This is a genomic window from Nocardia australiensis, from assembly GCF_020733705.1.
Lineage (GTDB): Bacteria > Actinomycetota > Actinomycetes > Mycobacteriales > Mycobacteriaceae > Nocardia > Nocardia australiensis.
On record NZ_JAJFZM010000006.1, the window covers coordinates 1 to 57,671 of the forward strand.

45 protein-coding genes and 1 pseudogene (1 of these 46 running past the window's edge) are annotated in these 57,671 nt (G+C 65.7%); 16 read left to right on the plus strand and 30 right to left on the minus strand.

What is annotated here, in order from left to right; all coding sequences use genetic code 11:
- Positions 1–540: 540 nt before the first annotated feature.
- Together LKE06_RS23490 and LKE06_RS23495 are read left to right on the plus strand one after the other, a co-directional pair.
- Positions 541–2,205 carry a bifunctional 3'-5' exonuclease/DNA polymerase gene (locus LKE06_RS23490; protein WP_228001540.1) on the plus strand — a complete coding sequence of 555 codons (1,665 nt, stop codon included), beginning with the start codon at positions 541–543 and terminating at the stop codon, positions 2,203–2,205.
- Positions 2,206–2,260: 55 nt separating this feature from the next.
- A complete protein-coding gene (locus tag LKE06_RS23495; RefSeq protein WP_372477420.1) occupies positions 2,261–2,887 on the plus strand; it encodes an alpha-ketoglutarate-dependent dioxygenase AlkB in 627 nt (208 codons plus the stop codon).
- Between the two features lie 154 nt (positions 2,888–3,041).
- Here LKE06_RS23495 and LKE06_RS23500 read toward each other — a convergent pair whose 3' ends face one another.
- Positions 3,042–3,683, minus strand: coding sequence for a hypothetical protein (locus tag LKE06_RS23500; protein ID WP_228001541.1), 642 nt, complete (start codon positions 3,681–3,683; stop codon positions 3,042–3,044).
- 299 nt (positions 3,684–3,982) lie between these two features.
- Complete coding sequence (locus LKE06_RS23505; RefSeq protein WP_228001542.1) at positions 3,983–4,558, minus strand: TetR/AcrR family transcriptional regulator; 576 nt, start codon at positions 4,556–4,558, stop codon at positions 3,983–3,985.
- A gap of 83 nt (positions 4,559–4,641) precedes the next feature.
- Between LKE06_RS23505 and LKE06_RS23510 the strand changes: the two genes are divergently transcribed.
- Positions 4,642–5,625: a quinone oxidoreductase family protein gene (locus LKE06_RS23510; RefSeq protein WP_228001543.1), complete on the plus strand. Its 984-nt coding sequence runs from the start codon at positions 4,642–4,644 to the stop codon at positions 5,623–5,625.
- Between the two features lie 522 nt (positions 5,626–6,147).
- Here LKE06_RS23510 and LKE06_RS23515 read toward each other — a convergent pair.
- From LKE06_RS23515 to LKE06_RS23535, 5 genes are all read right to left on the minus strand, one after another.
- Positions 6,148–6,546 carry an integrase core domain-containing protein gene (locus LKE06_RS23515; RefSeq protein WP_228001544.1) on the minus strand — a complete coding sequence of 133 codons (399 nt, stop codon included), beginning with the start codon at positions 6,544–6,546 and terminating at the stop codon, positions 6,148–6,150.
- Positions 6,547–6,665: 119 nt separating this feature from the next.
- Complete coding sequence (locus tag LKE06_RS23520) at positions 6,666–7,793, minus strand: XRE family transcriptional regulator (RefSeq protein WP_228001699.1); 1,128 nt, start codon at positions 7,791–7,793, stop codon at positions 6,666–6,668.
- Positions 7,768–8,475: a hypothetical protein gene (locus LKE06_RS23525; protein ID WP_228001545.1), complete on the minus strand. Its 708-nt coding sequence runs from the start codon at positions 8,473–8,475 to the stop codon at positions 7,768–7,770. Before LKE06_RS23525 ends, LKE06_RS23520 begins: the two co-directional genes overlap by 26 nt.
- Positions 8,476–9,444: 969 nt before the next feature.
- Positions 9,445–10,506, minus strand: coding sequence for a dTDP-glucose 4,6-dehydratase (locus LKE06_RS23530; protein WP_228001546.1), 1,062 nt, complete (start codon positions 10,504–10,506; stop codon positions 9,445–9,447).
- Between the two features lie 342 nt (positions 10,507–10,848).
- Positions 10,849–16,611 carry a WD40 domain-containing protein gene (locus tag LKE06_RS23535; RefSeq protein ID WP_228001547.1) on the minus strand — a complete coding sequence of 1,921 codons (5,763 nt, stop codon included), beginning with the start codon at positions 16,609–16,611 and terminating at the stop codon, positions 10,849–10,851.
- Positions 16,612–16,667: 56 nt separating this feature from the next.
- Between LKE06_RS23535 and LKE06_RS23540 the strand changes: the two genes are divergently transcribed.
- Positions 16,668–17,921, plus strand: a complete 1,254-nt coding sequence (locus LKE06_RS23540) for an SLC13 family permease (RefSeq protein WP_228001700.1) — start codon at positions 16,668–16,670, stop codon at positions 17,919–17,921.
- Here LKE06_RS23540 and LKE06_RS23545 read toward each other — a convergent pair.
- The 7 genes from LKE06_RS23545 to LKE06_RS23575 form a co-directional block, all read right to left on the minus strand.
- Positions 17,911–18,837: an inositol monophosphatase family protein gene (locus LKE06_RS23545; RefSeq protein ID WP_228001548.1), complete on the minus strand. Its 927-nt coding sequence runs from the start codon at positions 18,835–18,837 to the stop codon at positions 17,911–17,913. The genes LKE06_RS23540 and LKE06_RS23545 overlap by 11 nt on opposite strands.
- Positions 18,819–19,505 carry a hypothetical protein gene (locus LKE06_RS23550; protein ID WP_228001549.1) on the minus strand — a complete coding sequence of 229 codons (687 nt, stop codon included), beginning with the start codon at positions 19,503–19,505 and terminating at the stop codon, positions 18,819–18,821. The genes LKE06_RS23545 and LKE06_RS23550 overlap by 19 nt, the downstream gene beginning before the upstream one ends.
- Entirely contained in the window at positions 19,505–20,395 is an 891-nt protein-coding gene (locus LKE06_RS23555) for a hypothetical protein (RefSeq protein WP_228001550.1), read from the minus strand. The genes LKE06_RS23550 and LKE06_RS23555 overlap by 1 nt, the downstream gene beginning before the upstream one ends.
- Positions 20,396–20,682: 287 nt before the next feature.
- Positions 20,683–20,949: a YciI family protein gene (locus LKE06_RS23560; RefSeq protein WP_228001551.1), complete on the minus strand. Its 267-nt coding sequence runs from the start codon at positions 20,947–20,949 to the stop codon at positions 20,683–20,685.
- A complete protein-coding gene (gene nusB / locus LKE06_RS23565) occupies positions 20,946–21,455 on the minus strand; it encodes a transcription antitermination factor NusB (RefSeq protein ID WP_228001552.1) in 510 nt (169 codons plus the stop codon). Before nusB ends, LKE06_RS23560 begins: the two co-directional genes overlap by 4 nt.
- A gap of 2 nt (positions 21,456–21,457) precedes the next feature.
- Positions 21,458–22,021, minus strand: a complete 564-nt coding sequence (gene efp, locus LKE06_RS23570; RefSeq protein ID WP_228001553.1) for an elongation factor P — start codon at positions 22,019–22,021, stop codon at positions 21,458–21,460.
- A gap of 63 nt (positions 22,022–22,084) precedes the next feature.
- Positions 22,085–23,212 carry a M24 family metallopeptidase gene (locus LKE06_RS23575; protein WP_228001554.1) on the minus strand — a complete coding sequence of 376 codons (1,128 nt, stop codon included), beginning with the start codon at positions 23,210–23,212 and terminating at the stop codon, positions 22,085–22,087.
- Positions 23,213–23,434: 222 nt separating this feature from the next.
- Here LKE06_RS23575 and LKE06_RS23580 point away from each other — a divergent pair, with 222 nt between their 5' ends.
- The 5 genes and pseudogenes from LKE06_RS23580 (at position 23,435) to LKE06_RS23600 (ending at position 27,650) form a co-directional block, all read left to right on the plus strand.
- Positions 23,435–23,890, plus strand: coding sequence for a prepilin peptidase (locus LKE06_RS23580; RefSeq protein ID WP_228001555.1), 456 nt, complete (start codon positions 23,435–23,437; stop codon positions 23,888–23,890).
- A gap of 179 nt (positions 23,891–24,069) precedes the next feature.
- Complete coding sequence (gene aroC, locus LKE06_RS23585; protein ID WP_228001701.1) at positions 24,070–25,293, plus strand: chorismate synthase; 1,224 nt, start codon at positions 24,070–24,072, stop codon at positions 25,291–25,293.
- Positions 25,290–25,808, plus strand: a pseudogene (locus LKE06_RS33305) (shikimate kinase); the annotation flags it as partial. The gene aroC and the pseudogene LKE06_RS33305, both read left to right, overlap by 4 nt.
- Before the next feature lie 329 nt (positions 25,809–26,137).
- Positions 26,138–27,259 carry a 3-dehydroquinate synthase gene (gene aroB, locus LKE06_RS23595; RefSeq protein ID WP_228001557.1) on the plus strand — a complete coding sequence of 374 codons (1,122 nt, stop codon included), beginning with the start codon at positions 26,138–26,140 and terminating at the stop codon, positions 27,257–27,259.
- Positions 27,260–27,335: 76 nt separating this feature from the next.
- Positions 27,336–27,650 carry a phosphotransferase gene (locus LKE06_RS23600; RefSeq protein ID WP_228001702.1) on the plus strand — a complete coding sequence of 105 codons (315 nt, stop codon included), beginning with the start codon at positions 27,336–27,338 and terminating at the stop codon, positions 27,648–27,650.
- Positions 27,651–27,828: 178 nt separating this feature from the next.
- Here LKE06_RS23600 and LKE06_RS23605 read toward each other — a convergent pair whose 3' ends face one another.
- From LKE06_RS23605 to LKE06_RS23645, 9 genes are all read right to left on the minus strand, one after another.
- Positions 27,829–29,382: a DUF885 domain-containing protein gene (locus LKE06_RS23605; RefSeq protein ID WP_228001558.1), complete on the minus strand. Its 1,554-nt coding sequence runs from the start codon at positions 29,380–29,382 to the stop codon at positions 27,829–27,831.
- 68 nt (positions 29,383–29,450) lie between these two features.
- Positions 29,451–31,568 (minus strand): S9 family peptidase, encoded by a 2,118-nt coding sequence (locus LKE06_RS23610; RefSeq protein ID WP_228001559.1) that lies wholly within the window; start codon positions 31,566–31,568, stop codon positions 29,451–29,453.
- A gap of 198 nt (positions 31,569–31,766) precedes the next feature.
- Positions 31,767–32,234: a B-4DMT family transporter gene (locus tag LKE06_RS23615; protein WP_228001560.1), complete on the minus strand. Its 468-nt coding sequence runs from the start codon at positions 32,232–32,234 to the stop codon at positions 31,767–31,769.
- Positions 32,235–32,281: 47 nt separating this feature from the next.
- Positions 32,282–33,124 (minus strand): shikimate dehydrogenase, encoded by an 843-nt coding sequence (locus LKE06_RS23620; protein WP_228001561.1) that lies wholly within the window; start codon positions 33,122–33,124, stop codon positions 32,282–32,284.
- Entirely contained in the window at positions 33,114–34,610 is a 1,497-nt protein-coding gene (locus LKE06_RS23625; RefSeq protein WP_228001562.1) for an endolytic transglycosylase MltG, read from the minus strand. Before LKE06_RS23625 ends, LKE06_RS23620 begins: the two co-directional genes overlap by 11 nt.
- Complete coding sequence (gene ruvX / locus LKE06_RS23630) at positions 34,607–35,173, minus strand: Holliday junction resolvase RuvX (RefSeq protein ID WP_228001563.1); 567 nt, start codon at positions 35,171–35,173, stop codon at positions 34,607–34,609. Before ruvX ends, LKE06_RS23625 begins: the two co-directional genes overlap by 4 nt.
- Positions 35,173–37,836, minus strand: a complete 2,664-nt coding sequence (alaS, locus tag LKE06_RS23635; RefSeq protein ID WP_228001564.1) for an alanine--tRNA ligase — start codon at positions 37,834–37,836, stop codon at positions 35,173–35,175. Before alaS ends, ruvX begins: the two co-directional genes overlap by 1 nt.
- 65 nt (positions 37,837–37,901) lie before the next feature.
- Positions 37,902–39,227, minus strand: a complete 1,326-nt coding sequence (locus LKE06_RS23640) for a replication-associated recombination protein A (protein WP_372477423.1) — start codon at positions 39,225–39,227, stop codon at positions 37,902–37,904.
- 90 nt (positions 39,228–39,317) lie between these two features.
- On the minus strand, positions 39,318–40,487 hold the full coding sequence (locus LKE06_RS23645; protein WP_228001565.1) for a phosphotransferase family protein: 1,170 nt from the start codon (positions 40,485–40,487) through the stop codon (positions 39,318–39,320).
- Between the two features lie 192 nt (positions 40,488–40,679).
- Here LKE06_RS23645 and LKE06_RS23650 point away from each other — a divergent pair, with 192 nt between their 5' ends.
- Entirely contained in the window at positions 40,680–41,738 is a 1,059-nt protein-coding gene (locus LKE06_RS23650; protein ID WP_228001566.1) for a DUF2189 domain-containing protein, read from the plus strand.
- Positions 41,739–41,773: 35 nt separating this feature from the next.
- On the opposite strand, the gene LKE06_RS23655 is transcribed toward LKE06_RS23650, so the two are convergent.
- Both LKE06_RS23655 and aspS read right to left on the minus strand, forming a co-directional pair.
- Positions 41,774–42,742: a DUF389 domain-containing protein gene (locus LKE06_RS23655; RefSeq protein WP_228001567.1), complete on the minus strand. Its 969-nt coding sequence runs from the start codon at positions 42,740–42,742 to the stop codon at positions 41,774–41,776.
- Positions 42,743–43,136: 394 nt separating this feature from the next.
- Complete coding sequence (gene aspS / locus LKE06_RS23660) at positions 43,137–44,999, minus strand: aspartate--tRNA ligase (protein ID WP_228001568.1); 1,863 nt, start codon at positions 44,997–44,999, stop codon at positions 43,137–43,139.
- Between the two features lie 327 nt (positions 45,000–45,326).
- Here aspS and ypfJ point away from each other — a divergent pair, with 327 nt between their 5' ends.
- Together ypfJ and LKE06_RS23670 are read left to right on the plus strand one after the other, a co-directional pair.
- Positions 45,327–46,253 (plus strand): KPN_02809 family neutral zinc metallopeptidase, encoded by a 927-nt coding sequence (gene ypfJ, locus LKE06_RS23665; protein WP_228001569.1) that lies wholly within the window; start codon positions 45,327–45,329, stop codon positions 46,251–46,253.
- A gap of 106 nt (positions 46,254–46,359) precedes the next feature.
- On the plus strand, positions 46,360–46,884 hold the full coding sequence (locus LKE06_RS23670) for a hypothetical protein (RefSeq protein ID WP_228001570.1): 525 nt from the start codon (positions 46,360–46,362) through the stop codon (positions 46,882–46,884).
- A 90-nt stretch (positions 46,885–46,974) separates the two neighbouring features.
- Here LKE06_RS23670 and LKE06_RS23675 read toward each other — a convergent pair whose 3' ends face one another.
- Entirely contained in the window at positions 46,975–48,606 is a 1,632-nt protein-coding gene (locus LKE06_RS23675) for a hypothetical protein (RefSeq protein WP_228001571.1), read from the minus strand.
- A complete protein-coding gene (locus LKE06_RS23680) occupies positions 48,603–48,932 on the minus strand; it encodes a type VII secretion target (protein ID WP_228001572.1) in 330 nt (109 codons plus the stop codon). Before LKE06_RS23680 ends, LKE06_RS23675 begins: the two co-directional genes overlap by 4 nt.
- 220 nt (positions 48,933–49,152) lie before the next feature.
- Between LKE06_RS23680 and LKE06_RS23685 the strand changes: the two genes are divergently transcribed.
- The 4 genes from LKE06_RS23685 to LKE06_RS23700 all read left to right on the plus strand — a co-directional run bounded on the left by LKE06_RS23685 (position 49,153) and on the right by LKE06_RS23700 (position 54,397).
- Complete coding sequence (locus LKE06_RS23685; RefSeq protein WP_228001573.1) at positions 49,153–50,154, plus strand: NAD-dependent epimerase/dehydratase family protein; 1,002 nt, start codon at positions 49,153–49,155, stop codon at positions 50,152–50,154.
- A gap of 45 nt (positions 50,155–50,199) precedes the next feature.
- Positions 50,200–51,216: an Rv2578c family radical SAM protein gene (locus LKE06_RS23690; protein WP_228001574.1), complete on the plus strand. Its 1,017-nt coding sequence runs from the start codon at positions 50,200–50,202 to the stop codon at positions 51,214–51,216.
- Positions 51,217–51,347: 131 nt separating this feature from the next.
- Positions 51,348–53,315 (plus strand): 2-oxoacid:acceptor oxidoreductase subunit alpha, encoded by a 1,968-nt coding sequence (locus LKE06_RS23695; protein ID WP_228001575.1) that lies wholly within the window; start codon positions 51,348–51,350, stop codon positions 53,313–53,315.
- Entirely contained in the window at positions 53,315–54,397 is a 1,083-nt protein-coding gene (locus tag LKE06_RS23700) for a 2-oxoacid:ferredoxin oxidoreductase subunit beta (RefSeq protein WP_228001576.1), read from the plus strand. Before LKE06_RS23695 ends, LKE06_RS23700 begins: the two co-directional genes overlap by 1 nt.
- A gap of 236 nt (positions 54,398–54,633) precedes the next feature.
- On the opposite strand, the gene LKE06_RS23705 is transcribed toward LKE06_RS23700, so the two are convergent.
- The 3 genes from LKE06_RS23705 to hisS all read right to left on the minus strand — a co-directional run.
- Entirely contained in the window at positions 54,634–55,662 is a 1,029-nt protein-coding gene (locus LKE06_RS23705; RefSeq protein WP_228001577.1) for a malate dehydrogenase, read from the minus strand.
- A gap of 108 nt (positions 55,663–55,770) precedes the next feature.
- The gene (locus LKE06_RS23710) at positions 55,771–56,427 is read right to left on the minus strand and encodes a hypothetical protein (RefSeq protein WP_228001578.1); all 657 of its coding nucleotides are present in this window, start codon (positions 56,425–56,427) and stop codon (positions 55,771–55,773) included.
- Positions 56,428–56,469: 42 nt separating this feature from the next.
- Positions 56,470–57,671, minus strand: partial view of a histidine--tRNA ligase gene (gene hisS, locus LKE06_RS23715; protein ID WP_228001579.1) — the 3' portion only. The gene runs 76 nt beyond the window's last position; only the last 1,202 of its 1,278 coding nucleotides appear in the window; its start codon lies off the right edge, out of view — the gene reads right to left on this strand; its stop codon occupies positions 56,470–56,472.

Genomic DNA, 57,671 nt, shown 5'->3' on the forward strand with positions numbered 1-57,671 from the left:
CCATCAGTTGGAGCATCGCGATGATGGGCGATCTGACCCTCACCGACGAACAATGCCGCATCGCCTCGGCGAATATCGCGCGAGACATCGTCGCCAAGATGTGAATACGGTTCGACCTGCGGACCATCGACGGCCACGACTTTCCCGAACACGGCTGGACCGACTACCCGCTGCCGTTTCTGGGGTCGCTGTGTACCGCGATCGGGGCTGCCCGCAGCGGTGAGGAAGCCGACTTCTACTTCTGGGAAGGGAACTTCTTCGTCAAGCTAGTCCCCATACCGCTTGCGCCTGATGCGCGGTACGTCGAGATATTTGCGGTGTACGACAGCGCTGACCGCGAGGAAGGCGGCATCGTGGAAGCCAGTTGCGTTTGCACGTTGACCGAATTGGCCCGGCGCTATGGACTTGCCCGGAACGCACGTCCGAAGGCCTCGGTCGAGCCATAACCGTGCCGGAACGCGATGCCCAGGTATCACGGCGAAGTCGCCACGGTGGCGGAGGTCGATAGTGATGTCGGTGCCCGCTGTAAGACTCTGGGACATGAGATGGGCAGTGGCGGAGACGGGCGAGGGAGGTGCGCGGCTGTGTCCACTTGATCAGGACGGTCGGCCTGCGGGCGCCGTGGTGTGTGAGTCCTCGCTCGCCGAGGCGGTGCGCTCGCGCCCAGAGGTCGAGCGGTGGGTGTGGCGATCTACTGCCGAGATCTATCGACAGTTGCTGGCGGCCGGTGTGTGGGTCGAGCGCTGCTACGACGTGGAGGCCGCAGAGGCGCTGCTGATCGGCCATGAGGAGGGCCAGTCGGGGCAGGCCCGCTCGTTGGCGGCCGCCTGGGCGCGACTGCGCAACCTGCCTGTCCCGCCGGACGCGCCCGCGCGGGCCGCCGAGACCCAGCCGTCGCTGTTCGAGTCGGGCCCGGTGCCGCTACCACCCGGCACGGACGAGTTCACCGCTCTGCTGGAGGTCTATGCGGGACAGGTGGCCCGTACGGCAAAGACCGAATATCCGGAGCGAATGCGGCTGCTGCTTGCCGCCGAATCGGCGGGCATGCTGGTGGCCACCGAGATGTCGCGCGCCGGGATCCCGTGGCGTGTGGACGTCCACCGGGAATTGCTCGACAGGGTGCTGGGTGAGCGTATTTCGGGCGGGATGCAACCACGGCGGATGGTGGAGTTGGCCGACGAAGTGTCGCGGGCATTCGGGCAAGGCGTGCGAGTCCGACCCGACCTGCCCAATGACATCATCAAAGCCTTTGCACGCGCCGGGATTTCGCTGTCCTCCACGCGAAAGTGGGAACTCCAGGAGATCGATCACCCTGCGGTAGCGCCACTACTGGCCTACAAATCGCTCTATCGGCTGTACACCGCCCACGGCTGGTCCTGGCTCGAACAGTGGGTACACAATGGCCGCTTTCGTCCCGAGTACGTGCCAGGCGGCACGGTCACCGGTCGCTGGACCACCAACGGCGGCGGTGCCCTACAGATACCCAAAGTGATCCGCCAAGCGATACGCGCGGACCCGGGATGGTGTCTGGTGGTCGCCGACGCCGACCAGATGGAGCCGCGAGTGCTTGCCGCGATCTCCCGTGATCCAGGGCTGATGGAGGTGGCCGGCCGCGGCGAAGACATGTACGCGGATCTGGCGGTTCGCGCGTTCGGTGGCGATCGCGCACAGGCCAAAGTCGCGCTACTCGGCGCAATTTATGGCCAGACCTCCGGGGATGCGCTCACCCATATGGCTGAACTCCGCCGACGCTATCCGGCCGCGGTGGCGTATGTCGACGATGCGGCCAGTGCTGGTGAGCAGGGGCGCCTGGTGCGAACGTGGTTCGGCCGCACCTGTACACCCGCCGCATCAGCTGACCTGGCCGACCACGAGGAGGAGTATTCCGGCGGATACGGCACCCCCAGGGCGCGTGCACGTGGCCGCTTCACCCGAAACTTCGTCGTACAGGGAAGCGCCGCCGACTGGACGCTTCTGGTCCTGGCCGGCCTGCGTCACGCGATGAGCCGCGCGGGATTGCGCGCCGAACTGGTCTTCTTCCAGCACGACGAGGTAATCGTGCATTGCCCGGCAGCGGAGGCCGCAACGGTCGCCGCAGCGATCGCAACCGCGGCAGAAACCGCAGGCCGGGCCGCCTTCGGGCCGACGCCCGTGCGGTTCCCATTTACTACGGCGGTGGTGGAGTGCTATGGGGACGCCAAGTGAGGATTCGCCGAACAACTATGTGCACATATGTTCGAATAGCAGTATCGTCGGCTGGGTGACGGCATGGTTGCAGGGCTCATTACTCGACGGTTTCGGGGATACCCGCCTCGACTCACTCGGAGGGATGCGCCGCACCGAATTGAGCCACGGGGCCTGGGTGGACGTCCAGCCCGGCTGGCTGGTCGGCGCGGACACGCTGTTCGACAGATTGGCCGACCGGGTGCCGTGGCAGGCCGAGCGGCGGCCGATGTATGACCGGGTGGTGGATGTGCCGCGATTGTTGCACTTCTACGACGAGGGCGACGCGCTCCCCGAACCGGTGCTCGACGATGCCCGTGACGCGTTGAGCAAGCACTATCGGAATGAACTCGGCGAGCCCTTCCGAACTGCCGGACTCTGCTATTACCGCGATGGGCGTGACAGCGTCGCCTGGCACGGCGACACCTCCGGCCGTGGCGCCACCCACGACACCATGGTCGCCATCGTCTCGGTCGGCGCACCCCGCACCCTGATGTTGCGGCCACACGGCGGCGGCGAGAGCCTGCGATATCAGGTGGGACATGGCGATCTGCTCGTCATGGGCGGGACGTGCCAGCGCACCTGGGAACATGCGGTCCCGAAAACACGCAAACCCGCCGGACCGCGAATCAGCATCCAGTTCCGGCCGCGCAACGTGCGCTGACGCCGCTCTGCCCGCCCATCGACGAGATCCACGCCGCCATCCGCAGTGGTTCGCGCATCGAAGCGCGGCGACCCAGCATCACTGGGCTTCTCATCATCCCGGAGCTGAAATCCGACGCGCGTACCCGCCGGTCGAAATAGCTTGGCCGCGAATATCAGTCGGCGGCGGTCGGCGGCCCGACCGCCGGAAAACGGCGACGACGAACAGTCGCGGCGTGCGACCAGACCGCGCGGTCGAGGTCACCCGCTACGCCGCTTGCGAGCACCTCGGCGCGAGCCCGGCGGGCGATGTTCACCTCGCGGCGATACTGACGGAAGATCTGCACCTCGCCGTTACGGTCGGCTTCATCGAGGTATGTGTAGTCCATGCCATGGTAGGCGTAGTCACCCAGCGTAGCGAGATCAGTTGCCCAACTGCGCAATTGATGGTGACCACCGAAAATCGTGATCAGACCACCGATGCGGTCGACTCGCGGCGTGCCAACGGGCAATTCATCGAAACGCCAGATCCGTTCGCCGGGGGCGCGGGAGCGCCACTCCCGCAACTCGGCCACCGCCTGCGGCAGGCCGAAGGTCTGCCAGCGGACGGTTCCTTCCGAACGTTCTCGAAACGGCATCCGGCGCCGCAGATCCGCGGCGGCGGCCCTGGTGAGGACCGTCCGTTCCACGGGCACCACGACGATCGGATCGGCGGGCGCCGCATCGAACGGATTCGGGTCCAGATGCTCCGGATCGATCACGACAAGGGTGCCCGGCCGACGTTGATACGCCAGACCCCACAGCAATCGGGCAAGCACACGCGATCCCCGCCAGTCAGAACACCACGAACGCTGACACCGGGCAACCGAATTTCCCGCCCGGACCAGTAGTCCCCGGCGCGCAATAGACCGCCAGACAACGACACCGCGATGCCGCCGAACTGGCTCGAATCGGCGTGCTGACGCGGTACCGAGGTCACCCTGTCACGTGAACTCTCCGGTCCGAGTAAACATGCGATTGCGGGAAGTACCCGTCATGCCATGTCGCTCGCGAAAGCCTTTCGATGCGCGAACGACACACAGCACCACCGCATTTCGAACAGCGAGACCGCTGACGGCTACCGATCCTTGACGACCGATTCGACCAGTTCGCGGACAGCGGTCAGAAGCCGATCGGTTTCACCCGCCCGGGCCAGGTTCTGCACCAGCGGGCCCCCCAGCGCCCCGAACAGGAGCCTGCCGACCAGTTCCGCATCCAGATCCGGGCGCGCCTCACGCAGCAGGGCGGTGATGTGCGCGTCCCAGTAGTCGTGGATTTCGGCGGCCCGCGGATGTGGCGGCCCGGCCAGATACGCGGCGGTCACCTCGATGTTGTCACTCAGCAATCGCACGAACGCGTCGAAAAACGCCAGCAACCGCGCATCGGCCGGCGCACCGGGCCCCAATGGTGGCGGCCCGCTGCGGACCGCGTCCATCAGGGCGAAGGTGCTCTCGGCAATCATTTCGTGCAGCAGCCCGGCGCGGTTGCCGAAGCGATGGAAAATCGTGCCCTTGCCGACTCCCGCCGCCGCTGCGACTCGGTCCATAGTGAGCGCGTCGGCGCCGTGTTCGGCGAGCAACGCGGCGGTCGCGTCCAGTATCACCCGCCGGTTACGTGCCGCATCGGCCCGTTCCTTCGGGCGTGCGTCGGTCATTCCACCACCTTCATTGACAACTTGACCAGCGGTCAATATCGTTGCGAACACAACTGGACCGACAGTCAAGTTAAGGAGTTGCTATGCAGGCAATCGTAATGACCGGTGTCGGCGGACCCGACGTACTGGTCGCACGGGAGGCGCCGACACCACACCCCGGCGTGGGCGAACTGGTGATTCGCGCGGAGGCGATTCCGGTGCTCTTTCCGGAGACCAAGTTGCGTTCGGGCGAGTTCCCGCTGGCCGTCGAACCACCGCTGGTGTTCGGCTTCCAGGCTGCTGGGGTGGTTACCGAGGTCGGCCCCGATGTCGACGCCGGGCTCATCGGACAACGAGTCGCCGTTGCCACAACGGGTTTCGGCGCATACGCCGAATTCGTCTGCGTACCAGCGGATTCCATCACCCCGATCCCCGACGGGCTGTCGTCGGACGATGCGGCCGCAATCGTGATGAACGGTTCGGTGGCACTCGCCCTGCTGCACACCGCCGCGCTCACCGGCACCGAGACCGTGCTGATAGAAGCGGCCGCGACGGGTGTCGGCAGCGCATTGACCCAGCTCGCGAAGGAGTTCGGCGCGGCACGGGTCATCGCCACCGCCGGTGGCCCGCAGAAGGCGGCCCAGGCACGCAAGCTCGGCGCCGACGAGGTCATCGATCACACCGATCCACACTGGCCGCAGCGATTGCGCGAAACACTCGGCGACGCAACGGTCGACGTAACGTTCGACTCGATCGGCGGACCATCCGCCACCGCGGTGCTCGACGCCATGACACCTGTGCGTGGCCGAATGCTCAGCTACGGCTGGCTTTCGGGCGCACCGGCCGAGGTCACCGCGACGGATCTGATCACCCGCGGCCTCACCCTCACCGGCTGCGCCGGCCCGGACTGGCTGGCGCGCGTCGCGCACGCACGCACCGAGACCCTGCGACGCGCGGCCACCGGCAGCCTCGAGTCAGTAGTCGAAACCGTCCTTCCACTCGAGCAAGCAGGCCTGGCCCACCAACTCGTGGAAAGCCGCTCCCCCATCGGCAAAATCATCCTTCGCCCAGGGCCGATTGCCGGGTAGTGCCGCCACGGGGTTCGGTCAGGTGAGTGGGTGGCCTCGGCGACAGTATTGCGATAGCCGGGGTCGCTGTCGGTGGCAGTGGGTTGGACCAGGCCCAGATGTGGTCGGCGGTGCGGATCGGGGGTGAGGACGAACGCGACCATTAGTCGGCGGGTTCCCGGTTATCGTGAGAGCGATCGCGCATTTCGGAAGTGTTTCACGAGTTCCCCTATGCAACAACTGTTTTCGATGTAGTCAGTCAGTCCAGCGCGGGCATGGACAAGTTGGCGTGTGCGTACCAGACCCGCCAACTCACTGGATGGAACCGGTCCGGATCAAGGTCGGCGCGTATCCAAGGTCATGCAGCCAGCCCGCAGCCACCAGCACCACTGGATCATCGACCACACCTCCTGCTAGCGCCGCGCTACACCTTCGACGTGCCGTAACCGACGCGGCAGCACGCACAGGTGCTCATATGCGAGTTTGGCCGGTCCCCGATGACGAGACCACCAGGTATTGAGTCCGGGTTGTTTTCGTCCAGATTCAGTTGATGTCGCAGGCGACAGGATGATGCGTGTGGCTGCGGGCGGCAGCGTACTCGGCCGGGGTTCGATCGCTCAGCGCCGAATGGCGATGCCGCCGATTGCGATCGTCCTTGAAGTCTCCGATCACGACGCGGGCCTCAAGCAGGCTCGTCCAGTGGTTACGGTTCAAGGACTCCTCGCGCAGGCGCCGGTTGAACGACTCGATGTAGCCGTTATTCCACGGCGTACCGGGCGGAATGCAGATGATGCCAACCCGTTCTTCGCAGAATCGTTGCAACGCAACAGAAATCATCTCCGGCCCGTTGTCGCACCGCAGCACCTTCGGTGGACTGCCAGCCGCGGCGAACACCTTCTCCAGCTCAGCGACGAGCCGTTCGGCGGTGATCGAGCGTTCCACCAGCGGCAGGCCCTTTGGGGCAGGCAGGGAAGCCAGCCCCGGTACACGCAGCCCACCACCCAACCAGGTCCATTGCCCACGTCGTCAACTCCAAGCTCCACGTGTGGCAGGCATCTCGCTCAGTTAGGACTAGAACCGAATTTGTATACCGATCCGCCAGGCTGCTTGCGCCCAGAATTCTCATGCGGTGTCGGTACAAACGATCGAAGAACCGCAGGAGGAATTGCCAAGGGATCGGCCGCAGAACGGTATGGCTTCGGCCCAAAACGTCGACTGAGCAGAGTCCATAACAGCAACGGGCTTTCGTTACCAACCTGCACTGGCTCTTCTTTTCGCCAGCCTTTGGCAGACAACTGAACAAACAGCGACCTCTTACGAGTCTCATTGATAAGTTCGAGCGCACTCGCCCTCATTATTAGGGCTTGTATGGACACTCCCCATGTTGCCTTGATTCGCGCGTAGTCAGTTAAAGTCGTTGCATCGGATAGAACTTCCACCGCGCGTGACCTTGGTACGAGCAGTGCTGTCGCAAACTTATTCGCCTCGGCCTCCGGATCAGCAGCACGCGGACGGTAGGCATGAAGAACCATATGCCCGACCTCGTGCGCAATCGTGAATCGTTGCCGATCACCGTGGATGCCAGGGAAGAACCCAATCAAGCCGCTTGCACCCAGACCGCCCCAATATGATGCTCCGAAGTGCCCCCCTCCTACGGGTGCTTCGTCACCGTCAATTTGAGGGGGAACAATAGGCACCACTGCTATGCCGGCACGCTCAAGTGCACGCGTTAGATGCGGAATCGGCGCATCCGGCGCGAGTCGCAACGCTTCTCTAGTCTGATCGGCCAGTTCGTTGATCTCATCATCGGTCACCGATTCCTGCGTTAGGAATGGCAAATCGACCATCGGATACTTACCCTCTGCGATCAACCCATCTGACACTCGATAGCTTTCGCCGAACCATCGATTGATACGCCGGGTCATGGTTTTACTTGCACCAGCAAGCTTGCGAAACCGTAATGAATCCAAAGGGATAGAACCTGACTCAACGTGGAAAAAACTCAATGGAGTCCCAGTCGCCTTCGCGATGATTTCCAACTCGGCATCAGTAGCATCCCGAGATTGGGTTTCCACGTCGGACAACCAGGATTGGCCCAATCCAGTCATCCCAGAAAGTTGATTCTGCGTGAACCCGAATAGCTCACGCAACGCACGTATCCGTTCACCCGGAGAGGCCGGGAGCATCATCACCACCTTCCTCGTCCTCCGCCTCGGGCATCCACAGGTCCAGCCCCTCATCAGTGGGCTGGAACTCCAGGTCAGTTAGCTCTTCGGCGGTTTCGGGGAGCACAAACTCAAGGTCGACCTTGGCTCTTTCGCCCCATTTCCACCGGCCAATCGTACGGACGATCCGAAAGGTAGGCGCCGCCGACACCGGGTCTATTCGCCAGATTCCGAGCAGCCGATCGTTCGGCTCCCCACCCAAAGGCAGCTGAAACGGCAATGGCGGATTGTTGTAGTAGGCCTGACGTGCTGCGTTGGTGCCGGGAGGCGGAATGTGGTCGTCCACGTGAGCGTGCAGGAGTTGGACCCGATAGTTGCTATCGGTCAACCACAGCGCGCCGTTCTGCGAGTGCCTTCCGGTCAACCTCCACGGACCGAGAGTCCCCGGTTTCACCTCCCGGAGCTTGTGGTGGGCCAACGCGCGGATCGTATGAGTGGCATGCCACCCGTAGAACTCGGAGTCGATGAGCTCCGGCAACCGGGCGCGACGGGTCTGCTCGGCCCAGGCGAAGGTGTCATGGAGCGGCTCGCACAGGTCCGACAGCGCCGTCCGGATCCGCTCCACGTGCTCCTTAATCATGCCGACGATATTATCAGCAAGAAAGTTAAGGTGCACACCTGTTTGATAGCTGGCGTGTCCGGCCACGCGGTCGCCGACGCGGCACTGGCTCTTACTTTGGACATACAAACGCCGGCATTAAGAATGCGAACAGAGACGCACGGAGCACCCCCAAAAATCGGCGAATACCTGGTGTCGCAACGTCATTGGCAGACCGTTACGAACCGGAGCGGACCGTAGGATCGATCAGATTCATCAGCACCCCAGCGCGGCCGGTAAGGGCTGAGGAACGGTGCCATTGACCAGCGTAACTGTTCTGTGCGGTGCGGGATTGGGCTCGCCAGGACGACCCGGGCCGCCTCCAAGTGCACGCTCGAATCTCGCTGCGACACATTTGGGTGCTGCGGTGCGCGTCTGGTCCAGGAGGCGTCTACTTGACGGCCGCAGATTCGCGTTGAGTCCCTGGGACTTCCATCCGTCGACCGTCCGCGTCGCGACCTGCACCTTTTGCGCGAACTGCTCGATCGAAAGGTTCATCGCTCGGCGTAGCGCTTTGGACTCGACCCCGGTCCATTCGTAAACAATCGTCGGCCCAGCTCCAACCCCTGCTCGTGCCGCCGTAGTGGATCGAAAGCTACACCTGTTCAACCGATCTTGGGGCCCTAAATGTGGTGGACCACACCAAGTTGCGGAGTAACTGCGGAATCAACTCCTGGTCGCCGCAATCGCATCAGCCGACTCTGAGATCGGCACCCGATGCCGGGGCACAAGCGATCCCCTCATCTCAGGTAGGCGAAACCGGCTGGGCGGATACCGGATTCGTTCGGCCGGTCCGGTATCGGCGTGCCCTTATACGTTTGGGGAGGCACAGACATGACCGTTTCGACCAGCACCACCGATCAGTGGGATTCGGAGCAGCGTGAATGCACAACGGTGCCCGTCACACCGGTGGCCCGCGACCGTGCCCGGCTGGCTGGCTGGTCCCGGTCATGGCCACTCGCACATCTTCGTTGCCGCAACATCGCAGGCGGGCACGGATGGTCTGACGCGACGCGGCTAGCTGGTGCCGGCCGGGAGCTGGCTCCAGTCGACGCCCAACTCACCCTTGTCAGCCAAGATCGCCTCCCACCAGTCGCGGTTGTCGCGATACCAACGAACCGTCTCGGCCATCTCCGGCTCGAACCGACGCGACGGCCGCCACCCCAGCTCAGTTTCCAGCTTCTCCGGGTTGATGACATAGCGGCGATCATGGTTCGGGCGGTCGGGTACATGCTCGATCCACTCGGCCGGATCCAGACCCAGCTCAGTCACCACCAGGCGGGCAATCTCGAGGTTGGTCACCTCATGACGAGCCGAGATATCGAAGATCGGCAAAAGCCCCGGATCGGTCGCCGCGGCCGCCGGGGTCGGCCCCAACTCCGCGTGCAGCACACGATGCACCGCCTCGCAATGGTCGATCACATGCAGCCAATCCCGGCTCTGCAACCCGTCGCCGTACACCGGGATCTTACGACCCCGCAGCACATTGGTCACCGCCAACGGAATCAGCTTCTCAGGCAGCTGATAAGGCCCGAAGTTATTGGCGCAGTGCGTCATCCGAATATTCAGCTGGGGGTAGGTCTGCATGTAGGCGCGCACCATCTGATCGCCCGCGGCCTTCGCGGCACTATACGGGGTCTTGGCGTTCAACGCGCTGCGCTCGGTGAACCACCGCTCCCCCGCCGCGAGCTCCCCATACACCTCGATCGTCGACACATGAACGTGAGATTTCACCGGCACGAGGCGACTGCATTCTGCCATCACCTGGGCTCCGACAGCATTGGATCGCATGAAGGACGACGGACCCAGGATCGCCCGGTCATTGTGCGACTCAGCAGCGAAATTCACGACGAAATCGGGTCGACACCGCCGATAGATCGCCTCCATCGACTCTAGGTCGGCGATATCAGCATTCTCAAACGTGATCCGCTCGAGCACCGGATCCAGGTTGGCCATGTTCCCGGCAAACCCGATGTAATCCACCGCAACCACTTGCACCTGCGGTTCCCGCGCGAGGAGGAATTGCACATAATTCGCGCCAATGAATCCCGCGGCACCCGTGACGAGGTAGACAGCCATGGGTCCCGAGCCTACCCCGCCTTATCTCGTATTTTTCTCCATGCACCAGGCCCGACCGCACCGATATACCAAACCTGCGCTGCGAGCTATCCACCCCACCGATAGCCAACCGCCGAACACCAAACAAGGCCCCGCACCACCCCAAACCGACACACGCGACCAGATCCGGCAAAACAGACCGATAGAAATCGCGCTTTTCCAGCGGCACACCGCAGGTCAGCAAGTGTCGTCCTCGCACGCCCGAGGATCCTCCGTGATGCATTGGGACGCTGGCATTTTCGAGTCCGTCGTGCCCGCGCGGGGATCCTCCGGTCGCAGCCGGGCACAAGCCACGCCCAGACATCAGAAAGGCGTGTCCGTGGGTAGCTGGTACACCTCCGGCAGGTATGGGTCGAGTTCGCCCGACTCGAAACGCGACATGCCGATGACGTGCCAGAACTGCCCGGCGGTGTTGCCCTCGAATTTGTAGCGGCCGTCGGGGGCGAGGGCGGCCCAGCCTTCTGGAAGTCCGAGCAACGTCGCGTGGACGTGTGGGGCGGCGAGTGGATCGGCATCTTCGGGTCGAGACCACAGGATGATGTTGCCGTCATCGCCGCCGCTGGCCAGCAGGCGGCCGGCGGGGTCGAAGCTCACAGACCACACTCGACGCTTGTGGCCCTCCAGCGTGTGCAGGTGGCGCCCGGATGCCATGTCCCACAGCCGGATTACGAGGTCGTCGCCGCCGGTCGCCAGTGTCCCGGAGTGGGTGTCTATCGCGGCGGCCCACAGTCGCCCGGTGTGCCTGGTCAGCTCGTGCAGACAGGCACCGGATTCGATATTCCATATCCGGGCGTTGGTGTCCCACGACACGCTTGCCAACCGGTCGCCGTGGAAGACGACGGCATAGACGCGGTCGGTATGTCCGCGCAGATCACGCAGGAATTGACCGGTCTGCACGTCCCACAGCCGCACCACGGAATCGTCGCAGCCAGTGGCCATGAGCGCGCCGTCGGCACTGAAGGCAATCGATCGCACGCGTCCGCGATGTTCGCCGCAGACGGCGTGCACGGCGCCGGTGGTGCGCGTCCACACCACGACGGTGTCGTCGTCATTGGCGGTGGCCACGAATTCGCCGGTGGGGTCGAAGGCGCTCGCCCAGATCGGGGCGGATTCGACGGTGATGTGGCGGTCATAGAGGTCGGTGTCGAGATTGAACAGGCTCAGCCTGCCGTCGTTGCCGACGGTGCCGAGCTGATTCGGTTGTGCCGCACCGAATACCACCGATTCGAAGGTCAGCAGCCGGTCATCGCTGCCTGCCAGCCGCCGGACCAGCCGCCCGGTGCGCGGATCCCAGATCCGCACCACACCGTCATTGCCGCAACCGGCCAGCAGCGTGCCGTCGGCATTGAACGACACCGTCCGCACCTGCCGGCCATGACCGGTGAGGGTGTGGCGGCACACTCCGGTGACGGGATCCCACAGCCGGGTGGTGAATTGGTCATCGGTAACAGCGAGCTGGCCGCCGTCGGGACGGAAGGCGAAGGGCCAGATCGATCCGGTGTGCGCGGTCAGCCGATGCCGCAATTGCGCGGTCGTGGTTTCGCGCAGGCAGATGAGCCCGGCGCTGTCACCGGAGGCGAGCAGATCCCCGGCAGGATCGAAGGCCAGCCAGTAGATAGCGCTGGCATGTTCGGCGGGCGCCTGCCGCAACGCCCCGGTCTCGGTGTCCCAGAGGCGCAGTCCCCCATTTGTATCGCCGCTGGCGAGGATGGGCAGGGTGGGGTGGAAGATCACGGTGTACACGCGTCCGGTGTGCCCGGGCAGGTCTCGGAGCTTATGTCCGGTGGCCGCATCCCACAGCGACAGCGCGCCATCGACGCCACCGGTGGCAAGCACCGCACCGGAGGGACTGAACGCGATCCGGAACACCGATCCGCCCGCACCGGCGAATTGCCCGATCTCGCTAGCGGTTTCGACGTCCCACAGACGCACGGCACCGTCCCGATAGGACGCCGCTACCCGGATACCGTGAAATGCCAAGCTGTAGATCAGTTCTCGACTACCGTCGCCGGGACGACATTCGTGACGTAGCTCGCCATCGGGCAGCGACCACAGTCGCAGCACGCCTTCGGCGTCGCCGGTGGCGAGAAGATTGCCTGCGGGATTGAGCACTACCGGCCACGGCCAGTTGTCGTGTCCATGCAGGGTTCGGCGGAGCTCGCCGGTCACCGCGTCCCAAATGCCAACCGTGCCATCGCCGGACCCGGTGATGAGGGCCGTGCTGGTGAACGCCACCGCGAAGGTCCGCGCTCGATGGTTTTGCAGGGTGCGCAGTGGGCGTCCGGTCTCGGTGTCACAGATGAGCACACCACCGTCGTCACTGCCGATGGCCAGGGTGCCGCCGTCGGGGTGGTAGGCGATCGGCTGCGGGAGCCTGCCGTGCTTGGCATGGAAGCCGTGCCGGACTCCGATTGCGGCAGGCGCGAATTCGGTCCGGGCCAGCGTGCCGGGCACCCATGCCGCCCCGTGCAGATCGGTGCCCGACGGGGTACCGGTGACGTCGATGAGCGCGGCACGGGTCCATACGCTGCCCGCAGCTCGCGCACCGGTCAGTTCGGAGCGAACCAGCCGCGCTCGAGTGAAGTCGGCATCACTCAGGTCGGCGCCCACCAGACTCGCCTCATCGAGCCGGGCGGCGACCAAACGGGCGCCACGCAGGATCGCGCGGTCGAGATTGGTTCCGACCAGGCGGGCGCCCGAGAGATCGGCGCCGGTCAGATCCACGCCCTCCAGGTCGCGATAGGACAGATCCTCACCGGCCAGGCCGGCGCCCCGCAGATCCGCAGTCGGCGCAGTCCGTAACCGGGTCGTCACCCGGATCGCGTTGGTTCGGGCGGCTTCATCGGCGGCCGGGTCGGCGAGCACGTCCTCGGCCCAGCCACGCAATGCTGGAATATCGGCCAGGTCGCACAGGAAGTCGATCGACAATTGCGACAGCTGCGCCTGCGCGAGCTGCGTGGGCGCCGTATCCGCGGCACGGAAATGGTCGGCAATGTAGTTGGCCACCAACCATTCTGTGACCGACGTATGGATGAAGCCGAACAGATTGTCCTCGGTGCGCACCAGCAGGCTGCCGGAGCCGATGGCGTGCGCCGACTGCGGCACCGACATCCGGTTCGAGCCGGTCATCTCGACCAAACCCTGTGCCACCTCGGTCAATTCGGACTGCCGCAGATACGGCTCACCGGTCTCCCAGATGCGCAACGCGAAAGCGGTGACCGCAAGCCACAATTCGTGTAGACGCAGACCGGGCATCGCGCCTGCGACATCCGCGGTGCGGTCGGCCTCATAGGACAACCAGGACTCAAGGATCTCCCGGTACAACCCCGCGGGCCCGATCGCCTGCTGCGCACCGGCAGCGGCTCGCAATCGGTGCTCGTCCAGATCGGCGATGAAACCGAGCATTCGCGGATTCTGCGCCAGTCCGAGCAGGTCCTCGATACCGGTGATCAACCGCATCCGCGCGTCGGCGCGGCCGGCGTCGCCACCGTAGCGATTGGTAAGAAACGCGTGCACCTGAGCGGGGGCGAACTCTTCGATGCCGACGATCTGCCGATCCTCCAGCAACCCGACCCGCTCGCCGAGTGCGGTCAATACCTGAGCACGGGAGGCGAAATGCTGGGTGCGGCTGGCCACGATGATCTTGGCCTTGCCGACGGCGGCTTGCAGCAGCGTTTCGAGGTGCTCGGCGGCGAAGTCGTAGCTGGTCCGGGTGACGAGTTCGTCGAAACCGTCGAACAAAAGCACCACGCGCCCCTCACGAAGCATGTAGCGCAACGCTTTCAGGTCGATGCGGTCCTCGCCGTGATTGGCCAGGTGCGCGGCGACGAGTCCGTCCACCGAATGGGTTTTGTCCAGCGCGCGCAGCTCGATGAGGATCGGGATGAGCGCGGGCATGGTCTCGGAGATGCGCCGGGCCAGTTCGTGTAGGGCGAAGGTCTTGCCGCGCCCGAAATCGCCGAGCAGCAACACGAATCGGCCGTGGTCGGCGGAGACCACCCGCAACAGCTCGCCGACGAGATCGTCGCGCACCAGCTGATCGCCGTGTTCGAGGACGCGGAAGCGTTGCGGCACATAGAGGTCCGGCGGATAGCGCCGATCGGTGCGCAATCGGGCGGCCTGCTCGGCGAGATAGTCGTCCAGGTCGAGCAGGCCCTGGAATTCGGTGAAGCTGCGGACCCGCAGACCGTGACTCGCAGCCTCATCGCGCACCGAACGCGGCGGGGGCGCACCCCGATAGATGAGCTCTGAACCGTACTCCGGATCATTGCCGAGGAAGTCCTCCACGACCTGTCTGCCCATATCACCTACATGGACCCCGATTCGCCATACGGCGATCACCTCGTCGTACTCGCGACTGATCAACAGGTGCGGCGGATCGGTCTCGACGCGACGGACTTTCGCACCGGGATAACGGGTTTCACACACCTCGGCGACCCGCTCCAGCAGCCGCCCGTGTGGGTCGACCACGGCCGGGGTCGCCGGTTCGGGAAGCTCGGGTTCGTTCGGGCTGCTGAGTTCGGGTTCGGTGCCCGAGGGCAACGCCGCATTGGGTGACACCAGCGCGGCGGTGGCGCCACGCCACCCGTGGTCGAGGCGCGCGGCGGACCGACCGGGTTCGGCGTCGCGACTGCTGTAACGCGCCAGACCCTCGGTCGTGAAATGAATGATCTCGTCGTGGCCGGGCGCCGTGGCGGGCAGCACCGGCAGGGTGCCGCCCAGCCGATCCAGGTGCGGCCCGCCCGGACCAGGGCCGTGCAGCAGTGCGTTCAGCCTGCCACCGAGCAGCCTGGTGAGGATGTCGGCGTCATGCAGCAGGGCCGGATCGTGCGCGGAACCGCCGGAGCCGGGCAGCGGGTCGTGCCGGACGACTCCGAGGCGCAGCCAGCCATTGTCCTCGAACGCACGTAACCGCTCGGCGAACCAGGCGGCCTGGGGTTCGCCGATATGGCCGTAATCGTCCTCGGGTAGATGCGTCGCCGCCATGGTCGAGTTCAAACCGGCGACCACCACTCGCAATTCGGGAATCGGGTACAGCGTCCATGGCTGACCGATATCGAAGACGAGATTGTCCAGGCCCTGATACAGCTCGGTGAACATCCGCGCGTACTGCTCGAGTTTCGGAAAGTACGGCGGCTGTGGTTTGCGTTCGCGCGCCTCGCAACCCAGAAAGTATGCGTGACAAGCCGCTTTGGAGACATCGTGGTTACCGGGGACCACGATCAGCCGATCCGGCTCCAGCCCGAGCAGCACCCGCATACCACTCAGGAACGACAGTGCGTCGTCGACCTCGCGCGGGCGGCCGGAATCGGTCATATCACCGGACACCACGATCAGGTCCGGTTTCTGCACGCCCTGCCCGACCAGATGGGTGACGTTCGCCCAGATCCGGGCCTGCAGTTCGCGTGCGGTGCTCGGCTCGTCCGGCGCGAGCAATCCACGTCCGAAACGCGGGCCTGCCACGTGCAGTACGGAAATTCCGGTGCGGTGGTCGTCGCGGTGCGCGTCGCCGGGAAAGGCCGGTGCCGAGACCGGCACGCGACGGCTCAGCGCGGATTCGACGGCGCCGGAGGGTTCTTCGTCCGCAAAGCGTTCGGGCAGCGCGGGCGCCCGGCCGCCGCGCGGAAATTCGGGCTCGTTGGATGGTTTGGCACGGCCGACGAGCAGATGTCCGACCTGTTCCAACAGGATTCGGCGCGCCTCCTCTGCGCTCGGCGCCGCGAGTAGGTCCAGATAGGTAATGGTGGCCAGCAGACCCTCCAGCGCGCATTCGGCTATGCGAACCGGCATCAGTTTGCCGGGATCGGTGCGAAACGCCGCCTGCCACTCCATCGTTCCGTAATACGAGCCGAGATAGTTCTCCGAGAGCACCACGAGCACGATCGTCGATTCGCGCACGCCGCGATCCATGAAATCGATGAAGTTGGTGCCGGGCACGAAGTCCCAGGCTTGGATCAGGGTGCGATATCCGGCGGTCTCGAGCTGCCAGGCGAGCCAGGTGGCCCACCTTTCATCAGCCGGTGAATAACTGATGAAGAAGTCGCGCGGCCGCCCAGCGTGAGTCACGCCACCCAGTATGGCGCAGGCCAATGGACAAGGTACTCAGTGGAATTGCTGCGATGATGGCGTGCGTGCCCGAAAAGGTGGATCCCTCCGCGCGCGAATCGAATATCGAGCCATCGACCCGATGGCGGCTGAGCACCCTGGATATGGTGCGGCTCGGTCTATTGGCCGCCGGTCTGTTGTGCGTGCTGACCGGTCTGCTGCCGCGCGAGGAGGCCGCCGACAATATGCGGCGGATCGGACCGCTGCTACTGTTCCTCGGCAGCGTGATCGTGCTCGCCGAGCTGACGCGTCAGGCCAAGGTCTTCGATGTGATCGCACATCGGATCGCGATTCTGGGCCGCGGCTACTATCCGGCGCTGTTCGGGCTGTGTGTGCTGTTCGCATCGGCCACTACGATCCTGCTCAATCTCGACACCACAGCAGTGCTGCTCACCCCGGTCATGCTCGCGCTGGCCGTGCCTGCCCGCATTCCCCCACTGCCGCTTGCCATGACCACGCTATGGCTTGCCAATACCGCGAGTCTGCTACTGCCGGTGTCCAATCTCACCAATCTCCTCGCCGCGAACCGGGTCGCGTTGGACGCCACCGACTTTGCGGCGCGGATGTGGGCGCCACAGTTGGTCTCGATCGCGGCGACGATGCTCGGCCTCTGGTTGTGGTATTGGCGGCGCGGTCGGCGTGACACCGATCGGTATGTCCCGCCGGAGCCGGTTCGCCCGGAGAATTCCCAGCAGCGCACCCTGCTCTATACGACGGCGGGCGCGTGCCTACTCTTCATTCTCGCCATCCCGTTCGTCGGCGACCGCATCGGCATCGCGGCGGCCCTGGCCGCCGCGGTCGCGGTGACCGCGTTCGCGATCTTCGATCCCTCGTCGCTGCGACTGTCGCTGATTCCATGGCAGCTGCTGGTTTTCGTGGTCGGACTGTTTCTCGTGGTGCCGACTCTCAGCAGGCTCGGCCTGTCCGACGTGATGCACTGGCTGATCGGCGACGACGCGGGTGTCACCGGCGCCTACCAGGCCGCGGGGGCCGGAGTTGCTCTGTCGAACGTGGCCAACAATCTGCCCGCATATACTGCGGGCGAGGCCGTGGTGCCATCCGAGAACCGAAATCAGTTGCTGGCCTTGCTGATCGGAACCAACATAGGTCCAATCATCACTCCGTGGGCGTCCCTGGCCACACTGCTGTGCCTCGAGTTCTGCCGCACCCACGACGTTCGCGTCCCGATGGGGCGCTTCGTACTGACCGGCCTGGGACTGGCCGTCGTCGCGACAACTGGCGCGGTAGCGGCGCTGCTCGTCACCGGCTAGCGGGTAGGCCGGTCACCGACACCTCGGCTGCGGATTTCACCAAGAGGGTTAGTTCGGAGAGCATGTCGGGCGCGGCGGCGATGAAATCCAATTCGCCGCCGGTGGGATCGAGCCGCTCGGCCAGCGGGGTGCCGTCGAAGGCGGTGATATCGATTCCGGATTCCTGCGCGATCAGCGTACCGGCGGGCAGGTCGACGAGACCCGCGCGATAGCCGACGAAACCATCGATATCGCCGCGACTCAACATGATCCAGCACAGCAGTGGTGACCACAGTTGGATAAGGCGGCGCGATCCGGACTCCAGAGCGAGGCGTAAGGCGCGCGCGGTGGGGTCGCCACGGGTGACGGGGTAACCCTGGACCCAGGCGAAGGTGGGGGCCGATTGGGAGCCGCGGCGCGGTGGGTGAGACAGCGGGCCCGCCGGGCCGATCGCGCCACCGCCTCGGGTGGCCGACCACGTTCGGTCGGCGAGCGGCTCGTGCACAACGCCGAGCACAGGAATTCCATGGTGGCACAGGGCAATACCCACCGTGCAGACCGGCAGGCCGATGGCGATGTTGTTGGTGCCGTCCAGCGGGTCGACCACCCAGCACCACGCGTCGTCGGTGCTGTCGAGGAGTCCGGATTCCTCAGCGAGGATGCGGTGGCTGGGGAAGGCGCGGCGAATATGGGTGACGATGATGTGCTCGGCACGCAGATCCAAGTCGGTGACCAGATCACCGCTGGCATCCTTGGTTCGGACGGTGAGCGCTCCGGCCAGACCCGCGTGGATCGTCCGGCCCGCCTCGGTCGCCGCCCTGATCGCGACCCCAGCCGCCGCGGCCACGACGGTATCGGGCAAATCGATCGAGCCCTGGAGAATCGGGGCCCGATCATCCAGGGAGAGCGGCAGATTCATTACCTCGCCTGTTCGCATCGGTTCTCCCATTGCTCCGGCAGGGCATTGTCCTGCAGATGGTCCAGCACGGTCTGCGCGGCTCGACGGGTTTCAGTCACGGTGCACGGGTTTCGGCGCACCCAATGGTCATGGGTGGTGAGGGTGCCGAGTGACAGGTCGGGGGTGCTGGAGCGATCTTCACCGAGTACTACCGTCGCCGCCTCGCCGGTCACATTGGACACATGGAACGCGCCGTGCGGCAATGTATAGACCTCGCCCGCCCGGAAGCGCTGGCTGGATCGAGTGCGGTAGCCGACAACCCGCTTGGTGGCGCGCACCAGGTCACCGTGCGCCGCGCTGTGGACCTCGAAAACGCGGTGCGTCGGATATGGTGGCGCACTGTCCAATTCGATGATGTCATTGCCGACGGCGCCATACAGCACGAAACTGAGCAGGTCCCAGCTGTGTGCGTGCACGGCCGAGGTGGTCGGTGCCGGGCGCACCCCGTCGGTCCAGACATGCACGCAGATGCCGAGCCCGCCGCCACGCCATGCGGGAAAACACAAGAACCCCAGGGGATGACGGACCGCGGCGATGCCCGAACGGCCGGAACAGATGTCGGTGAGCAGGTTTCGGGTCCAGCGGCGCACCTGCGGCCCCGCCGCATCAGCGACGATGAGCGTTCGGAGGCGCGCGTACTCACTCACTAGTAAGGATTCCTCGGCTGTAGCGCGCGCCGCACGATATCAGCGACGTCACGATCGGTGTATGTGGAGGGCAGTGCCAGCCCGAGCACATCGAATAGATTGCGGGCCTGCTCGACCGACGGCTCGTCAGCCAGGACGAACTCTTCGCCGCGACTCAACGGAACCTGACGCGCCTGTTTGAAACTGGCCACCAGTTCGCGATTGAAGTCCCGGTAATAGGGCTTGTCGCGCTCGAACATCATCGCCGGAGTATTCGGATTGTCCTGGGTGACAATGACGCAACTCGACGACAGATCCCAGCGGAAGGTCGTCATCACCGCCGAAAGCCCGATGTCGATGGTGAGGAAGGTGAATCGCTGCCGGTACCAGCAGGCCGCGAGGACCGTCGCGAACGACTCCTTGCGGGTGCGCTCGGTGGTCCAGAGTTCCCCGGTGCGATCGGCCTCCGGCACCAGGGACGAACGGAACTGCGCGTAGGTCTTGCACAGCGACTCATTGGTCGGGTCGAGGACCTCCACCTGGATACGCAACGGCCGCTGTTCGCGCCGCGCGTTCTCCACACACTCGCGCAGCGTGACCGCCCGCAGATAAGTTCCGGTGCCGCCCTTGAAGATCCACTGCTCGGTGCCGCGTCTGGCCAGCGTGTGCGCGTGCCCGATCTCCGGCCCGTACAGCAGCTGCACCGACGTCGCGTCGCGCACCGCCTGCGACGACAGGTGCCGGTCGCGCAGCAGCGTAATGGCCACCAGACCGAGCACGAGCAGGATGGCGGCGTTGACCTGGTCGGTTCCGATGACATCGAGGAATTGCAGTAAGCCGACGGTCACCGCTAGGAGCACCGCGAAGGATCCGTCGACGTTATTGCGGAACCAGATCAGAATTCGTCCCATACTCTCCCCTGCGTTCCAACCAGGATAGGGGCAGCACCGCGGCTGCGGCGAACGAACCGAGAAGTCGTGTGCGCCAGTACCCCCTCTGTTGTCTGGGCCACACCGCCCTTGACCTCGAGTGCACTCGAGGAACCAGGATCGGTGCCGTGCACGTGGTCGCATCCGGCGGCCCGAACACCCGAATCGCCCCCGCTGGGCCCGTACACCCGCCAGCGGGGGCATGGGCGCACCCACGAAACAGCAACAGCCGCACACCCTTTGGACAGGGGTGTGCGGCTGTTCGAGATTCACGCCGAGAGGGCGATCTCCCATTCGTAGACGGTGAGTTCCGAGGAACCGGTGGTGTGCACCGGGTCGGTGAACGCGATCTCGCGGGCGGTCTCGAAGGTATCGGCGTAAATGACGTACGCGCCGCCGGTGCCGTCGGTGAAGTGGCCGCTCTCGCACAGCTGGCCGCGTTCGAGCAACGCGGCGAGGAAGTCTCGGTGCGGTTCGATGACGGCGGTGTCGAAATGCGGTGTGCGCATGGCCATCACGAGGTACTTGTTGCTCATCCCTCGGTCTCCGGGCCGGGCGCCCTTGTCGCCGCTGCGGCGGCCCGCACCTGCGGCGCGACCAGCACAACCTGGCCGAGGACGCCGTTCACGAACGAGGGCGAGTCGTCGGTGGACAGCTCCTTGGCCAGCTCCACCGCCTCGTCCACCGCGACGACCGGCGGAACATCGTTGGCGTGGAACAACTCCCACACCGCGATCCGCAGGATGGCCCGGTCGACGGCGGGCAGCCGGGACAGCTCCCAATCCTTCAGATAGGACTCGATGGTCCCGTCCACCCGATCGAGGTCGTCGGCGACACCCTCGACGAGGACACCCGTGTAGGCGTGCACCGGCGCGACCGCTTGATCCTCGGTGGCCAGCTCCACGCGCTCAGAGAGCAGCTCGGCCGCATCGACGTCACGGGCCTCTGCCTCGAAGAGCAGATCGACCGCGCGGCGCCGGGCCTTGTGCCTGGCGCCGAGCTTCTTGTACGTGGACTTCTTGTCCACGGGCTCATCGGCCACGGTCAGGAGTTCACCCGGCCGAGGTAACTGCCGTCGCGCGAGTCGATGCGCAGCTTGTCGCCGGAGTTGATGAACAGCGGGACCTGCACCTCGGCGCCGGTCTGCAGGGTGGCCGGCTTGGTGCCGCCGGTGGAGCGGTCACCCTGCAGGCCGATGTCGGTGTGCTGCACCTCGAGCTCGACGGTGACCGGGAGCTCGACATACAGCGGCGCGCCCTCGTGCGTGGCGACCTGCACGGTCATGTTCTCCAGCAGGAACCGCGCGCTCGGTCCGATGGTGCCCTCCGCGATGGAGATCTGATCGAAGGTGTCGCCGTCCATGAAGACGTAGTCAGAACCGTCGTGATACAGGTAAGTCATGTCGCGGCGGTCGACCGTGGCGGTCTCCACCTTGACACCCGCGTTGAAGGTCTTGTCGACAACCTTGCCGGACAGCACGTTCTTCAGCTTGGTCCGCACGAACGCGGGACCCTTACCCGGCTTGACGTGCTGGAATTCGATGATCTGCTGGAGCTGACCATCGATCTTCAGCACAAGGCCGTTCTTGAAGTCGCTAGTGTCCGCCACTGTTCTTGGATCTCCTCGTTCTCGATAAGTAGTTCTTGCCAAACAGTTTTCGGGCAACCGCCGTCACTCGACGACGGTCAGGTCTTTGCTGGTGCCGGTGAGCAGATCCGGGCCCCTCTCGCGCACCACGAACGTGTCCTCGATCCGGACTCCGCCGCGGCCGGGGAAGTACACACCTGGTTCGACGGTCACCGCCACGCCAGACAGAAGTGTACCGGTTCCGGTTTTGGCGATCCCCGGCGCTTCGGGGATCCGCAATCCGACGCCGTGCCCGAGTCCGTGCACGAACAGCGTGCCGTGCCCGGCCTCCTCGATCACCGTGCGCGCCGCCGCATCCACGTCAGCCACCGGGACGCCCGGCCGCAATGCCTTCTCACCAGCACGATGCGACTGCTGGACCAGCGAATACACCTCGCGCTGCCAGGCGGTCGGCGTGCCGAGGACGACGGTGCGGGTCATCGCGCTGCGGTAGCCCCCGACAACACCACCGCAGCCGATCTCCACGAAATCGCCTGCGGTGAGCACCGCTTGGGAAGGGCGGTGCTGCGGCACCGCGGCATTGGCCCCGGTCGCGACGATCGTCTGGAAGGCCACCGCCTCGGCGCCGTGCTCGAACATCGCCCATTCCAGATCGCGGGCAATCTGTCGTTCGGTGCGGCCGGGACGCAGCGCGCCGCCCGCCAGGAGCGCGGCCAACGCGTCATCCGCCGCCACGCATGCGGCACGCAACTGCGCGATCTCATAGGAGTCCTTCACCATGCGCAGCTGTTCGACCAGCCCGGGAGTGGCCACGAACTCGAGACCGGTGCACTGCTCAACGAACCCGCGATGCTGGTCGACGGTGACGATATGGCTCTCGAAGCCGATCCGGCCGAGTTGCCATTCCCCGGCCAATTCCACGATGCGCCGGGCGGTGGCCCACGAGATTTCCGACCGCAGATCCGGCACCTGCGCGGCGACCTGGGTCCGATACCGGCCATCGGTGCCGATGACGGTGCGTTCCTCCGAATCGCGCATATCCCATGTGTGCACCAGCAGCACCGCATCGGCACCGGAGAACCCGGTCAGGTACCTGATGTTCACCAGATCGGTGACCAGCAGCCCGTCGACCTCGTTCTCCATCAGAAGACTTCGCAACGCTCCTCGACGCGCCGCGTAGTCGGGCCCAATGCCCATCTGATCAGCACACATGCGTCAACGCTACCGCCGTGGCGGCACATCATGGCGTGCAACACGTGCGCGACATCCGCCCTGCTCCGAGGGTCGGCACGGGATCGCGACCGCGCCCCGACAGCGCACTGCGAGAACACCTCGGGCAGTTCCGGATCGAGAGATATTCACATCAATGGCGGTAGTCCCCAATCGCCACACTGGGGCTTCCCGGGCCGACGACACCGGCCGAGGCTGGTAGTCATGCACATCGCCGCTTTCACCCTGCTCGTGATCTGGTGCGCGCTGCTGAGTTTCAGCGATATCCGGGAGCGCAGGCTACCGAATGCGCTGACCTGGCCCGGTGCGCTCGCCATCCTCGGGTATGCGCTGTACACAGCACAATTCGTCGCGGCGGTTGTCGGCGCCGTGTTGTTGACGACGCCCTACCTCATGGTTCACATAGTCGCCCCGGCCGCGTTCGGGGCGGGTGATGTGAAGCTGGCGGCGGGGCTCGGTGCGGCGGCCGCACTGGGTGGCGCGCAGGCATGGGTGTGGGCGGCGGCCGGCGCGCCGGTGCTGACCGCGGGGGCCGGAGTTGTCGTGCTTTCGGTCCATTGGATCCGTCGCCGCGACGCGCCCACACGGCCGCACACACTGGCGCACGGGCCTGCCATGTGCGTCGCGACGGTCCTGGCCTTGACCGCACGCGCCGGTTGAGCCCGGCCGCACACGTCGGCGACACGCCGGGCGCCGTGTACCGGGGGACGCCCAGCGCGGGTTCGGAAGCACTACCGCGCTGGTAACTGCGTGGCAACCGATTAGAGCGCATCAGCGTGCCCACGATCACGATGGGCCGCGTGCCGCAGCACCCGCGACGACATGGGAAGATGGACGACGTGTTGCGCTGGATAACTGCCGGAGAGTCCCATGGTCCCGCTCTTGTCACCATCCTCGAGGGGATGGTGGCCGGTGTCGAGGTGACATCCGTCGAGATCTCCGCGCAGCTGGCGCGCCGCAGGCTCGGTTACGGGCGCGGTGCCCGGATGAAGTTCGAGGCCGACAAGGTCACCGTCGTCGGCGGCGTGCGCCACGGCCGCACCATGGGCGGACCGGTCGCGATCGAGGTCGCCAACTCCGAGTGGCCGAAGTGGACGACGGTCATGTCCTCCGACCCGGTCGACGAGGCCGAACTCGCCGAACTCGCGCGCAACGCACCGCTCACGCGCCCACGACCGGGCCATGCCGACTACTCGGGCATGCTCAAGTACAACTTCGACGACGCCCGCAACGTGCTCGAGCGGGCCAGCGCTCGTGAGACCGCCGCACGCGTCGCGGCTGGCACCGTCGCCCGCAACTTCCTGCGTCAAGCATTCGGTGTGGAGGTCGTCTCGCACGTCGTCTCGATCGGAACCGCCGCGAATACGACCGGTGTGACACCGGCCGCATCCGATCTGACCGCCATCGACGCGAGCCCCGTGCGCGCATTCGACAAGGACGCCGAGGCCGCGATGATCGCGGAGATCGAGGCCGCCAAGAAGGACGGCGACACCCTCGGCGGTGTAGTCGAGGTCGTCGTGACGGGGCTGCCCGTCGGGCTCGGCTCCTTCACCAGCGGCGAGAACCGCCTCGATTCGCGACTCGCGGGCGCGCTCATGGGGGTTCAGGCCATCAAGGGTGTAGAGGTCGGGGACGGATTCGAGACCGCCCGGCGGCGCGGCAGCCAGGCTCATGACGAAATGCGACCCGGCCCTGACGGAGTATTGCGCTCCACCAACCGGGCAGGCGGACTCGAGGGCGGCATGACCAATGGCGAGGCGCTGCGCGTCCGCGCCGCCATGAAGCCCATCTCGACGGTGCCACGCGCGCTGGCCACGGTCGATATGGCCACCGGCGAGGAAGCGGTCGCCATCCACCAGCGCTCCGACGTGTGCGCTGTGCCCGCCGCCGGTGTGGTCGCGGAGTCGATGGTCGCACTCGTTGTCGCGCAGGCGGCACTGGAGAAGTTCGGCGGCGATTCGCTGACCGAGACCGTCGACAACATCACCAGCTACGTCAAGCGCATCGGCACCCGCCCGCACGCCGCGTACCCGGATACAAGCTCGGACAGTCGGACGCAATGATCGCGCAGACCGATCCGCGCGCACCGCGCGTGGTGCTGGTCGGACCGCCGGGAGCGGGGAAATCGACGATCGGCCGCAAGCTTGCCAGGGAACTCGGTGTCGAGCTGTATGACACCGATATCGGGATCGAGCGCGAGACAGGTCGGACCATTCCCGAAATCTTCGCCACGGACGGCGAGCCGGAGTTCCGCCGGATCGAGGAGCAGGTGGTGCGGCGCGCCATCCTCGCCGAGCGCGGTGTGGTTTCCCTCGGCGGCGGCGCGGTGTTGTCGAAGGACACCAGGGCCTTGCTGCGCAACCGTACCGTCGTCTACCTGGAAATCAGTGTGGCCGAAGGGCTTCGGCGCACCGGCGCGAGTACGGCAAGGCCGCTGCTCAATGGCGCCGATCCCAGCGCCAAGTATCGCGAACTGATGTGCAAGCGGCGGCCGCTGTACCGGGAGGTGGCCACGGTCCGGGTGCGCACCGACGGGCGAAGCCCCGGTCGCGTGGTGCGAATGATCATGACGAAGCTCGAGTTCGAATCGGTGCCGCCGCAAGACTCGGAGCCCGATACAGCCGCGGCCACCGGAGATATCGCGCGTGATGAACAACCGCGCGGCGAAAAACCACAGGGAAGCAACAGATCCCGAGCCCGCCGCGCGGCCAGGGCACGTGCGGCCGCACGCCGCAGGGCCGCCGCACAGGCGGAGGCAAACCAGTCCAGCGGCACCGAGCCTGCTGCGACTCCTGCCGAAACCTCCAGCGACACACCACCTTCCGGTGGTCGTTCGCGACGGACCCGGGCTCGGCGCGCCCGCGCGCGAGCAGCCAAACAAACGGCACGAACAGAATCGGAGCACACGTGACAGAGCCGACTCGTCTGCAGGTTGCCACCGCCGACCCATATCCCGTCATTATCGGACGTGGGCTGCTCGGCGATCTGGTCGACGCGGTCACCGGCGCGACCAAGGGCGTCCGTACGGTGGCGATCTTCCATCAGCCGCCGCTGGCCGAGACCGCGGAGGCGGTGCGAAAGGCGCTGGCCGACACCGGTATCGACGCGCATCGTATCGAGATTCCGGACGCCGAGTCCGGGAAGGATCTTGCGGTCGCCGGCTTCTGCTGGGAGGTGCTCGGCCGGATCGGTCTCACCCGCAACGACGTTGTGGTGAGCCTCGGCGGCGGCGCGGCCACCGATCTGGCCGGATTCGTGGCCGCCACCTGGATGCGCGGCGTAAAGATCGTGCATGTGCCGACCACCCTGCTGGCGATGGTCGACGCGGCCGTCGGCGGCAAGACCGGCATCAATACCGAGGCAGGCAAGAACCTCGTCGGCTCCTTCCACGAGCCCGCCGCGGTGCTGGTCGACCTGGTGACGCTGGAAACGGTGCCGCGCAACGAGATCGTGGCGGGCATGGCCGAGATCATCAAGGCCGGTTTCATCGCCGACCCGGTGATCCTGGAACTGATAGAGCGTGATCCCGAGGCCGCACTGGATCCGAAGGGTGAGGTACTGCCCGAACTGATTCGCCGTGCGATCCAGGTGAAGGCCGATGTGGTCGCCGCCGACCTCAAGGAGTCGAGCCTGCGCGAAATCCTCAACTACGGCCACACTTTGGCCCACGCGATCGAACGCCGCGAGCGCTACCGCTGGCGTCACGGCGCCGCCGTCTCGGTCGGCCTGGTCTTCGCCGCCGAGCTCGGCCGCTTGGCCGGGCGCCTGGACGACGCCACCGCCGACCGGCATCGCGCCATCCTCGAAAGTGTCGGCCTGCCAACCAGTTACGACATCGACGCACTCCCCCAACTGCTCGATACAATGCAGACGGACAAGAAAACCCGTTCGGGTGTCCTGCGTTTCGTCGTACTCGATGGCCTAGGTAAGCCCGGCCGGCTGGAGGGCCCGGATCCCACCCTGCTGGCCGCAGCGTATTCCGCGATCGGCCGCGAGGCCGGCCCAAGCGGAGGCGCCATCCTGCTCTGACCCGCACCGGCCGGACCGCCCAGTCCCCTTGAGGATCGGGCGCGCAGGGTAAAGTCCCGGGTAATTCGGTCGGCTGCTGCGTTCGCTACATGACTTACCGATGCCGGAGACCGAACTCCAACGATGGACCGCGTTGGAGTCGTTGCACGCAGCGCTACTCGAGCACAACGCGGTGTGCGTCATCAGCGACGAGGAGCAAACGTGGTTACTGAGCCGAATTGACGAGATTCGCAAGGAACTGAGCGAACTCGATTGGCCGTTGGGCATCGGTCTTATCCATGGGGATGCCTGGGCGGGAAATCTTCTGTGGGACAACAGAATGAACCCGGCGCGGCCGATACTCGGAGACTGGGACTGGGACTGGGTCAGTATCGGCCCACGAGAAGCGTGATCTGGTTCAGGTAACCGGCCCGCTCCGGCGAGCGACAGCGTCAGAAGTGCACGCCGATCGGTTACGGCAACGAATCGATGACATCCGTGCAGGCAATCGGACAACGTCGTGGCGCCAATACGTTCCGCGCGGACATTAGACTTGCGCGTTCGCTGCGGTGCAGGCGACCCAGCTCCATTCACTCGAAATGGTCGGCGCCGGTCAGCGCCCGCAATGGCAGCGACCCCCGGTCCAGCAGCTTGGTGTGGGCCGCCGCGAGTGTGTTTCCCGCACCGACTCTTTCACGCACCCAGTTCGAAATGACCTGTGCGCCTATCGCATAGCCAAGGGCCTGGCCCGGCCAGGCCAGGTATCGGACGACTTCCTTGCGGACCTGACCGCTGTCCTGCAACGTCTGCGCGGCAATGAATGTCACGGCCTGCTCGACACTCCAGCCCCGCACATGCAGCCCGACATCGGCGACCAGGCGCGCGGCCCGCCACCGCTGATGCGCCAACAGGCCGAGAGTGTCCGAATCCGTCACCGCCAGACCGATTTCCGCGGTAAGCGTCTCGGCATACACCGCCCACCCCTCGGTGAAGGCGTTCACCGGCAGCAAGCGCAGAATATCGGGGACGGCGTCGTTCTCGTCGAGCAACGCGATCTGCAAATGGTGGCCGGGGACCCCTTCATGCATGGCCAGCGGCAGCACTTCCCACGACCGGGTCGACGAGGGCACCGTCATATTGACATACAGCGACCCCGACCGGCCGTTTCGATACGAGGACGGCCCGTAGAACGCGGGTGGCCCGGTCGAGGCATTCGCTCCGGGCATCGCGACCACCTCGCACGGCGTCTTCGGCCAGCGCTCACACAACCGGGGACTGTTCGCTACCAGGATTTCGTGTGTCTGCGTGAACCGTCGCAAGATGTCGGCGCCGGAGATCAGCGTGTCACGCGCCGCCGCACTGTCGGCCAGACATGCGAAATCTCTTTCGGTCGCACCGAGAAGTTCCAGCCCGATGGTCTCCAGGCGTTGCGGTGTGATGAACAGGCTCGTGCCGCGAAATATCGCGTCGCGGTAGCGATCTCCGCCCACGGAACTGCCCGCCAACGGCGATGCGGTGGCCGCATCACCGAGTGCAGACACCGCGACCGCGCGCAACGACGACAATGCCTGGTATACGTCGTCCAAGACCGCCGCGGGCAGGTTAGGCAGCGAAAGTAGCGGCGCCGAACCAGCTTTCTGTTCCGCGAAGAGTGTGTCGACCTGCTCGAGGAACGCTCGCAACACCGGCTGCGAGCCACGAACGGACGCCTCGGCATCCTCGATCTCCCGGATCAACCCGGCCGCGTACGAGGGAAATGCCCGCAATCGTTCGACGTAGACCTCGAATCGAGGGTCCTCCACCTGGGGCCACGAATGCGCCGCCCAACTGAGGCGGGCCACCGGGCCGGTCATGTGATTCAGTTCGCCGATATCGCGGTTCGCCAGCAACGATGCCGCCGAATCGACATGAAATCTCGCCGCGGCGGCGACGTCGCCCGAGACGGTGCCCTCAGCCCGCTCCAACAGCCGGGTCGCCTGCTCGCGCTGCCCGTCTCGCGCGATCCGGGACGATTCCTCCCACAGGACTGGTGGCAGCCGGCCGATTTCGATGGCGGCGTCGGGATTGAGCGACCACAGAAATTCGAGCACATCCTGCGAGTAGGTCGCCGAATCCTGGCCGTTTCCACCGTCGTCGCTGCCCACCCTCATATGGTATCGGTCGAGTGCCGCACGCTCGACCGACTCACAACCCACCGGCGCGTGAATCCGACTCAGCTCGACGAAACCGGTTCGGTCAGTGCGCGCCGCAAGAAGTCGACCTGATGTAACAGCAGATTTTCGGCGACCTGCTCCTCGACCGGCCGGTGCGTGACCCCCGACAGCGGGAGCACCTCATGCGGCCGTCCGGCAGCTAGCAGTTCGGCCGACAGCCGCAGTGTGTGCGCGACGACAACATTGTCGTCCACCAACCCGTGGATGAGCAGCAACGGCCGTGCTGGTAGCGCCGCCTTCGATAGTCCAGCAGCGGTGACCAGGGAGTTCGCGTCGTAGACGTCCGGATGCTGGTCCGGATGCCCGAGATAGCGTTCGGTGTAATGCGTGTCGTAGAGCCGCCAATCGGTGACCGGCGCGCCTGCGACGGCCGCGTGGAAGACATCCGGGCGGCGCAGCACGGCAAGCGCGGCGAGGTAGCCGCCGAAGGACCAGCCACGGATCGCCACCCTGGTCAGATCGAGTGGGAATTGCGCGGCAAGCTCATTCAGGACGTCCACCTGATCGTCGAGGGTGCCCGCTAAATCACCGGAGACCGCCTTCTGGCCCCTCGGATCCTGCCCCGCCGTACCTCGACCGTCGGCGATAACGACCGCGAACCCGTTGTCCGCCAACCACTGCGCCTCCAGATAGGCACGCTGGTCATGGACGACACGCTGTCCGTGCGGACCGCCGTAGGGATCGAGCAGCACCGGTAGCAATTCGCCGCCGGAGTAGGTGGCAGGCAGCAGCACCGCCGCCGGAATCCGGCGCGCGCCGATGGACCTGAGTTCAGGTCGGGCCGTCAGCGCCGGGGTGGCCGCAAGAGATTCGATTTCACCGATCATGGTGCCGCCGCGCAACACTCGCACCGTGGTGGCGTGGCTCGCCAGCGAACTCGACAGCAGGATCACGATCTCACCACCGCGCACCGCCGAGTGCACGCCGGGGGCATCCGACAATCGGACAACCTCGTCACCGCTCACGCGATAGACGTGCACCTCGCCGATCTCGCCCGGTCCGGTCGCCATCGCGGTGAGCAGAACGCTGTCATCATCGACGGCCAAGACACCGCGTACCTGGAGTTCTGATCCGGTCACCTGCTCGGTTCCTACCATCAGAACTCGTGCGTCGTCGCTGTCGACGACCCGGACCAGTCGACCGTCCGGGGTGAATGCCGGCACGCCCGAGAACAGTTCGACCCAGACCTGATCGGTGTCCTCGCCCACCACGGTGGTGGCGCCGGTCGCGACATCCACCGTCAGATGGCGCTGGGTCTTTTGATCACGGGCCTGCACCAGCAGCAGTGGCGGATTACCTTCGGCCCACTGCACCCGCGCGAGATAGGGAAAGGCGAGGCGATCCCATTCGACCGGCGTGCGCCTGCCATCGGTATCGACAAGGACGAGCGTCACCTCGGCGTTCGCCGTCCCGGCCGCAGGATAGGCGACTGCGGCGGGTTCGCGTTCCGGGTTGCGCGGATCGGCGATCCACCAGCGGTCGACCGGCCGGTCATCCACGCGGGCGACGAGCAATCGGGACCCGTCCGGCGCCCACCAGAAGCCGCGATCGCGGCCCATTTCCTCGGCGGCGATGAACTCCGCGAGCCCGTACTGCAGGTGCTCGTCCTCGGGGTCGATCACGGCGCGGTCTGAAGTGCCATCGACCGCACGCACACGCATCTCGCGACCCGAGACATAGGCCAGCAGACGGCCGTCGGGCGAGAGCCGAGGGTCCATCACCGGCCCCGGCGGCTGCTGCTCCTCGATGGCTCCGGAAATCAGGTCGGCGACAAAAAGGCGACCTGACAGCACAAAGGCCGCCACCGTCACCGCGCTGTCGGTGGTGTATCGGACAATTCCGGTCGCGCCCTCACGGGCGCGTTCGCGGAGCGCTCGCTCCTGCACCGACTCGGACTCGACCCGGTCACGTAGCAGTTGTGCCGGATCGACGAGGATCGTATCGACGCCGGTATCGGTATCGCGCACCCACATCAGATTCACCGTGTCGGTGCCAGAGCGTGAGCGCAGGAACACGATCCGCCGACCGTCCGGAGAGATGGTGAAGGTGCGCGGTGTCCCGAGGGTGAAGCGTTGGGTTCGCGCGGACTGTCGCGGGAAGGCGAGCGCATCGGTCATGCGACGATGCTAAGCCCCGGCGAACCCGGCACCCGCAGCGGCGCTGTCACATGACATGTGTCGGCCCACTCCTCAGCGCTCGTCGAAAACGACAATGGTGCACCCTCTTTCGAAGGTGCACCATTGACGCACTCACGGACTCACCGGCCTCGAACGAGTCGTACGCGGAGCCGAGCCGAGGCACTCGGGTCGCGAAGATCAGGCCGGTGTCGGATTTTCCTGCCGCGGCGCCGACTCGTCACGGGTCTGCCGACCGGCGAGCAGTCGGCCGATCGCGACACCGATGAGGGCCGGGATGAAGATCAGCAGCACGATGAACGACGCCGAGGCGGTCAGCTCGAACAACAGACCGTTATCGCCGAGATCGAAACGGGGCAGCCAGTCCAGGATCCACGCGGCCAGTCCACTGCCCAGGCCGCCGAGCACCGCGGCCTTCAGCCACAGAATGGTGAGATCGGTGCCGCGCTCCGGGTCGGGGTGAGCGACCCGGTCCTTGTGACCGTCGAGTAATCCCCAAAAAGCGACGGCACCGATCAGTACGACCAGGCACAGAATCCGCATCCACGCGCCCTGGGTCGGCCAGTACACCATCGCGAATCCCAGCACGGTACGCAGGGCCACTACCAGCGCACCGAGCACAACGGCCCGCAATACCCAAGCAATCATGAACAACACAATAACCTGCGGCGGGCGGATCCAAACTAGAACCGGTGTCAGATTTCGGGGAGGTCGATGGCGGCCGCCATCTCCGTGCGCGGCGCCGGGCGTCCGGTGAACTGTTCGACCTGTCCATACGCCTGGTTGAGCAGCATCTGCAGACCACTGACAACGGTGTGCCCAGCGCGGGCGACAGCTGCGGCCAGCGGGGTCGGCCAAGGGTTGTAAATGGCGTCGAGCACCACCGGTGCGGCGGCGACGGCGACGGCGACGGTCGCGGCGGCATCCGCCGGAATCGTGCTGACCACCGCACCCGCCCGGGCACACGCCCGCCCGACAACCTCCGGATCGACACCGATCACCGTCGCGGTCAGCCCGAGCCGCTGCGCGAGTTCCAGCGCACCACGGGCTCTCCCCGCATTACGCGCCACGACGGTGACCTGCTTCGCGCCGAGTTCTGAGAGCGCGAGCAGCGCCGGTCGCGCGGTACCGCCCGCACCGAGGACCACGGCCTCGGAGATCTCAGTGACCCCGCCACCCCGCAGCGCACCGAGGACTCCGTCCACATCCGTGCAGTCCGCGCGCCAACCCTCATCGAGCCGGATCAGTGTATTGGCCGAGCCGACCAGGATCGCGCGATCGGTGCGTTCGGTCGCGTAGGCGAGCGCGGCCTCTTTGCCCGGCATGGTCACCGAAAGGCCGACCCATTCCGGCCCGAGCCCGCCGACCAGGCCGGGCAGCTGTTCGGCCGAACACTCGATGCGGTCGTAGGTCCAGTTCAGGCCGAGCGCACGGTAGGCCGCCAGATGCAGCTGCGGTGAACGGGAATGCGCGATCGGCTGACCGAGCACCGCCGCCTTACGAATCGCGTACCGGTCCACGACAGGATCACCGCCCACTGTCGAGAATCCCGCTCTGCCTGGCCTTTTCAATATTCCGCAGGTGTTCGGAGTAGCCCTCGGTGAACAGCGTGGTCCCCTGTTTGTCGATGGTGACGAAGTACAGCCACGGTCCGCCTTCGGGACTTTCCATGGCGCGCAGCGCATTCAACGACGGTGCCGAAATCGGCGTGGCGGGCAGGCCGGGCATCGCATATGTATTCCATGGTGTGCGCTTGTCCCGATCCGCGTCGGTGGTCGCGACTTCGGTGCGGTCCAGCGCGTAGTTGACCGTCGAGTCGAATTGCAGCGGCTGGTTCACCCGCAGCCGGTTGACGATCACCCGCGCCACCTTCGGCATATCCTGCGGCAGCGCTTCACGTTCCACCAGCGAGGCGGCGATCAGCGTCTGGAATGGCTGCAGCTGGGTCTCGCCACCGGACTGCAACAGTCCGGTCGACTCGTAACTGCGCGCACTCGCCGACACCAACTGATTCAGGATCTGCTCCGCAGTCCCGCTCGGATCGAAATCCCAGGTTCCGGCGGCGATCAGCCCCTCCAGCTGCCGGTCCCGATCCGGGACATCGCGCACCGCCTGCTCGGCCCAGGCGGGCACGCCGAGTGCGGCGAGATCCATCCCAGCTCCGGCGGCGGCGAGCTGCTCATATGTGACGCACTTCTGGCTCGGGCCGGTGCCGATGCAACTGGCGGCGGCGATCTTGCGGTAGATGCCGTCCTTACGCGATCCGGTGTTCACGTCCTGCTGGTCGTGCAGCTGCCGCCCCTCGGAAACGACCAGATTGCCGACCCGCGACTCCTTGTTCACCAACGCGGTCACCGCCTGCGAGGCAGGACTGCGGCTCGCAATCGCGTAGTAGCCGGGCTGCACGTCGTTCATATTCGAATTCCGCACCGCCGCTTGGAAGAAAGCCTCACTGCTGGCGACGACGCCGCCGTCCACCATCGCGTTCGCGATCTGGTTCGAGGTGTCCCCCGGGTGCACCTGCACGACGACCAGCGGCCCGGCAGGCCCGGCGAAATCCTCGGGCTCACCGAACACCGACTTCACGAATTTGTATCCGGCGAATCCCGCCGCGGCGACGAACAACAGCGCGAAAACGCCTCCGATCGCCCAAAGATTCCGCCGCCGCCGCTTGCGCTCCGCAGCCTTACGCGAGGCGACCCTGGAGCGCTTACCGCGCCGCGACGCCGTACGACCTTCCGAACGACTCGGCTCCGGGCGCTTGGCTCGGGTGCGACGCGGCTGCGGCCGCTCACGGTCGTCGTCATCGTCATCGTCGACGTCCGGCGCGGCCCGGCGGGCCCGCCGACCACCACCTCGGGCGGGCACAGGAGCCGGCAACGGCTCATCGTCCTCATCTGTGTATCTCGGGATGACGGTGGTGTCGTCGTCGTATTCCTCCCATGCCGCGTCATTTCGCTGGTAACGCCGATCAGCCTCGCGCTGTCGGTAGCGTTCCTCGGCCCGCGTCCATCGATCCGTCATGCGTCGTCTCCGGACGCAGTTTCGACCGACCTCAACACCGCACTCCGTTCGTCCAACCATCCTTGCAGAATCGATACGGCCGCTGCCTGATCGATTACCTGCCGCTGGCCACGTGCGCGAACTCCACTGTCTCGCAATGCACGTGCAGCTGACACCGTAGTCAAACGTTCGTCGGAAAGCCGGACAGGCACCGGAGTGATCGCGTCCCGCAAACGATCCGCGAACGTCATCGCCAATGCTGCAGCAGAACCCTTTTCGGCGCGCAACGTGCGTGGAAGACCGACGATAACCTCTACGGCTTCATACTCCCGCACAATTTCGGCAATCCTGCGTATGTCCGATTCGGGCGCGCCGCTGCGCGCGTTCGGTTTCGCGCGCGCCACGGTTTCCACGGGCGTGGCGAGGATGCCGTCGGGGTCGCTGGAGGCGACCCCGATCCGGACACTTCCGACGTCGACGGCGATCCGTCTGCCGCGACCCGGATCGGTGGCAGCAGCGGGCCGGTCGTAACCCTGCGAGCGCTCGGACCGCTGCGATGACTCTGGACTCTCTGGGTCGGTCATCACCCGGCGAGTTCGGCCACCCGCGCGCGAACCGCGGCCAGTCCGACCTCGATGCCCGAGGGATCCGAGCCCGCGCCCTGCGCCATCTCCGGCTTGCCGCCACCGCGTCCGGCGATGCTGGGGCCGAAGACTCCGACCAGATCGCCTGCCTTGAACCCGAGATCCTGAGCGGCCTTGTTGACAGTCACCACGAACGGCACCTTGCCGTCGGTGTTGCCGAGCAACACCACCACCGCGGGTTCGCTGCCGAACCGTCCGCGAATATCGGTGGCCAAGGTGCGCAGATCGACTGCGGCGACCCCCTCGGGCGCGGCGGCCGCCACCAGCAGTACATTGCCGTGTCGCTGCGCCCCATCGACGAACTTGCCCGCCGAGGACAGCACCGCGGTGATCTTGGTGCGCTCGAGTTCCTTCTCCGCCACCTTCAGGCGCTCCACCAGCTGCTCGACACGCGCAGGCACCTCCTCCGACGGAACCTTCAGCGACGACGCGACACCGGCGAGCAGCGCGCGCTCCTTGGCCAGATACTTATAGGAGTCCAGACCGACGAACGCTTCCACCCGACGCACACCGGAACCGACCGACGACTCACCGAGCAGCGTGATCGGACCGATCTGCGAGGAATGTCGCACGTGCGTTCCGCCGCACAGTTCCATCGAGAACGGACCGCCGATCTCCACGACACGAACCTCGTCGCCGTAGTTCTCGCCGAACAGTGCCATCGCACCCATCTGCTTTGCCTTGGTCAGGTCGGTGACAAACGTATTCACCGGGAAGTCGGCACCGACCGCGTCGTTGGACACGGTCTCGATATCGGCCTTCTGCTGTTCCGACAGCTGACCCTGCCAATTGAAATCGAAGCGCAAATAGCCGGGCTTGTTCAGCGAACCCGCCTGTACCGCGTTCGGTCCAAGAATCTGCCGCAGCGCGGCATGCACCATATGCGTGCCGGAGTGGCCCTGGGTGGCACCATGCCGCCAGGCCGGATCCGCTTGAGCGAGAACGACATCGCCCTCGGTAATCTGACCTTGCTCGACGGTGGTCTTGTGCACCCATACCTTTTTGGCGATTTTCTGCACATCATTGACGCGCAGCTTCAGCCCGCTGGCGGTGATCGATCCGCGATCGGCGATCTGGCCACCGGATTCGGCATAGAGCGGGCTGCGATCCAGGACCACCTCGACGTCCTGACCGACAGTGGCAACCGGCACCCGGACACCGTTGGCGATCAGCGCGAGCACATGCGCCTCGGAGGTCAGCTCGTCGAAGCCGGTGAACTCGGTGGCCCCGCGATCGACCAGTTCCTTGTACACCGACAGATCGGCGTGCGCGTGCTTGCGGGCCTGCGCGTCGTCCTTGGCGCGCTTGCGTTGCTCGGCCATCAGCGAACGGAAACCGGCCTCATCCACCGAAAGGCCCGCCTCCGCGGCCATTTCCAGGGTGAGGTCGATCGGGAAGCCGTAGGTGTCGTGCAGGGTGAAGGCATCCGAACCGGCAATGGTGTTGCTGCCCTTGGCCTTCGCCGCGGCGGCGGTGTTGTCGAACAGGGTGGACCCGGTGTTCAGCGTCTTGAGGAACGCCGTCTCCTCGCCGACCGCAACCGTCTCGATGCGCTGGAAATCGGTGGCGAGTTCCGGGTAGGACGGCGCCATCAGCTCGCTGACGACCTTGATGAACTCGCCCATCACCGGCTTTTCCGCACCGAGTAGCCGGGCCGAGCGCACGATCCGGCGCAGCAGCCGTCGCAGCACGTAGCCGCGGCCGTCGTTACCCGGGTTGACCCCGTCAGCGATCAGCATGGCACCGGTGCGCGCGTGGTCAGCGATAACCCGGAAACGCACGTCGTCCTCATGCTTGACGCCGTAGGACCGGCCGGTCAGCTCCTCGGCCTTATCGATGATCGGGCGCAGCAGATCGGTTTCATAGACGTTATCGACACCCTGTAGCAGGAAGGCGACACGCTCGATACCCATGCCGGTGTCGATGTTCTTCTTCGGCAGCGGCCCGAGAATCTCGAAATCGTCCTTGCTGGTGCCCGCACCACGCTCGTTCTGCATGAACACGAGGTTCCAGATTTCGAGGTAACGGTCCTCGTCGGCCTCCGGGCCGCCCTCGATGCCGTACTCGGGACCGCGGTCTAAATAGATTTCCGAACACGGGCCGCACGGGCCGGGAATGCCCATCGACCAGTAATTGTCGGCCATGCCGCGACGCTGGATACGCTCCGGCGGTACGCCGACCTCGCGCCAAATCCGCTCGGCCTCATCGTCATCGAGATAGACCGTCGCCCACAGCCGCTCCGGATCGAAACCATAGCCGCCGTCCTCGACGCTATCGGTCAGCAGCGACCACGCGAAGCTGATCGCCTCGTGTTTGAAGTAGTCGCCGAAGCTGAAGTTGCCCGCCATCTGGAAGAAGGTGTTGTGCCGGGTGGTGACACCGACGTTCTCGATATCACCGGTGCGCACGCACTTCTGCACGCTGGTCGCGCTCGCGTAGGGCGGGGTCTGCTGACCGAGAAAGAACGGAACGAACTGCACCATGCCCGCGTTGACGAACAGCAGGTTCGGGTCGGCCAGGATCAGCGAGGCACTCGGCACCTCGGTATGGCCGGCACGGACAAAATGGTCCAGGAAGCGCCGTCGAATCTCGTGGGTCTGCACAGGTATCCAGCTTACCGGTGCTGTGCAGCCGATTTTTCAGCGCCCGGTACAGTCGCCGCGGCGAGTCAGCGACCCCGGACGATCCGGCGGAGTTTGTGCACGCGAGGGCCGACCTCGCGCTCATAGCCGTGGTCGGTGGGTTCGTAGTAGTCGACGCCGATCAGTTCGTCGGGCGGATACTGCTGACCGAGGACGCCGTCGCGGTCGTTGTGCGGAAACTTGTATCCCTTCGCGTTTCCGAGCGCGGCGGCGCCGGCGTAGTGGCCGTCACGCAGGTGCGGCGGTACCGCCCCCGCCTTGCCCGCGGCGACATCGGCCATCGCGGCACCTAGAGCGGCGGTCACCGCACCGGACTTCGGAGCTGTCGCCAAATGAATAGTGGCCTGCGCCAAGGCGAGTCGAGCCTCCGGTAAACCGACCAGTTGAACGACCTGCGCGGCCGCGGTCGCGGTCTGCAAGGCGGTGGGATCGGCCATACCGATGTCCTCGCTCGCGTGGATCATCAGGCGACGGGCGATGAAGCGCGGATCCTCCCCCGCGCTGAGCATGCGGGCCAGATAGTGCAGCGCGGCATCGACGTCGGAGCCACGGATGGACTTGATGAAGGCGCTGATCACGTCATAGTGCTGGTCACCGGCACGGTCGTAGCGCACTGCTGCCCGGTCCACGCTGGCCTCGACCAGATCGACATCGACGGTGCCGTCGAGCGAGGACTCCGCGGATGCTTCCAGCGCGGTGAGCGCGCGGCGGGCATCGCCGCCCGCGATACGCACAATGTGGTCGAGAGCGGCGTCGGTCACGGTGTACTCGTCGGCCAGTCCCCGTGGATCGCCGATCGCGCGGGCCAGGACGAGGCGGATGTCGGCTTCGGTGAGCGATTGCAGCTGCAGCACCAGCGACCGCGACAGCAGCGGCGACACCACCGAGAACGACGGATTCTCCGTGGTCGCGGCGACCAGCAGCACGATCCGGTTCTCCACAGCGGCGAGCAACGCATCCTGCTGAGTCTTGGAGAAGCGGTGCACCTCGTCGATGAACAGCACGGTCTGCTCGCCGGTGGTTAGCCTGCGGCGGGCCACATCGATGACCACCCGCACCTCTTTGACTCCCGCCGACAGCGCCGACAGCGCCTCGAACCGGCGACCGGTGGACTGCGAAATCAGCGACGCGAGAGTGGTTTTCCCGGTTCCGGGAGGTCCATACAGCAGTACCGACGCCGCACCCGACCCCTCGATCAACCGCCGCAACGGCGAGCCCGGACCGAGCAGGCGTTGCTGCCCGACCACCTCGTCCAGCGAAGCGGGCCGCATGCGTACCGCGAGCGGCGCGCCCGCATCGCGGCGCACCACATCATCGATGGCGTGCCCCGAGGCCGCGGTATCGCCGGGCACGTCGAACAGGCTTTCACTCACGACCTGCACGTTACCGAGCGACCCCGACACTCCCACAAAGGTAGGTACCGCGTACGGGCTTCGAGTCCGCTATTCCGACCACCGCTCCTCGAGCATCGCGGAGACATCCTCGGCGAAATCGCCGATCACGTCATCGCCGGTGCAGCGAGCATCCTCGGCGAGCGCGGCCCAGCGGTTGATCAGCGCCTCCGAGCGTGGCACGGACAGACCGTGCTCACGAGCTGCGGCGATGCGCGTGTGATCGGCGGGCAGGAACCAATAGGTGGTCAACCACACCCAGATGAAGCGGGCCTCCAGGATCCGCTCCGCGAGCACGTCGTCATCGGCCAGCGACTGCCAGACTCCGACCACCTCCGACCGCCACGCCTCCACCATCTGCGCGGCGCGTTCGCGCGAGAGTTCGACATCGCACAGGCAGCCGGGGAACGAAACCAGAGCGTAGGCGATGTCGAGGGTGGCGTCGCGGAAGCCGCCCCATTCGTAGTCGAGGAAGCGCGCACCCTCCTCGTTGAGGATCACATTGTCCGGGCACAGGTCCGACGGACTGAACGCGCGATGGCGACCCGCGGAGAACAACCGATTACCGCGCACGATTCGCTCGGCGATCTCGGCGGGCACCTCGATGCCGAGCTCACGCTGCAGCATGCCCGGTACCTCGGAGATAGCCGCCTCGGCCTGCTGCGCGATGCCGTCGATGCGATGCACCACATCGACGCGCCGCAATAGCGCGACGAAATCCGCCTCGCGTCCCACGGTCGCCGCGTGCATCCGCCCGAGCGCCTGAGCGAAGGCCATCAGACTGTTGCGCGTCGCCGGTTCGGCACCGGACTGCAGCACGCTCGTCATCCGGGAGTTCTCACCGAGGTCGCTGAGAATCAGCAATCGGTCCGGAAGACTGTGCGCGATCAGGTAGGCGCCAGGACGATGCTCGCGCCTGAGCGAGGTGGTGAACTGATACGACACCGCCTCGCGTAGGAACGCGGAATCGATACTGGCGACCCCCGGTGCCAGACCACCGTTACGGCGGTCCTCGGCGGAACCACGAACCTGCTTCACGATCAGCGTCCGTGGCAGTGAAAATGCGTTTTCCGACACGCGCACGCGTAGGACTGTCGTCCTACCACTGCCGCTGAGCTCGATCGGATCGCTCAGCTTTACCGGAGCACCCATTCGCTTTGTAAGCAAGTGTTGCGCTGCGGCCACGACTTCGGCGGCGCGTTCGGCCAATAGTGCGGTCATCGACTCTCAAGCTACTCGCACCGAGTCACTTCTAGCGAGCGGTTACACAACCTTTCCGTGTCGTTCGGCGTGTCTCCGGCGAGGTTGCGGGCCGGCCGCCGCCGGCTTGACACCATTGCGCGCGTCCGGTTTTCTCATCGTCAACTGCCCTGCGCCACACCGCAAACCAGTTGCGTCGAAAGGTCTGCCTCGATGACCGACACACCGTCCGCTACACCGAACGATCCAACTGGCGAACCACTCGAGTGGAGCGGCGGCGAGGAGTCGGCCGCTCAATGGGCGCGCTCCGAAAGCGCGGATCCGCAGTCGGTGCCGACAGATACCGAGCCGAATGAGCACGAGGCCGGGACTCCCCGATTCGAGGGTTCCGGTGCGGCGCGATACGCCGGCGAGCAGGTCGCGCCGCCGCCGGTCACGCCACAACAACCCCAGCAATCGCCCCCACCACAGCAACCTCAACAGCCCATAGCGCCACAGCCGAGCTATGGTGCACCAGCAATGGTGCCGCCGCAGTCACAACCACAGCCGATCTACGGCGCACCCGCGACCACACCACCACAACCAACCTATGGCGCGCCCGGTACCGGACCGCAACAGACCTACGGTTACCAAGCCGACAGCGGCAGCCCGACCACCCTCGATGTCGGAAACGCGCTGAGCTACGGCTGGGAGAAGTTCCGGGCGAATCCAGTGCCCTGGCTTGGCGTCACCGCACTCGGATTCCTCATTTATCTCGTCTTCGTGGCGCTGGTCCGAGTCGTGAACCCGACCTCACTGCTGCCGTTACTGTTGATCTTCCTGGTGGTTATGGTCGGGATCTGGCTACTGCAGGCCGCGCTGGTTCGTGGCGCACTGTACGAAACTGACGGCAACAAAACGGTTTTCGGCGCCTACTTCCACTTCGTGAACGCGGGCAATGTACTGCTGACCGCATTACTGGCCTTGGTCCTGACCGCGATCGGCTGGGCATTTTTCATCATTCCCGGCATAGCCATCGGAGTCCTGTGCATGTTCTCGCTGCACTTCGTCGTGGACCAGGACCATGGCCCGTTCACCGCCATCAAGTCCAGCGCGTCACTGGTGGTGAGCAATCTAGGACAAGTGCTGCTGCTCGCGCTCGCCGTCACGGTGATCACCATCGCCGGCACGCTGCTGTGCGGGTTCGGACTGCTCGTCGCGGCACCGGTGACGGTCATCGCGGTGACCTACGCCTACCGAGCCCTCTCCGGCGGCGTGGTGTCCCCGCTTTGAGAACCACGCCGGCATCAGTCATTGGTCAGCCGTACTCACCTATCGACCAGTGACCGCACGCCGATCCACTGCTTGAAACGCGAGATGGGTCCACCCGCACGACCTGCCCGCGGACGCAACGCCAACACCACCAGACCGGCGACGACAATGCCGGTCAGATTCACCGCGAGCTGACCGGCCGACATGAACGCGATATGCCACTGGCCCAAAGTGGCCGCGACGACAGCGAATCCGGCGGCAGGCACGGTCGTGACCGAAATGAACACACCGACCAACGCCGCCGATTTTGCGGTGACCATCGACAACATCCCGGCCGCACCCGCCAACAACGCGACAACCAGCGAAAACGGTCCGACCTCATAGATGAAGTCGACGTTCTCGATGCTCTCCACACCATTGAGCGTGATCCAGCCGAACTGCTCCCACACCAGCGTCGCCGCCAACGTCACCAACATCGCGACCGGGAACCCGACAGCCAGCGCGAGCGCCGAACGTCGAGCGAGCCGGAAATCATGGCGCACCAAACCGACCGCGAACGCGGACAACGGACCGAACTCCGGCCCCACCACCATCGCGCCGACAATCGTCACCGACGAGTCGGTAGCCACACCGACCGCAGCCAACAGGCAGGCGATAGTCAAGAAGGCAAGGAATGTGGAGTTGAGCGTCGACTCCTCATGAGTCTGCGCAAGCAACTCCTCCCACACCACCGCATCGGTCGGATCCCCCGGAGCATCCGCAATCGCCCGCTCCCCCGCATCCGACAACACTGTCTCCACCGGCCCGAGCGTGATGCCACCAGAATGGCAGATCCCGAGAGCCGTGAGATCGGCGAGCACATCGTTGGCGGCCTCACGCGCGACATCCGCCTGAACCAGATCACCGGCAGGCTCCAGCGCGACACCGCGAGCCAGGGTCACATGCGTGACACCCGGATCCGCCGCAAGTACCGCGAGCACCTTATCGGTCGACTCCGGCGGACTGATCATGCGCAAATGCAGCAATAGCGTCCCTGTGTTGTTTGGCAGCGCCTTCGGCGCGGCGTGTTCGCGGCCCCCTTTGGCTCGCGTCCGAGGGGCAAATACTTGCTCCTTCGTCGCATCGTATTTGCCCCTCGGACGCGAGCCGGCCGCGAACTCTAGTGCTCGATCTCGCTACGCTCGAAAACTGGTGTCGTGGCGAGTGGGTGCGTAAGTGGGGTGGTGCGGCACCGATCGTTCTGTCCCCAGTGGGGGCGGTGGTTTGGCAGGTGTTGAGGTATTGGCCTGCGAACCGTTCGGGTACTGCTTGCTTTGCTGGTGGGGGACCTGTCGAGCATTCTGTTTCTTGGCAGCGGTGTGCTGGTGTCCGTGAGTGGTCGGACACCAGCACACTGACCAGAACGTACCTTGGTTCGGGCTACTGTGCGGGGCGGTTGTCCTTTGTGGCGGACCCTTTGGTGCCGGTGCCCTTGGTGTCAGTGCCCTTGATGTCGGCGCCCTTGGGTTCGTCGGTCTTGGGGCCGGTGGGCTTGGCGTCCAGACCCGCTTCCTTGCGCTGCTGGGGGGTGATCGACGCGGGCGCGTCGGTCAGTGGGTCGACGCCGCCGCCGGTCTTCGGGAATGCGATGACCTCGCGGATCGAGTCGAGGCCGGCCAGCAGCGCGGTGATCCGGTCCCAGCCGAAGGCGATGCCGCCGTGCGGCGGTGCGCCGAAGGCGAAGGCGTCCAATAGGAAGCCGAACTTCTCCTGCGCCTCGTCGTGGCTGATTCCCATTACCTTGAAGACGCGTTCCTGCACGTCTCGGCGGTGGATACGGATGCTGCCGCCGCCGATTTCATTGCCGTTGCAGACAATGTCGTAGGCGTAGGCGAGCGCGGAGTCGGGGTCGGTGTCGAAGGTTTCCATCGATTCCGGTTTCGGCGAGGTGAAGGCATGATGCACCGCCGTCCACGCCGAATGGCCAAGCGCCACATCACCACTGGCGGTCGCGTCGGCGGTGGGTTCGAACATCGGCGCGTCCACGATCCACACGAACGCCCACGCGTTCTCATCGACCAGACCGACCTTGCGGGCGATCTCGCCACGCGCGGCACCCAGCAGCGCGCGCTGCGCCTTGGCCGGACCGGCCGCGAAGAATACGCAGTCGCCCGGCACCGCGCCGACGTGCTTTGCCAGGCCCTCGCGCTCGGCGTCGCTCAGGTTCTTGGCGACCGGACCACCGAGGGTGCCGTCGTCGTTGATCAACACATACGCCAAACCCTTGGCGCCGCGCTGCTTCGCCCACTCCTGCCAGGCGTCGAGTTGACGACGCGGCTGACTCGCGCCGCCCGGCATGACGACCGCGCCAACATAGGGCGCCTGGAACACTCGGAACGGGGTGTCCTTGAAATATTCGGCGCATTCGGTGATCTCCACCCCGAACCGCAGGTCGGGCTTATCGGAACCGAAGCGTCGCATAGCTTCCGCATAGGTCATGTGCGGGATCGGGAACGGGATCTCGTAGCCGACCAGCTTCCACAGTGCCTCGAGGATCTCCTCCGCGACCAGGATCACGTCCTCCTGGCGCACGAAGCTCATCTCCAGGTCGAGCTGGGTGAACTCGGGCTGACGGTCGGCACGGAAGTCTTCGTCGCGATAGCAACGCGCGATCTGGTAGTAGCGCTCGATCCCGCCGACCATCAGCAGCTGCTTGAACAGCTGCGGGCTCTGCGGCAGCGCGTAGAAGCTGCCCGGCTGCAGGCGCGCGGGTACCAAGAAATCGCGGGCGCCCTCTGGCGTCGAGCGTGTCAATGTCGGGGTCTCCACCTCGACGAACTCGTGGGTCGCGAGCACCGCGCGCGCCGCGGCATTGACCTTCGACCGCAGCCGGATCGCGTGGGCCGGGCCCTCGCGTCGCAGGTCCAGGTAGCGGTACTTCAGGCGCGCCTCTTCACCCGGCTGCTCGTCGAGCTGGAACGGCAGCGGCGCGCTCTCGTTGAGGACCTCGAGCTCAGTGACGTTCACCTCGATGGTGCCGGTCGGCAGGTCCGGATTCTCGTTGCCATCCGGCCGCAGCTCCACCACACCGGTGACGCGAACGCAGTACTCGGCGCGCAACCGGTGCGCCTGCGTGGCGGGTTCACCCTCGCGGAACACCGCTTGGGCCACACCCGACGCATCACGCAGATCGATGAAGATCACGCCACCATGGTCTCGCCGACGGGCCACCCAGCCGGTGAGGGTGACAGTCTGACCGGCGTGCTCGCTTCGCAGCGAACCAGCCAAGTGGGTGCGCAGCACGGGATTCCTTTCGACGACTCCGACACCAGGCGAGATCGACCGGTGCGCTAGTCATCGTAGTTAGACACATCGGCCGAGAGGAAACCGATATCCGAGTGCCATGCCAAGCTGTAGACGCCAGGTCGCCGACCAGGTCGTGCTGGACACGAATCCGGCATGTCCCTCAGCAGCCACCCCACAACCGCAACATCGACGTCTCAGGACAATCCGCACCACAAACCTCCAACCCAGCCACCACAGAGCGAGCCCGACAAGCGACCGTTCGCGAGCGTTCGGGGCCGCGAACCCGCCGTGCCCGCGTGGCCGATAACACAGAAAGCGATGACCATGACCTTCAATGAAGGCCTCCAGATCGACCCGAATCGTGCTTCGTCCGGTGGGGGCCCGGGTATGGGGGGCAAGCTCGCGCTCGGCGGCGGCGCAGGCGGTTTGATCCTGCTGGTGCTCGGATTGTTGTTCGGTGGTGATCCCGGGTCGCTGCTGGGTCAGTTGAACGGTAGCGAGAATGCCCCGGTGCAGCAGCCGGGTACCGCGGGTACGCCGGCGCACTGCAAGACCGGTGCCGACGCCAATAAGTATGTCGACTGCCGGGTAGTGCTTACCGCGCAGAGTCTGGACGGCGTGTGGTCTTCGCAGTTGCCCCAGCAGACCGGCAAGCGTTATGCCCAGCCGAAGCTGGTGTTGTTCTCCGGCGCGACATCCACCGGGTGCGGCAACGCGACCAGCGCGGTCGGACCGTTCTATTGCCCCGCCGACCGGACCGCCTACTTCGATACCAGCTTCTTCCAGGAGCTGGTGGATCGTTTCGGCTCCAGCGGTGGCCCGCTCGCGCAGGAATACGTCGTTGCGCATGAGGTCGGTCATCACATTCAGAACCAGCTCGGTGATATCGGCCGTGCGCAACGCGATCCGCGTGGCCCGGAGTCCGGTGCGGTCCGCACCGAGTTGCAGGCCGACTGCTACGCGGGAATCTGGGCACATTTCGCCGATAAATTGCCTGCCCCCGGCGGAAGTCAGCCGTTCTTGAAGCCACTGTCCGACAATGATATTCGCGATGCTTTGTCGGCGGCATCGGCGGTCGGTGACGACCGGATCCAGCGCGCGGCGCAGGGCCGGGTGAACCCGGAGGCTTGGACACACGGTTCGTCCGATCAGCGGCAGAAGTGGTTCCTCACCGGCTATCGGACTGGGCAGGTGAAGGCGTGCGATACGTACTCGGCGCCGGATCTCGGTAGTCCGCCCGCGCTGCGTTGACACCTCGGCGAATGAGCGACTCCCTGGTGTGCGGGGGCGGGTAGACGCTCACGTGCTGCGATGATCGATGGTAATGGTCTTGTGGCACACCGAAGATGGGGATTTCATGCGGAGAACGAAGTCGACGCTGCTGGTTTTCGTCGTACTACTCCTGGGCAGTTGGGGCGTCGCCTCGGCCGAACCGGCGCCGGACGCGCCGCCGCAGGCACCACCCGCGGTCGCATTGCTGACGTTGACCACCCTGCCCAATGGCTGGCAGGGCCGGGTGGACCTGCGCCCGATGCTCGAGGTGTACGCCGACGGCCGTGCCGTGAAGACTCCGGACGCCACGGCCGAGCGCGCCCCTGGTGTCGCGACGGAACGACTCAACGGCACGCTTGCGCTGGATGTGCTGAATACGTCACTGGCCGAGATTCGGGCGCTCTCGGCGGTCGATCTCGGCACGCCGACGGCCACCGATCAGGGCACCCAGATTATCGATGTGATGCCTGCACCGCCGGAGCAGGACGTCCATGTGATCGTGTACGCGCCCGAGCTCACCGAGGGGCTCAGCGCCGAACAGCAGGACGCCCGTAAGCGTTTCGCGGACCTCTACCGCAAGCTGCTCGATGCCTTCGTCCAGGATCACTGATCGCGAACGCGAATCGGCCGCCGTCCCGGTTCGGGACGGCGGCCGATTCGCTGAATCCGTTGCGGCACCGTGTTTCAGCGGGTGCCAGGCTCAGAACTGATCCTGGTCGTAATCGGAACTGACCATTTCATCGGTGTGCGTCGCGCCGATGACGTCGGGCGTGGATTCGCCCAGCGGTCCGGTGAGATCGTCGTTGCCGGTTCGGCTCTGGTACGGATCGACGTTGCGCTCGTGTTCCTCGTCGTTGTTGCCGCGCTGGCCCGCGGCACCAGCGCCGCCGCCGCCACCCATGTAGCTGGAGTTGCCGGTGCTCGCCGCCGAGGTGCTCAAACCGCTGGAGCCGAGCGCGGATCCCGGCAATCCGGATCCCAGCATTCCCGAGACCGGTATCGGTGACATCGTGGCACCCGGCAGACCCATCAGCTTCGGGGTCGAGGGCGAGCTCGGAGTGCCCGACGAGCCGGAGCCACCCGGCAGACCCGAATGGCCGGGATTGCCGAGTCCGCTACCGGAAGCCGGTGTGCTCGAACCCGCCGAAGCCGCGTTGGTGGGGGTCCCGCTGGATGAATTCGACGAATCCGACAGCAGCCCAGCGGCATTCGAGCCGGCCTCCTGCGCCTGCCCCATGATGGGCTCACCGATGTTCTGCATCACCGCTTGGGCGACCTCTTGCGGTGCGGGTCCGCCAGCGGGGGCGATGAGCTGGTTGACCAGTCCGGTCAGCTCGGCCGTCTTTCCGGCCAGATCACCGCGGGTCGCGTTCGCCACGCTCACCGCTTGACCGAGATGTTCGGTGGCAGTAGCGATCAGGGCCGCCTGGCCGGGCGGGGTGAGCACCGCGGGCGCCAGCGCGGTGGCCTGGGTGGCGAACGAGGTCGCGATCCCGGACAATTGCGCGTTGCCCTGCTGCACGACCGCAGCGGCCTTCTGTGTCAGGTCGGAGATATCGAAACCCCGCTGACTGGTGTCCTGTCCCGTGGTGTTCGCCTGCTGACCCGCGACCTGCGCGCTGCGCGCCGACTGCCCCTGCCACAACTGTTCGACTGTCGTCATGCTGCCCTTGCCCACCTGCATCGCCGATTCGATGATCTTGGAGGACTGGCTGAGAATCTGAGTCGGGTCGATCGAACCGAGCACTCCGGTGCCGAAGCTGCTCAGCAGATCGAGGATCGGCTTGAACAGCGTGTCGACGCCGGGCAGCGCGGGCAACGAGAGACCGCTCATCAGGGCCGCGACCGGATCGGCGGGAAGTGACGGCACTGCGGACGCGGCGGGCGTAGCGGCGGCGGATGCCGCGCCGCCCCCGCCCAGCGCGCTCTGCGCCTGACCGAGCACGCCTTGCGCCGCGCCGAGCACCGGGGCCGCAGCCTGGTTGACCGCGGCGTTCGCGCCGTCGAGCAGGCTCGAAACGTCCGAGGGGATTCCGGCCAGGATGTCGCTCGGATCCGATATCTGGTTACCGGACAGACCGGGCATTCCGGGCGGGACCGTGCCGAGGTTCTGCGAGTCCTCGCTGACCTTGCGGGCGAGATAGAACTCCGGCGGCTCGATCGGCGGCATATCGGCGGGCAGTTGCGGCAGTGACACGTCGACGAGCCCCTGGCTCGGTTCCGACTGCGCCGCGCTCGGTGCCGCCTGCTGCGCGGCCGCCGAGTGGTCGACCGCGGCGGCGGTCTGGCCGGGCCCGATGAGGCCGGTGTCGGAGGAATTCAGCGGCTTCATATCGCGCCACCGATCTCGTCGGCGATCGAACCGAGGGATCCCGCGTTGCTGAAGTCGGTGGTGTCGAACGAGGTAGCCGAGGTGAAGGCCGCCTCCGACAACTTGGCGTACTTGGCCGATAGCTCATTGATATCCCTGGCCTGCAATACCTGCGCGGCCGCGAATGCCAATAGGTAGTCGGCGCCGATCAGGCCGAATACTGGAGTCATGGCGGCGACATTGGCCACCGCGTCGAAGTTCCCCGCCCCTGCGATTTCGCCGGAGATCCCGGCGTTCTGCGCAGCGAACGCCCGAACCGCCTCGGTTTCTACCGAGAGATCACTCATCGAGCTGCCCCCCATTCGTTGTGAACATCAGTTTCGTGCACATAGCCAGGTCTAACGTCAACTCCCTGTCCGCACGGTAACTTCCGCTGCGGCTGGGCCCAATATAGCGGACCGTACCGGCAAGTTTCGAGCCCAGCGTCGCGCCGGTTGAGCACCTGGGACACCTCGAAACGGACTGGAACGTGTTGCAAATTAGAACAAGTTCTATATTCTCGGTGCCATGAAGGTCGCAGTGACCGGCGCAGCCGGCTACCTTGGCACGAATCTGCTCAACCTGCTCGTCGGTCGAGGCCACGAAGTCGTCGCCATCGACCGCGTGGTCCCCGAGGGACCCGCGGACCCCGATATCACCTGGGTGTCCGGCGACGTGCTGGATCCGGCTTCGATGCGCACCGTGCTCACGGGCGCGGAAATGGTCTACCACCTAGTCGCGGTGATCACCCTGGCCGACAAGAACGACCTCGCCTGGAGGGTGAACACCGAAGGCGTCCGAGTCGTGGCCGAGGCCGCACTCGAGGTCGGCGTGCGCCGGATGGTGCATGCCAGCTCGATCCACGCGTTCAACCAGTACAGCTGCGGCGGAAGCATCGACGAGACTTCGCCGCGCTCGACCGACCCGAGCCTGCCGGTCTACGACCGTTCCAAATGGTCCGGCGAGATCGAACTGCGCAAGGTGATCGACAAGGGCCTGGACGCGGTGATCTGCAATCCCACCGGCGTATTCGGCCCGGTAGACCACAGCACTCCCCTCTCGCGCATCAATCGCACACTCAAGGATGCCGCCCGCGGTCGCGTTCCAGCGATGATCGGCGGCGGCTTCGACCTGGTCGATGTGCGCGATGTCGCCCAAGGCCTGATCCAAGCCTCCGAGGGCGGGCGGACCGGCGAGAACTACCTACTCGGCGGGTCGATGATCACCATGGTCGACCTGTGCCACCTGGCCGCGAGCCACGGCGGCAAGAAGGGGCCGAAGTTCTCGATCTCGCCGCGCCTGGTCGGCGGCCTGATCCCGGTGCTGGAGCCGATCGGCAAAATGCTCGGCACAGATATCCTTTCACGTGCCGCCCTCGGCGCACTGGTCTCGGCACCGCTGGTCGATCACGGCAAGGCCGAGCGGGAACTCGGCTACCGGCCACGCCATATCGACGACACCGTCAGTGACTTGGTGGCATTCTTCGAGGAACACCGTTCGGCGGCGACCCCAGCCGGACAAAACGCCTGACGCCCACTGCTTGACAGTCTATAGAACGCATGTTCGACTACTGGGGTGCGGTGGCAAAGCCAAACCCTGGATGCCGACGACGGCGCCCTGCCCGGTCTCGACCGGGCAGGTTTCGTTCGCACCGTCCAAACTCCCGAATTCGAGGGCGTCACCTTTCACGAGGTGCTGTGTAAGAGTGCGCTGAACAAGATGCCCGAAGACGCGAGTCTGCCGTTCCATTGGACGATCAATCCGATGCGCGGCTGCTCGCACGCCTGCCGTTATTGCTTCGCACGTGGCACGCACGAATATCTGGATCTGGACGCGGGCAACGATTTCGATTCGCAAATCGTGGTGAAGACCAATATCGCCGCGGTGCTTCGCAAGGAACTCGGTAAACGGTCCTGGCATCGGGAACCGGTCGCGCTCGGCACCAACACCGATCCTTATCAACGCGCGGAGGGTCGATATCGGTTGATGCCCGGGATCATTCGCGCACTCACCGATTCGGGCACCCCGTTCTCCATCCTCACCAAGGGCACGCTGCTGCGCAGGGACCTGCCGATACTGACGCTGGCCGCGCGCCAGGTTCGGGTGAGCGTCGCGGTGTCCATCGCGATCCTCGATATCGACCTGCACCGCAGCCTGGAATCCGGCACGCCGGCCCCGAAAGCCCGGCTGGAGCTGGTGCGGGCGCTGGCCGACGCGGGATTCGAGGTGAACGTGATGGTGGCGCCGATCATCCCGTATCTCACCGACGGACACGCGCACCTCGACGAACTCTTCGGCGCCATCGCCACGGCCGGCGCCGCCTCCGTTGTGGCGTTTCCCATGCATCTGCGCGGCAGCACCCGCGGCTGGTTCCTCGGCTGGCTTGCCGAAGCACACCCGGCCCTACTTCGCCGCTACCGGCAGCTCTATGGGCGCGGTGCCTATGTGACACCCGAATACACGACCTGGCTGCGCGGGCGCACCCAGCCGCTACTGGAACGGCACGGCCTGACACGGCAATTGCCCCAGGAACCCGAGCCACGACCGGAAAGTCCGCGCGTGGCCGACCGGCAATTGGCGCTGTTCGCCTGACCGGCAGTGCCGTGATCCCGGCGTTGTATCAGGCAATTCCAACCGGACCGCGCGTTCACGGTCGATCGGGTGCGCGGCGGAGTACGTTGGCCAATGGCACCCTCTCATCGACGAGGAAGTGAAGCAGGCACATGGTTTCACACCAAAATGATGTCGGCACAGTGAAATTGGAAAAGGTCGTTATTCGGTTCGCCGGAGATTCGGGCGATGGAATGCAGCTCGCCGGTGACCGCTTCACCCATGAAGCCGCCGCGTTGGGGAACGACCTTGCCACCCAGCCCAACTTTCCCGCGGAAATCCGCGCGCCACAGGGGACACTCCCCGGCGTCTCGTCCTTCCAGATCCAAATCGCCGACTACGACATCCTCACCGCGGGCGACCAGCCGGATGTGCTGGTGGCGATGAACCCGGCGGCGTTGAAGGCCAACCTGGGGGACCTGCCGAGGGGCGCCACACTCATTGTGAACACCGACGAATTCACCAAGCGCACCCTCGCCAAGGTCGGCTATACGGCCGACCCGCTCGGCGACGACACGCTGACGGATTTCGTGGTGCACCGCGTCCCGATGACCTCGCTGACCCTCGGCGCCACCGAACCTACCGGTGTCGGCAAAAAGGACGGCCAGCGCGCCAAGAACATATTCGCGCTCGGACTGCTCTCATGGATGTACGGGCGGCCGATCGGTGGCACCGAACGATTCATCCGGGAGAAGTTCGCGGCACAACCGGATATCGCCGAGGCGAACCTGCTCGCCTTCCGGGCCGGCTGGAACTACGGCGAGACCACCGAGAGCTTCGCGAACACCTTCGAGGTCGCACCGGCGGTGCTGCCGCCGGGCACCTACCGGCAGATCACCGGCAATACGGCGCTCGCCTACGGCCTGGTGACGGCGGGACAGCTGGCCGGGCTGCCGGTCTTCCTCGGCACGTACCCGATCACACCCGCTTCCGACATCCTGCACGAATTGAGTAAGCACAAGAACTTCGGTGTCACCACATTCCAGGCGGAGGACGAAATCGCCGGAATCGGTGCGGCGCTCGGCGCGGCGCTGGGTGGCGCACTCGGTGTCACAAGTACCTCCGGCCCTGGATTAGCACTCGAGAGCGAGACCGTCGGGCTGGCCGTGATGACGGAATTGCCACTGGTGATCGTCGATGTGCAACGCGGTGGGCCATCGACCGGGCTGCCGACCAAGACCGAGCAGGCCGATCTGCTGCAGGCGCTATACGGCCGCAATGGCGAATCACCGGTCGCGGTCCTCGCGCCCCGCTCCCCCGCCGACTGTTTCTCGACCGCGGTGGCGGCGGCCAGGATCGCGCTCACCTATCGCACGCCGGTGCTGCTGCTGTCGGACGGCTCGATCGCCAATGGTTCCGAACCGTGGTCGATTCCGAAAGTGTCCGAGCTGGCGCCGATCGACCCCGCATTCGAACCCGACGCCGATGAAACGACCCCGTTTCAGCCCTATGCCCGCGATCCGGAGACACTCGCCCGGCCGCTCGCGGTACCGGGCACCAAGGGACTCGCGCACCGCATCGGTGGTCTGGAGAAGGCGGACGGTAGCGGTGATATCTCCTACGAACCGGCCAACCATGAGCTGATGGTGCGGTTGCGGCAGGCCAAGATCGACGCGATCACCGTCCCGGATATCGAGGTGAACGATCCGGATGGGCGGGCCGAACTGTTGCTGCTCGGCTGGGGCAGCTCCTACGGGCCGATCGGTGAGGCATGCCGGCGGGCGCGCCGGCGCGGTGTCCCGGTAGCCCAGGCACACCTGCGATACCTGAATCCATTGCCCGCCAACCTCGGCACGGTGCTGCGGGGCTACCGCACGGTGGTGGTGCCGGAGATGAACGGCGGCCAGCTGACCATGCTGCTGCGTGCGCGATATCTGGTGGATGTGCAGCCATGGACCAAGATCGCGGGCACCGCCTTCTCCGCGCAGGAGCTGGTCGGGGTGATCGACGCGGCACTGGACGGGTCGATCGAGGACATGGAACGCGATAAGAGCTTTGCCGCGCGAGCACGGGCCACCTACCGCACGGCGACCGCGAGCAACGGCTCGAACGTCGCCCGAGACCACGCTGGGGGCAACTGATGACGATCGCCGAAACCTCGCTTGTCGGAACAGATCTGGGCCTGACGGGACTGTCCGGTGTCCCCGGCGCCGACGGTCCGCAGCGAACGAAGGACTTCACCTCCGATCAAGAGGTGCGCTGGTGCCCGGGCTGTGGTGACTATGTCATCCTGGCAACGGTCCGCAGCTTCCTCGCTGATCTCGGATTGCGCAGGGAGAACCTGATGTTCGTGTCCGGGATCGGCTGCTCGAGCCGGTTCCCGTATTACCTCGAGGCCTACGGCATCCATTCGATCCATGGCCGCGCCCCCGCCATCGCCACCGGCCTCGCGGTGACCCGCCCCGATCTGTCGGTATGGGTGGTGACCGGCGACGGTGACGCACTGTCCATCGGCGGCAATCACCTCATCCACGCGCTGCGCCGCAATGTGAACATGACGATCCTGCTGTTCAACAATCGCATCTACGGCCTCACCAAGGGGCAGTACTCGCCCACGTCGGAGCCGGGCAAGATCACCAAGTCGACACCGATGGGTTCGGTGGACCACCCGTTCAATACCCTGTCGGTCGCACTGGGCGCCGAAGCCGGATTCGCCGCGCGCGCACTGGATTCCGACCGTCCCGGCCTGACCGAGGTGCTGCGGGCCGCCGCCGAGCACCGCGGCACCTCCTTCGTCGAAATCCTGCAGGACTGCCCGATCTTCAACGATGGCTCCTTCGACGTGCTGCGGCGCGGCGACGCCGAATCCCGGCTCATCCCGCTGCACCACGGCCGCCCGATCCGCTTCGGCGCCGAGGGCGAATTCGCTGTGGTACAAAGCGGTTTCGGCCTCCGGGTGGCGCGCACCGACGAGGTCTCCGAGTCCGACATCGTCGTCCATGACGCCTATTCCGACAATCCCGAGTACGCCTACGCCCTGTCGCGCCTCTCCGACCAGGACCTCGACCACGTCGTGACCGGCATCTTCCGCAGTGTCACCCGCCCCACCTACGACGACGCCGTCCGCGCCCAGACCCACGCCGCTCGCGAACGCGAGCCCGTCGACCGGTATGCACTGCAATCGCTGCTCAACGGCCGCGAAACCTGGACCATCGGCACGTAGTCCACCCACGTGTGACTGTCGGCTGACTCGGCAGCCCCAGTCGCGCGGCCATGCCACCCAGAATTCGGTGCAGATCGGCACAATCGGCGGCGTTGATCCCATCGGCGCCCTCCTCATCGACGGCGCGCACCGCATCACGGCATCTCACCAGCAGGTCGCGACCGTGCTCGGAGAACTGAGAGGCGAGCACGTCACCACTCGGATTCGGCTGCCCGTGAGGCGGTTTCGGCCGGAGACTACCCGCGGGCGAGGTGCCGGGCGGGCTTGGCGAAGCCGAGGTCGATGACGGCGTCGCGTTCCTGCTCGAGCTCGGCGACGCTGACGTCGATCCGGGCCTGGGAGAACTCGTCGAGTTCGAGCCCGGAAACTATGGAGTACTCACCATCGGCGCAGGTCACCGGGAACGAGCTGATGAGTCCCTCCGGGACGCCGTAGGAACCATCGGACGCGACCGCCATGGAGGTCCAGCCATCGCCCTCGGTGCCGAGCACCCAGTCGTGAATGTGGTCGATGGCGGCACTGGCCGCGCTGGCCGCGGAGGAGGCGCCACGGGCCTCGATGATGGCGGTACCGCGGCGCTGCACGGTCGGGATGAACTCGTTACGCAGCCAGGCTTGGTCATCGATGAGGTCGAGTGCGCGGCGGCCCGCCACGGTGACATGGGTGATATCGGGATATTGGGTGGCCGAATGATTGCCCCAGATGGCGACACCAGCGATATCGGCCGCTGGTGCGGCGGTCTTCTTGGCCAACTGCGCGATAGCCCGATTGTGGTCGAGGCGGGTCATCGCGGTGAAACGCTCGGCGGGCACGTCCGGAGCGTTGCTCATGGCGATGAAGGCATTGGTATTGGCGGGGTTACCGACGACAAGCACTCTCACGTCATCGGCGGCGCTGGCATTGATTGCCGCACCCTGGTCGGTGAAGATCGGGCCGTTCGCGTTCAGCAGGTCCGAGCGTTCCATCCCGGCCGTACGTGGCCGCGCACCGACCAGCAATGCGACATTCGCGCCCGCGAAACCCACCCCGGGATCGTCACTGATATCGACCGAATCGAGCAGCGGGAACGCACCGTCCTCCAGCTCCATCGCCACACCTTCCAGCGCGGCGACCGCCGCCGGAATCTCGAGCAGCCGCAACCGAACCGGTGTCTCAGGGCCGAGCATCGCACCGGAGGCGATCCGGAACAGCAGGCCGTATGCGATCTGCCCCGCGGCCCCCGTCACGGAGACGGTCACGGGTGCGGTCCGGGCGGCGGTGCTCACGATGAACTCCTTGTGGTAGTCGGACACTCGGTTCCCACCCTATCGACTCTCACAGCCCCGAACCCAGCTGGTGAGCTACGCGACAGCAGCCACCCGAGACGGCCGGGTTCAGCAGAGCTGCGCGACTTCCGCATCGGTCAGCACGATCGGCGAAACGTAATCCTTCGCCCTGGCCAATCGCACCGCCCGATACAGCGGTCGCTGCTCCAATGCCGCGTCCCTCGCCTCCGCACGCAATTGCGCGACCAGCACCGTCGACACCGAAACGGCCCCGGCCAACGGGCAGGCGGCGAGTGCGTCGGCCAGCTTGCGGAGGCCGAGCAGGTGCAGTTCCCGTCCACTGCCCGCATCGGTGTACATGGCCAGCGGGACGATCTGAGTGTCGGCTCCCGCCGTGATCCGCAGTGCGATACGGCTCAGGCGCGATGGGAATACGAGAACCTCGACTCCGGTCGCCGCCGCCAGGTCCAACCGGTGCTGCCCGAACAGTCGGCGTGCGTGAATCATGTTGCCGGTCAGCCACATTCGACGCCGCCGCAATGCGATGGCATAGCCGACGGTGGGAGCGCCGACAACAACACCGATCGCCAGCGACACCGGCCAGCTGACCAGCAGCGCCGCGAGCAACGCTGCGCCGAGTCCGACCCCGATCGCGGCGAGCGCCAGCCGGCGCAGCATGGGCGCGTACATCTCGGGCGCGACGAGATCGAGGCCGATCTCTCGATCAGGTTGGGATTCCCCGGGATTCGACGGTTCCACAGTCACAGCAGCACATCCAGACGAGCATCGGTGTACCCCGGCACCGTACTACTCGCCGGGGTACAGCGCTGCGACGACGGCGGCGACCGTCTCGTCCAATGGGATTTGTCGCTGCTCGCCGCTCACCATGTCCTTGAGACCGATGGACCCCTCGGCCAGATCGCGATCGCCGAGAACCAGGGTCAGTTTCGCCCCGGACTTGTCGGCGGCCTTCATCGCACCCTTCACACCGCGCCCGCCGTAGGCCAGATCAACCCGAATTCCTTCGCCGCGCAACCGCGCCGCGAACACCATGAGCTGCTGTTTGGCGGCGTCGCCGAGCGGCACACCGAAGACCTCGCAGCGAGCCGGGTCGCCAACGGACTTCCCCTCGGCTCGCAGCGCGAGCATGGTGCGATCCACGCCGAGACCGAAACCGATGCCGGACAGCGGTTGTCCGCCCAATTCGGCCATCAGGCCGTCATAGCGGCCGCCGCCGCCGATCCCCGACTGCGCACCGAGCCCATCGTGTACGAATTCGAAGGTCGTTTTCGTGTAGTAGTCCAGGCCACGCACCATGCGCGGGTTCACCACGTACGGCACGCCGAGTGCGTCGAGATAGCCGAGCACCTGCTCGAAGTGCGCCTTCGCCGATTCCGACAGGTGATCGATCATCAGCGGAGCATCAGCGGTCATCTCGCGCACCTCGGGCCGCTTGTCGTCGAGCACCCGCAGCGGGTTCAATTGCGCCCGACGCTTGGTCTCCTCGTCCAACGGCAACCCAAACAGGAACTCCTGCAACAACTCTCGGTACTGCGGACGGCATGTCTCATCGCCGAGCGAGGTAACCTCCAGCCGGAAGCCATCCAGCCCCAAACCGCGGTAGCCCGCGTCGGCGATCGCGATCACCTCGGCGTCGAGGGCCGGATCATCGACGCCGATGGCCTCGACGCCGACCTGCTGCAACTGCCGGTAGCGCCCGGCCTGCGGCCGCTCGTAACGGAAGAACGGACCCGCGTAGACCAGCTTCACCGGCAACTGGCCGCGATCGAGGCCGTTCTCGATCACCGCGCGCATGACGCCCGCCGTGCCTTCCGGGCGCAGCGTGACGCTGCGCTCGCCCCGATCGGCGAAGGTGTACATCTCCTTGGTCACCACATCGGTCGATTCACCAACGCCACGCGCGAACAGCCCGGTGTCCTCGAAAATCGGCAGCTCCATATGCCCGTACCCGGCGAGTCGAGCGGCACGGATCAGGCCGTCGCGTACCG

What these genes read in the sequence shown, in the direction of transcription:
- LKE06_RS23490 (WP_228001540.1), top strand. Translation starts at nt 541, where the DNA reads ATGAGATGGGCAGTGGCGGAGACGGGCGAGGGAGGTGCGCGGCTGTGT.
- LKE06_RS23505 (WP_228001542.1), bottom strand. Translation starts at nt 4,558, where the DNA reads ATGACCGACGCACGCCCGAAGGAACGGGCCGATGCGGCACGTAACCGG.
- LKE06_RS23510 (WP_228001543.1), top strand. Translation starts at nt 4,642, where the DNA reads ATGCAGGCAATCGTAATGACCGGTGTCGGCGGACCCGACGTACTGGTC.
- LKE06_RS23520 (WP_228001699.1), bottom strand. Translation starts at nt 7,793, where the DNA reads ATGATGCTCCCGGCCTCTCCGGGTGAACGGATACGTGCGTTGCGTGAG.
- LKE06_RS23530 (WP_228001546.1), bottom strand. Translation starts at nt 10,506, where the DNA reads ATGGCTGTCTACCTCGTCACGGGTGCCGCGGGATTCATTGGCGCGAAT.
- LKE06_RS23540 (WP_228001700.1), top strand. Translation starts at nt 16,668, where the DNA reads ATGGCGTGCGTGCCCGAAAAGGTGGATCCCTCCGCGCGCGAATCGAAT.
- LKE06_RS23545 (WP_228001548.1), bottom strand. Translation starts at nt 18,837, where the DNA reads ATGCGAACAGGCGAGGTAATGAATCTGCCGCTCTCCCTGGATGATCGG.
- LKE06_RS23555 (WP_228001550.1), bottom strand. Translation starts at nt 20,395, where the DNA reads ATGGGACGAATTCTGATCTGGTTCCGCAATAACGTCGACGGATCCTTC.
- LKE06_RS23560 (WP_228001551.1), bottom strand. Translation starts at nt 20,949, where the DNA reads ATGAGCAACAAGTACCTCGTGATGGCCATGCGCACACCGCATTTCGAC.
- LKE06_RS23575 (WP_228001554.1), bottom strand. Translation starts at nt 23,212, where the DNA reads ATGTGTGCTGATCAGATGGGCATTGGGCCCGACTACGCGGCGCGTCGA.
- LKE06_RS23580 (WP_228001555.1), top strand. Translation starts at nt 23,435, where the DNA reads ATGCACATCGCCGCTTTCACCCTGCTCGTGATCTGGTGCGCGCTGCTG.
- LKE06_RS23610 (WP_228001559.1), bottom strand. Translation starts at nt 31,568, where the DNA reads ATGACCGATGCGCTCGCCTTCCCGCGACAGTCCGCGCGAACCCAACGC.
- LKE06_RS23615 (WP_228001560.1), bottom strand. Translation starts at nt 32,234, where the DNA reads ATGATTGCTTGGGTATTGCGGGCCGTTGTGCTCGGTGCGCTGGTAGTG.
- LKE06_RS23625 (WP_228001562.1), bottom strand. Translation starts at nt 34,610, where the DNA reads ATGACGGATCGATGGACGCGGGCCGAGGAACGCTACCGACAGCGCGAG.
- ruvX (WP_228001563.1), bottom strand. Translation starts at nt 35,173, where the DNA reads ATGACCGACCCAGAGAGTCCAGAGTCATCGCAGCGGTCCGAGCGCTCG.
- LKE06_RS23645 (WP_228001565.1), bottom strand. Translation starts at nt 40,487, where the DNA reads ATGACCGCACTATTGGCCGAACGCGCCGCCGAAGTCGTGGCCGCAGCG.
- LKE06_RS23650 (WP_228001566.1), top strand. Translation starts at nt 40,680, where the DNA reads ATGACCGACACACCGTCCGCTACACCGAACGATCCAACTGGCGAACCA.
- ypfJ (WP_228001569.1), top strand. Translation starts at nt 45,327, where the DNA reads ATGACCTTCAATGAAGGCCTCCAGATCGACCCGAATCGTGCTTCGTCC.
- LKE06_RS23670 (WP_228001570.1), top strand. Translation starts at nt 46,360, where the DNA reads ATGCGGAGAACGAAGTCGACGCTGCTGGTTTTCGTCGTACTACTCCTG.
- LKE06_RS23675 (WP_228001571.1), bottom strand. Translation starts at nt 48,606, where the DNA reads ATGAAGCCGCTGAATTCCTCCGACACCGGCCTCATCGGGCCCGGCCAG.
- LKE06_RS23680 (WP_228001572.1), bottom strand. Translation starts at nt 48,932, where the DNA reads ATGAGTGATCTCTCGGTAGAAACCGAGGCGGTTCGGGCGTTCGCTGCG.
- LKE06_RS23685 (WP_228001573.1), top strand. Translation starts at nt 49,153, where the DNA reads ATGAAGGTCGCAGTGACCGGCGCAGCCGGCTACCTTGGCACGAATCTG.
- LKE06_RS23695 (WP_228001575.1), top strand. Translation starts at nt 51,348, where the DNA reads ATGGTTTCACACCAAAATGATGTCGGCACAGTGAAATTGGAAAAGGTC.
- LKE06_RS23700 (WP_228001576.1), top strand. Translation starts at nt 53,315, where the DNA reads ATGACGATCGCCGAAACCTCGCTTGTCGGAACAGATCTGGGCCTGACG.